Genomic DNA, 53,270 nt, shown 5'->3' with positions numbered 1-53,270 from the left:
GCGGCATGGGCGAGGCGGCCGCGCTGGGGTCACGGCACCGCGCGTTCCACGAGGTGGCCGGTGAACTGGGCGTGAGCCCCCAGCGGGTGTGCCTGGCGTGGATGCTCGCCCTGTCGCCGTGCGTCATCCCGATCCCGGGGGCCCGCCGCCCGGAGAACGTACGGGACTGCGCCTCGGCCGCCGGGCTCGCGCTGTCGCCGGAGCAGCTCGCGCGGTTGAACGCCACAGGGTGAGGTCCGGGCGGTCAGCGGCCCTTGAGCACCACCCAGACCTGGCCGGGGGCGAAGTTGAGGGGCTGTCCGGCGGGTGTGGTGAAGGTGGTGCCGCCGTCCGCCGCGGGGCGGGTCCACCGTGCGTCATGGCTCCTGCCGTCGCGCAGGACGAGGGCGGTGCCGGACCCCACGGTCTCGGTGTACGGGGTGACGTTGCCGCCCCGGTCCCGGAACGTGGAGGGGCGGACCTCGACGTTCTGCACGACGACCGTCCGGGCCGCCGCCCGCCCGCCGTCCGTGGTGCGGGCGGGCGTCCCGTCCATGGCCACGAGCCACCGCTTGCCGGCGTCCGACCAGGTGAAGGTGAACCGTGCCGCCGGGTAGCGCACGGTGTGCTCGTTCACCCGTTTGCCACCGGCCGGCGCGGCACCGAAGCGGAAGCCGATGTCCTTGGCCTTGTCGGCCTTCGGCACGGCGGCCAGGGCGCGTTCGGGCCGGACGTACAGGTTGTGCGGGGCCGGGCGGTCCTGGCCGCGGAAGTACGCCCGGGGGACGTCGCCCGGGGTCAGGGCGAACAGGGGGGCGGCGTCGATCAGCGGCCGGAGCGCGGACTGCTCGCCCGAGTAGGCGAGGGCGGGGCGGCCGAACTGCCGGAGCAGCTCCAGGTCGGATTCGCGTGCGCTGCGCACCGGCCCCACCTCGGGCGGCAGCCGTGAGGAGTAGATCGCGAGGAGCCTGGTCTGCCCGGACTCGACCTGCTCGACGTAGACGATGTCCGCGGCGCGCAGGCCGGTGTGGGGACGTGCCGGACGGACGTTGTCGATTTTGACGGCGATCACGGGAGCGGGCTTGGCGGCGAGCCCCGTGAAGGGCGAGACACCCCGGGCCTGTGCCGGGCCCGGCGGGGTGGACGACAGCGGCGTGGGCGCCGGGGCGGATCCCGAACACGCGTAAAGGCCGGCGGTCATGGCCGCGGTGATCACCACGGCGACGGCTGCACCGGCCGGTACCGACTTGCGCTTCGCATCCATCGGTCTCGCTCCTGCCTGCCTCAAGTGGACCACGAAAAGCAGTGCCGGAACAGAACCGCGGCCTGGTCACTTCACGGCATCGCGCCCATGCTCCACAGGTGGTATACGACCACACCCGCGAGGCACAGCAGGACGATCCAGGAGCCCACACCCGTGTGTCGCCCCCTGCTCCCCGGCCGGCGGGGCTGCTTCCGGCGCCGGGGCCGCGCCGCCGCCTTCCGCCGGGCCCCGTCGGCCGTGCCGGTCACCCGCGCGGCACGGGCGGCTCCGTCGGCGGCCGTCTCGGCGAGCAGGCGCCGGCACGCGGCGGCGAGCTCCGCCGTACCCGCGCCGAGCGGCATGACGGCCTCCGAGCGGGCCGGGGCGGTCGTCCCGCCGTCCAGGATGCGGCCCGCCCGGAGGAGTATCTCGTCCCTGCCCCCGGCCGGGGCGAGACTGATCCAGCGCTTGACGTGCTCGCCACGGATGACCACTCCCCCGGACCGTTCACGGTAGACGGTGTGCTCCCGCCACAGCACGGCCGCCAACTCGCTTGCCGCCTCCCGCAGTTGCGCACTCATGCGCCGCCCCCTCCTCCGTACGCCAATGGATCGAGCACCGCACTCTAGCGTCAGGTACACACCAACCCGACGCCGGGTTCGTGGCACGACGCCTGCCGCACACTGGCCTCATGACACGTGCCGACAACCCCACGAGTCCGAGCCATGTGCTGCGCGCGGCGTACGGGGCCTTCATGGCCGCCGTCCGCGAGACCGACGACGACCATTCATGGGCGCCGACCGGATGCACCGGCTGGGCCGTGCGCGACCTGGTGTTCCACTGCCTGACCGATGCCCAGCGCGCCCTCAACGCCCTGCACACCCCCACGGACGCGACGCCCGACCGGGACGCCGTCAGCTATTGGGCCGACTGGCGGCAGCAGGACGCCGAGGGCAGGGAACGCGCGGCGCAGGGCCGCCGGTTCGCACGGACGGTCGCCGGGATGTTCCTGCACTTCGGGCAGTTGCGCGAGCTGTATCTGGAGACGACAGCGGCCGTCCTGCACGCCGCCGAGCACACCGATCCGGCGCAGCACGTCGTCACACAGGGGCACGTCCTGAGCGCGGGCGATCTGCTGCGCACCCTGGCGGTGGAGGCGACGATCCACCACCTCGACCTCGGCGTCCGGCCGGCCGGGCTGCCGGGCCCCTCCCCCGAAGGGCTCGCCGAGGTACGCCGGACGCTGGACGGGCTCCTGGGCCGTCCCGTTCCCCTGCCGTGGGACGACGCGCACTACGCCCGCGCGGCCACCGGCCGAGCCGCGCTCAGCCCGGCCGAACGGACCGCTCTCGGCCCGGACGCGGCCCGCTTCCCCCTGTTCGGCTGACGTGTGCGGCGCGCGCCTGTGCGGTACGCGCCCGGCCGGCGCGCGTCGCCCCGGTCAGACGTCGTACCCCTGTGCGGCCAGCCAGCGGTGGACGGCCGCCTTGTCGGCGACGCTGATGCGTACGGGCCCGTCCGGGGCGGGCCCCTCGTCCTTGTTGAAACCCGTGTCGGTGACCCGGGCCGTCACCCAGTCGGCCAGTTCCCGGGCGGTGTCGGCGGACAGGCTTCCGCGCCGCCACGCCTCACGGGCCTCCTCGGCGGCCCGCGCGTCATGCCGCGCCGCCTCCTCCAGCCATGCCGGTACGAGCCGTTCGACGACCCGCTCGTCCGCTGCGGAATGGTTCATGCACCCATGTGTGACCGCCCGCGGGCGATGTCATTCCCCCTTGGCCCGAACGCGCCCCGTCCGGTTCACCGGGCGCACCGGTGTCCCCGCACTGCGGCAAAGGGGTGAACTCACCGTCTCCTGATCCCGCGGCCGTGACGCGTCGGGGGACGGCCTGTTGCGCAAAGGAACCCGGGAATCCGGGTGTCTCGAACGATGAAGGACGAACATGATCAAGAAGGTTCTGGCCACGGCCGGCGTCGCCGCCGCCGTCCTCGGCGTGTCCGCGCCGATGGCCGCCGCCGTGGGTGACCGCGGAATCGACACGCAGAACGGCAACTTCGCCACCCAGTCGTACGGCAACACCAAGACCGGTGGGCACATGAGCCCGCAGGTCGGGCTCGTTCAGGGGTCGCTGAACAAGCTGTGCGTCGGCCTGCCGGTCGAGGGCGACGTCCAGAACATCCTGCTGATCAACATCGGTGTCCAGGACCTCGTGAACGACACGCAGAACCAGCAGTGCGCGGAGAACTCCACGGCGGTCAAGGGTGACAGCGCCCTGTCGCACATCCTGGAGGACGTCATCTCCGAGAACCTCTCGGCCGCCGTTCAGGACTGATGCGCGTGGCCGGTCCGCATGGTGCCGGGCGCCGTGCGGGCCGGCTCAGCCGGTCGGGGCTCAGGCCGGGTCGCCGGGCAGGGACAGGGTCGCCCAGACCGTCTTGCCCCGCTGAGGGGCCGGGTCCCAGGACCAGGACTCACAGAGGGCTTCGACGAGGGCGAGACCCCGGCCGCTGCCCGCGGTGTCGTGGGCGGCGCGCGGCCGCGGCGGGTCACAGCTCGGGTCGGAGACGGCGCACACCACGACGCCGGGGTACCGGAACAGGCCCAGCCAGACGGGGTGGTCGGAGGGCGGGGAGGACGGCGTGGCCAGACCGTGCTGGACGGCGTTGGTGACGAGTTCGCTGACGATCAGCGTCATGTCCGGCACCAGCGACGGCAGCGCCCAGTCGGTCAGCGTGGCCCTGACGAACCGCCGCGCGTGCCCCGCGCTCCTCGGACACCCGCCGAGCCCGCAGGCGGCGAAGGCGTCCAGACTCTCGTCGCGCGGCAGCGCGGTGTCCGTACGCGATAAGGCCGACGTATGAGCCGTCACTGGGCATGTCCCCCTGCAGGCTTCGGTGTTCGACGGTGCGGCAACCGATCTGGAACGAGTATCGTCGGCCGAGTGCTCGAAATGCAATTGCATCTGGGATTGCATTCCGGCCTGACGAGAACACCTGAACGAGACGGCAGGGGTTGGTGGGTGTGGAGTTCTTCAACGGTATGCGGGCCGGAGACCTGGGTCCGGTCACCTGGACCAAGAGCGAGTACAGCAACGCCACCGGAAACTGCGTCGAGTTGGCGGCACTTCCCGGTGGCCGGATCGCGATCCGCAACTCCCGCGATCCCCTCGGCCCCGCGCTGATCTACACCCGTGACGAGATCGCGGCCTTCGTCGCGGGAGCCCGCGACGGCGACTTCGACTCCGTAATGGACTGAGACGGCACGAGACCGAATCGGCCACAGGAGCGACCCGCTCTCTGGCCCGCGCCGCCCCGTGCTGGATACTGTCGTGTCCTCACAGAGCAGGAGCGCCCCGATGACCGCCACGGAACGGAGTCCGTCGTTGTTCGTCCGGCCCCTGGGGGCGGTCGAGAACAACCCGACCGCTTTGAAGCTGATCCTGGGCGGCAAGCTGCGCGAACTACGCGTGAGCGCCGGGCTGGACCCCTCGGACGTCGACGTCCGCCTGGGATTCTCACGGTCGAAGACCAGTCGGCTCGAACTGGGCCGCCACGGCTGCAAGCCGGCCGACGCCGAGGCGCTGTTGCGGCTGTACGGCGTGGAGGACGAGGAACTGGTCGCGGAGTTCCAGCGGTTGGTCGCGCAGTCCCGGCGGCCCGACTGGTGGCGCTCGTTCAGCGACGTCCTGTCGGACTTCTTCACCCCGCTGGTCGCCCTGGAGGGAGCGGCGGCGATCATACGCACGTACGAGCCGTTCTACGTGCCGGGCCTGCTGCAGACCCCGGCCTACGCGCGGGCGGTGATCGAGTCGGGCCCCGCCCGGCTCCTCCCCCACGAGGTCGGGCGCCGGGTGGACCTGCGGCAGGAGCGCCAGCGGCAGCTCGACCAGCCGGACGCGCCCCGGTTGTGGGCGGTGATCGACGAGTCGGTCCTGATGCGCACGGTCGGCGGCCCGCGGGTGATGCGGGAGCAACTGGAGCACCTCGCCGCGATGATGCAGCGCTCCCACGTCACGGTGCAGATCGCCCCGCTGGACCTCACCGCGTCGGTGGGTGTGGGCACCGGTGTGACGTACCTGCGGTTCGCGCTCGGCGACCTCAAGGACGCCGTCTACATCGAGCACCTGACGGACAGCACCTTCAGCCAGAAGCCCCAGACCGTCGAGCAGTACCGGGACATGCTCGACAGACTGGGGGCCTGTGCTCTCACTCCGAAGGAGTCGCTGGCGCTGCTCGACGAGCGCGTCCGGCACTACTCCTGACGGGGTCGGCGGCCGCCGCCGGCCGGTTCACACGACCCGCGCGACGCCGCCCCACTCCAGCCATTCATCGGTCTGCTGGGTGGGGGCCAGGTCGTTGTCGGGGCGCCAGGTCGACACTTCCACGAGGCCCGGTTCGAGAATCTCCAGGCCCGTGAGGAACTCGGCCACCTCTCGCTCCTCGCGGACCCGGCCCCAGTGGCCGTCGGTGGCCTCCGCCATGAAGTCGGTCACGAAGGAGCGGATCTCCGGACGGTCGCTGACGAGCTGGCACACCACGAGGAAGCTTCCCGGTACGAGGCGTTCGGCGACCCGCCGGACCAGCGCGCCCGGGTCGTCCTCGTCGGGGATGCAGTGCAGGACCGACACGAACAGGGCCGCGACCGGACGGCTGAAGTCGATCAGCCTTCTGGTCTCGTCGTGTCCGAGGATGCCCTCCGTGTCGCGCATGTCCGCCTGGATGACCGCCGTCCGGTCGTTCTCGTCCAGGAGTGCACGGCCGTGGGCCAGCACGATGGGGTCGTTGTCGACGTACACGACGGCGGCGTCGGGGTCGACGGCCTGGGCGACCTGGTGGACGTTGTCCTGGGTCGGCAGGCCGGAGCCGTGGTCGATGAATTGGCGAATTCCGTACTCCGCGGCCAGCACACGCACCACCCGCCGCAGGAAGTGCCGGTTGTTCACCGCCAGCGCCTTCGTGCTCGGCACCTGCTTCAGCAGCAGCTCGCACGCCTCGCGGTCGGACTCGTAGTTGTCACTGCCGCCCAGGAAGAAGTCATACATGCGCGCCACGCTGGGCACGGTCGTGTCGATTTCCGCCGGGCTCCACAACTCGCGTGCCATCCAGTCCTCATCCGCCTCGGTGTCGTCAGGTCGGTCGTACGAGAGGCACATGCTAGGGAGAGTCGGCGCGCCGGTATGAGGAACGGCCGTAAGCGCGGTCGGCGGCGACGTCTTTCGGCCATCGTGTCAGCGCATGACACCTTCGGTGGTGTCGTGCCAGCGTTCGAGCCGCTGTTGCAGCCCCTGGAGCGCTCCGCGCTGGCGGCCGGGCACCCGGCGGCGGAGGGCGATCAGGGCCGGGGCCAGGGCCCGGGCGGTGTCCGCGTCGTGAAGCTGCTCCCACTGGTGGTGGGCCCGGTCGACGGCGCCCTCCACCTCCGGGTCGTCGAGGGTCTGCCGGCGCGCCAGCCGGGCTTCCGCGGCCACCATCCACAGCCGGCAGCTGGCCGCCGGGTCCCGGGCGAGGCGGGCCAGGTCGGCGCGTACCTCCAGCCAGTGGATCGCCTGGGGCGAGCCGGAACCGTACGTCCGGTGCGCGTGCTGCTCCCAGGCGGCGGCTGCCGCCGCGGCTTCGCCGTGCCGGCCCGACGCGGCGGCGGCGAGGATGGACGGCAGTGGATCGGTACCGGTCTCCTGCCGTGCGGGCGGAACGGCGGGCACGGACGTCGTCGTCGGCGTCGACACCGGGGCGGGAGTCGGCGCGGGCACAGGGGGCGTCGGTGCCGGCGTGGGCGGGAAGTCCGCGGCGAACAGCAGCGCGCCGGGCACCGCGGCCGGCTGCTCCCCGGTCTGCGCGACGACCTGCTCGTGGAGGGCGGCGAGCGGCGGGCGGGCTCCACTGCGCCAGATCGTGGCGCAGGCCTTGAGGTAGTCGGGGCTCCCGATCGTGCGGCGCGCGGGCGGCGGGACGACCCGGCCGTAGACGCGGACCCCGTGGCACAGCGCGAGGAGACCCCGGTTTGTGGTGAGTTGGAGCCAGGTCGGGTCGTCGGCGACCAGGTCGACGACGACCGTGGTCGTCCCCGGCCGGCGGAGCTTCAGCTCGCCGGCGATCCAGTGCCAGGGCAACGCGGTGTAGCGCAGGGTGGACGGTGACGTCCGGGCCAGGGCGAGGTGCGGCAGGCGCTGCCGGTGGTCGAGGTGGAGCTGTCCGGCGATGTAGAGCGAGAGCGGGCCGGGCGCGGCCACGGCGGCACGAAGGCGGGTGAGCACCGCTTGCGGGTCGAGGGGGTCCGCCAGCTCGACCAGGGTCGCGGCCGCCGTGCCGGTCAGCGCGCCCGGCGGCACGGCGGCGAGCGCCGGAAGCACGCCCACCGCGTCGATCAGTCGCCCCTTGCCGACGGGTGCGGCCGCCAGCAGCAGCGCCGTCCCGGCCGTGTCCTCCGTGTCGATCACCACACCGGCACCGTATCCGCTCTACCGGGTGCCGGGCGGCACCGGGTGGCGAGGAGGGAGGCGGTGGAGGCGGACCTCGGCCAGTTGGCCACCGGTGACCACGGCGGTCATGTACGTGCAGTACGGCTGGCGGCGGCGGTCGGTGGGCGAGCCGGGGTTGAGCAGCCGCAGGCCGCCGGGGGCCGTGCTGTCCCAGGGGATGTGGCTGTGTCCGAAGACCAGGACGTCCAGGTCGGGGAACCGCTCTTCGCACCGGCGTTCGCGGCCTTGCGCCGGCCCTGTCTCGTGGACGACCCCGAACCGGAGGCCGCCGAGCTCGGCGCGCGCCACCTCGGGCAGCCGGGCGCGCAGCTCGGGGCCGTCATTGTTGCCGTGGACGGCCACCAGCCGTCGGGCGCGGGCCTCCAGGAGGTCGAGGGTGGCGGTGTCCACCCAGTCGCCGGCGTGCAGCACCACGTCGGCGACCTCGACGCCCGCCAGGAGCTCCGTGGGCAGCCGCTTGGCGCGTTTGGGCAGGTGGGTGTCGGAGGTGAGGAGCAGTCGCACGTCGTGGGTCGCCTTCACCCCGTCAATGGTGCCGCGGCGGCAGGCCGAATCGGGCGCGCCACGATCCGGGGGCCGGGTGGGCCCGCCAGCCCCGGTCCCACTCGGCCCGGCGCGCGGCCGTACCGGTTCCGGGCCCCTCCGGGCCGGTCCGGCACGCGAGTGCGGTCAGTACGGCGGTGAGGGCCGCGAGTTCGGTAGGGGTCGGGCGGCCGTGGACGATCCGGAGATGGAGGGGCATACGCTCATGCTCCGCCGCGTGCTCCCGCCGGGGCATCCGCTGCTCCCCCGTCCGGGCGAACCGGGGAACGGCGGTGACCGTGCCCGGCCATGGCGCAACGGGCGGCGATGGCGTGATGCCGGGCCTTGTGCTCCGTCCGGGTGTCGGCGTCGCTCGCCGGTCCGCCGCCCGTCGGCGCGGTTCCGGGCGGAGGGCGCCGTCGGCCGACGGGGCGGAACCGCCGGGGCGGGGGGCGCCCCGTCACCGCTTCGCCGTACCCCGGCGGGTCTTCTTCGACGCGCGCGACGATCGCCGGTCCTGGATCCTTTGAGTGCAATCGCGACGAAAGGGCTTGCATCATGGCCACGTTGTGCAGACCCGCGGTCTCCGTCCCCGAGCACGTGATCACCGTGCAGCAGACGCTCTACCTGGCGCGGACCATTCACGCGGACCACCCCGGCCGCGACTCGCCCTGCGGCTGATGGAGAACACGGGCGTCCGGAAGCGGCACCTGCTGCGGCCGATCGAGCAGTGCTACCAGCCGGCCGACCTCGGCGTCGGCAACCTGATGTCGAACGGCCTGTTCGCCGACGGGCTCGCGGCCGCCGTCGTGCGGGGCCGGGACGGTACGGGCGTGGCGCTGGAGCACAACGACTCGTACCCGGTTCCCGGAACGGAGGACCGGATCGCGTACGACGTGCGCTCCACCGGCTTCCACTTCAAGCTCGACAAGCGGGTGCCCGGCACCATGGAGCCGTTGGCTCCGGCTCTCGAGGAGTCGGCGGGCAGCACGGCTGGGACGCCTCCGACCTGGACTCGTGTCCTGGGGCCACCCGCGTGGCATCGCCAGCGCCGTCGTCGTGGACGCGCTGCGGCGGCTGTTCGACGAGGGAAGCGCGCATCCCACCGCGCGGCCGGGGGCTGCCGGCGGGGTTCGGCCCCGGAATCACGGCCGAGATGTCGCTCGGCCGCTGGACGGTGTCCGACCGTGTGTCCGAACGCCTCGGCACCCGCGTGCTGAAGGACGTACCCGACCGTGTCCTGGTGGAGGAATCGACCCGTGCTGGATGAGACGACGACCACGGCGGCACTGCCGCCGGTACGCCACTGGCCCGCCCTCGACCTGTACGGGGTGGATTTCGACCCGGTGCTCGCCGAGCTGATGCGCGAGGGGCCGATCACCCGGATCAAGCTGCCCAACAGTGAGGGCTGGGCCTGGCTCGTGACCCGTTACGACGACGTCAAGGCGGTGACCGACGACCCGCGCTTCAGCCGGAAGCTGGTCGTCGAGAACGACGTCACGCGGCTGGCGCCGCACTTCATCCCGGCCGACGGGGCGGTGGGGTTCGAGGATCCGCCCGACCACACCCGGCTGCGCCGGGCGGTGGCGCCCGCGTTCACCCAGCGGGGTGTGGAGCGGTTGCGCGAGCGGGCGCGGCAGGTCCTGGAGGAGCTGGTCGACGAGGTGCTGGCCGACGGGCCGCCCGCCGACTTCACCGAGCGCCTGCTGGGGCCGTTCCCGCTGGCCGTGGTGTGCGAGCTGATGGGTGTGCCGGCGATCGACCGGCCGCGGATGCACGAGTGGACGAAACTGATCCTGTCGTCCTCCCCCGGCGTCGAGCGCAGCCAGCGGGCCAAGGAGGACATGTGCGCCTACTTCGCCGACCTGCTGAGTCAGCCGCGTGACGAGGACGCCTCCGACGACGGGGACGCGGAAAGCGTCATCGGGCTGCTGGGCACGGCCGTGGCGAACGGTGAGATCACCCCGTCCGAGGCGGTGGGGCTGGCGCTGCTGATCCAGATCGGCTGCGAGGCCGTCACCAACAACTGCGGCAACATGCTCTTCGTCCTGCTCACCCATCCCGAGCACGTGGCGCGGCTGCGCGCCGAGCCCGCCGTCCGCCCGCGCGCGATCGACGAGTTGCTGCGCTACATCCCGCACCGCAGCACCGTGGGCCTGTCCCGGATCGCCCTGGAGGACGTGACGGTGGCGGGGGTACGGATCCGGGCGGGCGAGCCGGTCCACGTCTCGTACCTGGCGGCGAACCGCGACCCAGGCGTCTTCCCGGACCCGGAGGCGCTGGACTTCGACCGCAGCCCCAATCCGCATGTGGCGTTCGGGTACGGGCCGCACTTCTGTGTGGGGGGCATGCTCGCCCGGATGGAGTCCGAGCTGCTGATGGACGCCTTCCTGGACCGGTTCCCCGGGCTGCGTTTCGCCGTCCCGGTCGAGGAGGTGCGGTTCCGCCGCGGCGCGCTCATCCGCGGGCCCGAGCACCTTCCGGTGACCTGGTGACCGCGCATCAGGGGGCGTCGGCCGCCATGCCGTCCGACGCCCCCGACGGGCTGCTGGTACCGACGGGCCACGGGTGCGCCCCGCGCTCGCCCGCCCAGGAGGTCACCGGCAAGGTGACCGGTGAGCAGTCCCGGGCGGCGTCGAGTTTCGAGGTCGTGGTGCCCCCCGTTCGACGTGGGCGTCCATGTGCACGCCCGGAGCGAGGAGCTGTTCTCCCTCCTCGACGGGGAACTGGACGTCCTGGCGTTCGAGCCGCGGGTGCGGACCGTGACGACCGGAGGCACCGGGAGTCCCCGTCCGGCCGGCGTACCGTGCGGGCCACGCCTGGCACGGTGAACCTCGTCCCGCCGGGCTGTCCGCACGCCCTCGCCAACCGTACGGACGGCCCCGCCAGGACGTTCTTCCAGGCGTCCCCGACGCCGGACCACGAGCGGTACTTCGAGGAGCTGATCGCGATCCTCGACCGGGGCGGCCCCCCGGACCACACGGCGATCGCCGCGCTGCGCGCCCGGTACGACATCGAGCACATCACGCCGCTGCGGCACGACGCGCACCGGGAGCCACGGGCCGCTTACCGCCCGCTCAGGCGGCGGGCGGGAAGCGGTCCCATACGCGGTGGCGGCCGAGGAGCCGGGTGATCCCGGCGAGGACGCTCTCACCGCCGTCGCCGGTCACCACACCCGGGGCCCCGGCCGGTACGCCCGCCGCCTCCAGGACGGTGTCGGCTCCCGCCCAGCCGCCGATGGCCTTGGCGTGGCGGTAGGCCTCGGAGAGCATCAGCAGGAGGCGCGGGTCGAGGCCGTTGCCGGCCTGTCCGGCGTCACCTGCCTTGGCGTCCCGGGCGCCGTACGCGTCACTGCCGGGCGCGGGCACCCCGGCCAGGAGCAGGGCGTCGAACTCGATGGACCGCGCGGTGGCGAAGGTGCGCTGGACGGTGACCGGCTCGGAGCCGTCCGCCCCGATCTTCCCACCCGCCGGTGCGATGACGAGGGGCACCAATCCCGCGTCCAGGACGGCCTGACGGACGGTCCGGACTCCGTCCAGGTGCCCGTTGTCGTCGGCGACGATGCCGATGATGCGGCCGTCGGCGGGCCACTCCTGACCGACCTGTGACAGCGCGGGGCTCGGGGCCACGTCGGCGGGGGGCTGAGTGGGTTCGGGTGCGGGAAGGCCGAGGCCTTCGGCGACCCGGGCGCAGAGTTCGGCGTCGATGTTGGCGAGCGCCTGGAGCTGGCGTCGCTTGACGGCGTTGTCGTAGCACTTGCCGAGCTCGAAGGTGTAGGCGGTGACGATGTGTTCGCGCTCGACGGGGGACATGCTGAGCCAGAACAGCCTGGGCTGGCTGAAGTGGTCGTCGAAGCTGGCCGGCGCTTCGCGGACCTTGCGCGCCGCGGGCACCTCGACGGGGGTCTCGATGTACGCGCCGGTGGTGGCGCCGGCGAAGAAGGGGCAGCCTCCGTCGAGGGAGTTCGGCTTGTAGGGAGCGACGCCGCTGTGCACGGCCTGCTGGTGGAAGCCGTCGCGGAGCATGTCGTTGACCGGCGCGTGCGGGCGGTTGATGGGGATCTGGTTGAAGTTGGGCCCGGCCAGCCGGGTGATCTGGGTGTCCAGGTAGGAGAAGAGCCGCCCGGCAAGCAGCGGGTCGTCGGTCACGTCGATACCGGGGACGAGGTGTCCGACGTGGAAGGCGACCTGCTCGGTCTCGGCGAAGAAGTTGCTCGGGTTGCGGTTGAGGGTGAGCAGGCCGATGGGCTGCACCGGGGCGAGCTCCTCGGGGACGATCTTGGTGGGGTCGAGGAGGTCGATGCCCTCGAAGGTCTGCTCGGGGGTGTCGGGGAAGGTCTGGATGCCGAGCTCCCATTGCGGGTATGCGCCGGCCTCGATCGCGTCGGCCAGGTCGCGGCGGTGGAAGTCGGGGTCGACACCGCCGGTGATCTGCGCCTCCTCCCAGAGCTGGGAGTGCACCCCGAGCTTGGGCTTCCAGTGGAACTTGACCAGGGTGGTGGCGCCCTCGGCGTTGACGAGGCGGAAGGTGTGGACGCCGAAGCCCTCCATGGTGCGGTACGAGCGCGGGATGCCGCGGTCGGACATGTTCCACATGGTGTGGTGCTGGGCCTCGGTGTGCAGGGAGACGAAGTCCCAGAAGGTGTCGTGGGCGCTCTGGGCCTGCGGGATCTCCCGGTCGGGGTGCGGTTTGCCCGCGTGGATCACATCGGGGAACTTGATGGCGTCCTGGATGAAGAAGACCGGGATGTTGTTGCCGACGAGGTCGAAGACGCCCTCCTCGGTGTAGAACTTGGTGGCGAAACCCCGGGTGTCCCGGACGGTGTCCGCGGAGCCGCGCGAGCCGAGGACGGTGGAGAACCGTACGAAGACCGGCGTCTCAGTGCCCTTGCGCAGGAAGGCCGCCTTGGTGACGCCCTCGGCGGTGCCGTACGCCTGGAACACTCCGTGCGCGCCGGCGCCGCGGGCGTGGACGACGCGCTCCGGGATGCGCTCGTGGTCGAAGTGCATGATCTTCTCGCGCAGGTGGTGGTCCTGGAGGAGGACCGGGCCCCGCGGGCCCGCCTTGAGCGAGTGGTCGGTGTCGTACAGCCGGGCGCCCTGGGCGGTGGTGAGGTAGGGGCCGTCCTGGGCGCGGGACTGCGGCGGGTTGCCGGTGTGGCGGCCGGTGGGCGAGTAGGGTGCGGGCTCGCCCTGGTCGGGCTTGGGCGGCAGGGGGCCGCGTACCTCGGTGGGCTCGTCGACCTGGGCGGGCTCCGGGGCGGGGGCACCGGGGATTCCTTCGGCCGGGCCGCCGTCCCGGAGGGTCTCGGTCAGCTTCTCGGCGGCGGCCTTCAGCGGATTGGGGTTGGGCATGGTTCCTCCGTGCTCGGGACTGGGACTCCTCAGCCATGACCGCCACGGGACGGTGCCTAACGGATGCGTGGCAGACATCCGTCCATCGGCACACACCGGCCGGTCGGCGCCGGTCACCGGTCCGCGAGTGGTCACGAGCGCCCTGGTACCCCCATGTCGTTGTGGGAAGCACGGACTTTGGTCATGTGCGCGGACGACATCCGGCCGGTGGTTTCAGCGCTCCAGTTCCTTGTGGGCGCTCTCGGGCAGGCGTACGTACACGAGGGCGGACACCAGGCACAGGGCCGACACGTACCAGGGGAACAGGTCCGGTCGGCCCAACTCCTTGAACAGCGTGCCCACATAGGGTGCCGTGCCGCCGAAGAGGGCCACGGTCAGCGAGTACGGGAAGCCTATGCCGGCGGCGCGCACCCGGGCGGGGAAGATTTCCGCGTTGACCGCGGCCGAGATCGAGGTGAACCCCGTGAGCAGCACCATGCCCGCGCACTGGACCAGGAGCAGCGAGGTGAAGGAGTCCCCGATCGAGCGCAGCAGGGGCACGCCGAGGAGGGCGAAGCCGGCGCCGAAGAACAGCAGCAGCGGTTTGCGGCCGTAGCGGTCGGACAACAGTCCGCCGAGCGGCTGGAGGAGGGCGAAGAAGCCGAGCGAGAGGGTGCCCGCGAGCAGCGCGTCGGCCTTGTCGATGCCGGCGTTGAGTTCGGCGTACGTGGGCAGGTACGAGGTCCAGGTGTAGTACGCGATGGTGCCTCCGGCCGTGATGCCGCAGATCAGCAGCGATTCGCGCGGATGGCGGCGCAGCGCGTCGAAGAGCCCGGGACGGGTCTGTCCGGTGCGTTCCTGCGTGGACTGGAGGGTCTCCTCGGCGCCACGCCGGATCCAGAAGCCGACGAGGCTGAGCACTGCGCCCACGAGGAACGGGACGCGCCACCCCCAGCCCTCCATCCGGCTCTCCCCCAGCACGCCGACCAGGGTGGCGGCGATGCCGGAGGCGGCGAGCTGGCCGATGGTGGTGGAGACGTACTGGAAGCTGGAGAACAGGCCGCGCCGGCCGGGCCCGGCGGATTCGACGAGGAAGGTGGTGGAGGCGGCGAACTCCCCGCCCACCGAGAGGCCTTGCAGGAGCCGGGCGGCCACCAGCACCACCGGGGCGAGGACGCCCACCGCGGCGTACGTCGGGGTCAGCCCCACCAGGAGGCTGCTGCCACCCATCAGCAGGATGGTGACCGTGAGTGCGGCCCGCCTGCCGTGCCGGTCGGCGACGGCGCCCATGAGCAGGCCGCCGACGGGCCGCATGAAGAACCCGACCGCGAAGACGGCGAAGGTGGACAGCAGGGGGACGAGGGAGTTACCGGACCCTTCGGGGAATATCTGGCCGGCGATGTAGGTGGCGAGAAAGGTGTAGGCGTACCAGTCGTACCACTCGACGGCGTTGCCCACCGAGGCGGCGAGCAGTTGCCGCACGGGCCGGCGGGCCGGGGCGAGAGTCTCTGTCATGATCACGGCCCTCCCCGCCCCGGCCGGTCCGCACACGTGCGCGGTGTTACGGCTTCGTGTGATCCTCGTGCCCGCCGGGCGTGGAGCTCTTGCCGCGGCGTGCCGTTGAACGGCCGCGGCGCGTACGGAGCCACGAGGGCGGTCCCGAGAACAGGACCGGGTCGGGACGACGGCTCTCCGCCGCACGGCGGAGGCGCTGGTCGCGGCTCTCCTTCCGGAGCGGCTCCTGGGCTGGTTCCCGGGGCCGATGCCACGGGTGCGGCAGGCCGACAGCATGGTGGGCATGACCACGAGCCAGTCCGTCCGGACCGTATCGGCCGCGCCTCGCTGGGCGGTTGTCGCCGCCCACGTCGTCCCGCTGCTCGCCCTGCCGTCGGGCGTCTGGCGCCTCCTGCTGGCGGCCGGTCACCGGGGCGGCTACACCGAGGCGGGGTACGAGGCGATGGGCATCACCGGCTGGGCCTCGGTGTACGTGGTCGGCCTGAGCGTGGCCTGCGAGGCGCTCGCGTTGCTCACGCTCGGTCTGGTCCGGCCGTGGGGGGAGGTGCTCCCGGACTGGGTGCCGTTGCTCGGCGGGCGGCGGGTCCCGGTGATGGCGGCCGTCGTGCCGGCGGCCGTCGGTGCCGTCGCGCTGACGGCGCTGTGGACTCCGTTCCTCCTGTGGTGGGCCGTCCCCCACACCGACATGACCCCGCTCGGCAACACCGTCACCGGGTTCCTCTACCTGCCCACGGTCGCCTGGGGACCGCTGCTCGCCGCCGTGACCGTCTCGTACTGCCGTCGGCGCCGCGCCGCACACGCCTGACCGGCCGCCGTGTGGACGTGCGGGAAGGCCCCGGCGCCAGGACGCCGGGGCCTTCGCGGTCGAGCTGCCAGCTCATTCACTCCATGGCGGGGCCGGGTCCACCGCGGGCGCGGGCGCGGGCGCGGTTCGGGCGGCGGTCGGCCATGGCCACCGCGGCCATCGCCAGGCCGAGCAGCAGGGCCACGGCGCCGACGATGATGTTGTTGACCACAGTGCGGGTCGTGTCGACGTTACCGGCCACGACCCAGGGGGAGATGATCGTCCACGCGCCGATGGCGCAAGCGGCCCAGGCCATGGCATGGGTCCGCTCGTACGCCGAGCCGAACCCGCCCATGCACAGGGCGTAGGCGATACCGGTGATCAGGTTGCACACGGCGAGAGCCGTGAGGCCGCTGAACCCTACGATCCATGGTGAGACTGCCAAGTAGAGACCCGTGAGAAGGCCGAGGGTCTCGATCGCCTGGCCACGGGGGGTACTTGTCACCCGTTCGAACCGAGACCGCATCTCGGCGAGATCGGGGTGTTGCTCGATGCTCGGGTGGGTGGTCATTGCGGGGCCCGCCTCCTGTGGAAGACTTTATCTGCCCTTTATGTCCCATTTAACTACTTTCGCGGCACCCCGGTCAACAAGCAGGATGGCCGTCCATGCCAAGCCGACGAGAACCCGGCGCCCGACACTTCTCCGGTGGGGATTCGTTGATCATCGGCGCGGTCGTGAACGACCGCCGCCGACCGCCACGCGTCGAGAGCCACAACCGAGAGGGCAAGCATGAACCTCCGTGCCACCGCCATGGCCGCCGCCACCGGCGTCCTGCTCACCGCCGGTGCCGCGACCGCCCGAGCCGCCGAGCACGACGAGGCTCCCGGTACGGGTGCCCGTACCGGGAGCGACAGCGTCGCCATCGTCAAGAACGACCGGCTGACGCCCTCGTCCGTCGTCGACTACGTCCTGGACACCGACGAGGCCTGAGCGGGGATCTTCCCGGGAGGCAGCATCCGTACCGGTTCCGTACCGGCGTCGTTGTGGCGCAGCGCCCAGTTCTCCAGGGCGATCCGGCACGCGTGGTCGAGGTGGCGCAGCCCGGAGAGATCGAGCTCGATGGGCCGGTCCTTCGGCAGGTTCTCCAGCTCCTCCAGGATCCGGGGCAGCCGGAGGAACGTCGCGTTGCCCGAGATGGCCGCGACCAGGCGGCCGCCGGTGAGTTCCCGCACCTCGACGTGGAGGTGGGACGTCTCCCAGGCGGTCTTGCAGACCGCGAGCAGCAGGCCCAGCACCACGCCCTCGAAGAGGTTGGTGACCAGGATGGCCACAGCGGTGACGCCCAGGATCACCGCCTCGCCGCGGTGTTCGCGCCACAGCGGGACCAGGTCCTTGACGGGTACGAGCTTGCAGCCGGCGTGCACCAGGACGCCGGCGAGCGCGGCGAGCGGGATGACACCGATCGCGGCGGGCAGCAGGGCGGCGAACAGCAGCAGCCACAGTCCGTGCAGGATGCGTGAGAGGGACGTACGCGCGCCCGCCTGGACGTTGGCCGCGCTGCGGACGATGACGGCCGTCATGGGCAGGGCGCCGAGGGCGCCGCAGACGGTGTTGCCGATGCCCTGGGCCATCAGCTCCTTGTCGTAGTCCGTGCGCGGACCGTCGTGCATGCGGTCGACCGCCGCCGCGCTGAACAGGCTTTCCGCCGAGGCGATCAGGGTGAAGGCGAGGACGGTGCCGATCGCTCCCACCGTGGCGATGCCGCCGAAGCCACCGAGACCCGGGGGCTGGACGGCTTCCAGCAGCCCCTGGACCTCGACCTTGGCGACGGGCAGTTCGAACACGGCGGCAACGGCGGTGGCGAGGGCGACCGCGACCAGCGGGCCGGGCACCGCACGGACCCGGGCGGGAAGCCGTGGCCACAGGACGAGGACGGCCACGGTGGCGGCTCCGACGAGGAACGCGGTGAGCGCGGCGCCACCGGAGAGGACGGAGCCGGCCAGCTCGGGCAGGCCGGCGAGTTTGCCGAGACCGCCGGACGGCTGGTCGGTGTCGGCCATCGCGTACACCTGCCCCAGGACGAGGACCAGGCCTATGCCGGCGAGCATGCCTTGCACCACGGCTACGGAGATGGCGCGGAACCAGCGGCCGAACTTGAGGGCTCCGAGGAGGAGTTGAAGCAGTCCGGATATGAGGACGATGGCGCCGAGCGCGGCCAGGCCGAACTCCTGGACGGCCTCGTACACCAGCACCGTGAGGCCCGCGGCGGGGCCGCTGACCGGCAGGGTACTGCCGGGCAGGGCGCCCACGACGAGTCCGCCGACGATGCCGGTGACCAGTCCGAGTTCGGCGGGTACGCCCGAGGCGACGGCGACGCCCACGCACAGCGGCAGGGCGACGAGGAAGACGACGAGCGACGCGAGTATGTCGCGGCGCACGACAGCGGGGTCTTTCAGGGGGGAGAACATGAGGGTGGGTTCCTAGAGGTGCGGTCCGCCGCCCCGGGGGGCGGCGGACAGGCGGAGGTGGGGACGAGAGTGCTTCGGCTCCCTCACAGGGGCCAGAACTCGCCGTCCAGCTCCGGCCGGTGCACACTCACGGCACCGGTGTCGACCTCGTAGTACCAGGCGTGGAGCGACACCTGCCCGTTCGTGAGCAGTTCCCGCACGGCCGGGTAGCCGCGCAGTGCGTCGAGCTGCGCCACGGCGTGGCGGCGCACCGCCTGGGCCAGGTCCTGGGTGTCCGGTGGTTCCGGTACGGAGTGGTCGAGCCAACTCCGCACGGCGGGAAGGGCGGAGAGGTCGTCTCCGCGTACGAGGGCGCCGACGGCGCCACAGTGGGAGTGCCCGCACACGACGATGTCGCGGACACCGAGGACGCGCAGCGCGTACTCGACGGTGGCGGTCTCGGCGCTGGGCCGTGCCTCGTCGTAGCGGGGCACCACGTTGCCGGCGGTGCGGAGCTCGAAGAGCTCCCCCGGGCGGGCGCCGGTGATGAGGGAGGGGATCACCCGCGAGTCGGAACAGGTGATGAACAGCGCCTGAGGGGCTTGTCCGGCGGCGAGACGGCGGAATTCGTTCGGCCGTTGGGCGACGCGGGCGGGGAACGTACGAGCGTTGTCGATCAGGGACTTCATGGCGGCCTGCCTCCTGCGCTCCGGCCGTGGGGGCCGGGACGCGGTGTGGTCGGGTCATTGTCGGTCGTGCGTGTGGGGGGCGTGGATGACGAACCACGGGGTCTCCGCAGCGCTGCCGGTGCAGGGGCACCGTGGTGCGGTGCGCTAACGATCATGCATCACGACAGCTTCGTCAACTTTGCCAGGACATTACCTTCTGATGACAGGTCCTTTTGAGTCGGCACGCCGAGGGCGGCAGGCTGGATCTCAACCCCTCATGTTGCCGTCATGTTTCGGACGTGTTGACCGGCGACCACCCGAACGTTTCTACGCATGGTGCATGTTTGAACCATTTCAGGCACACCACAAAGCCCTGATGAAACAGGGGGCCCATGCGCGCGTGCGATGCTCCGGGAATACGTTTCGCGTCAGCGCTTGAATAACAGACCAAACCGAAAAGCGTTGCTGAATGTGCATCAACAGGACCGGCACGGCAATGTGGCTGCCGCACGGCACCGAACGAACCGGAATCGAGCTGAGAGGTTTTATGCCATGCGGACACTGGTAAGGCGCGCCATCGTTTGCGGTCTGGCCACAGCGGGGGTCCTCGGGCCCATGACCGTCACGGGGGCCGCCGCGAAGGCCGCCGCGCCCGAACCGCGGCTCTACGCACCGACGGCCCTGGTCCTCACGGTCGCCCAGGGCGAGACCGCCGCCACCGCGGTACCCACGCGGGCGGTGACGCTCACCTGTAATCCGACCGCCGGCGGGACGCATCCGGCACCGCAGAAGGCGTGCGCCGAACTGCGGGCGGCGGAAGGCAAGTTCGACAAGCTGGGCGGTGACGAAACCCGCCCGTGCATCAAGATCTACGACCCGGTCGTCGTCACCGCGCAAGGCACCTGGGAAGGCCGGCGCGTGAACTTCGAGCAAATGTATGCCAATTCCTGCATCATGCAGGCCGAGGGCTCGAGCGTCTTCTCCTTCTGAGCCCGCACACCGCTCCCCCGGGCCCGCACGGCCACGACAGGCCGTGCGGGCCTCGCCGTGCCGGAACGGCCGTTGTATACGACGGGGGCGGTACATCGCGGCGAAACGGACGCGCAGCGGGGTGCGCGGCGTTCGCCAGGGGACGTACGCAACCCCGCTCCTCGCCGGAGCGGGGCCGTTCACGTCGGGGGGTCAGCGGTCGGAGACTCCCTAGGTGCTCCCGCACCCGCTCCACCGGGGTGACCCTCGCATCGACGACCGGCTCCTCGGCGTGCAGCGTCACCTCGTGCTCGGCCCCGGAGATCCGGCCCGGACAGGGCGGCGCCACCGTTGGCGCCGGTGACGGGCCGGCGTTCGAGGGTGACCTCCTCGTGCCGCACCGGGACGGTCCGCCGGCCTCCTCGCTGACGACGTGTTCGCGGAGCCGGGCCCTTCCAGCCTCACGCATCTCCACGCCCACGCCCACGCCCACGCCCGCGTGCATGTGCTCCTCGGAGCGGGTCATGGCGTCGTCGCCGGCGGATGCCGTAGTACTCGTAGTACTCCTAGAGACGCCGCTCCTCCCGGGCCGACAGGTGGCCGCCCCCGTCGACGCCCACGTTTGGTGCAGGTCCACACCGGGCGGGTGACCACGCCCCCCAGAGGAAAAAACCTCAAGTCATCCCAAAAGCGGGCATACCTATAATGCTGGCGGCGATGTGCTGAGGGACCGTGCCCTACGGGAGAGCCGTGGATCTGGAGAGCGTCACCGACGAGTTGTACGGGCTGCGCCCCGACCGTTTCACCGCGGCCCGCAACGTCCGTGCCGCCGAGGCCCGCAAGGCCGGCGACCGGGCCCTGGCGGATGCCGTCCGCGCGCTGCGCCGGCCGACCTTGGCGGCGTGGGTGAGCAATCTGCTCGTACGGGAACGCCCGGCGGAAGCGCGGTCGCTGGCCGCTCTCGGGGACGGACTGCGCCGCGCGCACCAGGAGCTGGACGGTGAGCGGCTCCGGGAGCTCAGCCGGAAGCAGCACGTCCTGGTGACGGCCCTGGCACGGGAGGCGCGGCAACTGGCGGCGGATGCCGGGCAACCGGTCGGCGAGGACGTCCAGCACGAGGTCGAGTCGACCTTGCACGCGGTCCTCGCGGACCCGGACGCGGCCGAGGAGTGGGCATCGGGGCGGCTGGTGAAACCGCTGAGCGCCCCGGTGGGATTCGCCGCGGCCCTCCCGGACGTCGCACCCCCTGCCCATGGGCGGCGTGGGGTCCGGCGTACGGAGGAGGAGAAGGAGCCGCGGAGTACCGACGTACCTGTGGCGCGTGAGCGACGGGAGCGGGACCAGGACCGGCGGCAGCGGGACCGGCGGCAGCGTGAACAGCGGGAGCGGGAGCAGCGGGAGCTTCGGGAGGCGCTTCGGGAAGAGCTCCGGCACGCCGAGGAGGAGGCACGCGCGCGGGAGGTGGAGCGCGACCGGGCCAAGGCGGACTGGGAGCGGGCCGAGGCCGAGCTGCGGGAGGCGGGGCGGCGGGTGGACGCGCTGGCAGGACGGTTGAAGGAGGCCGAGGCGCTGCGGCGTACGGCGGACGAGGCCGTGCGGTCCGCGCGTGGGCGGCTCCAGGAGGCCGAGCGGGCGGCGAGCGAGGCGCGGAGCCGGGCCCGTGACGCGGCCACCCGCGCCGAGCGGGCGGACCGGGAGTGAGGGAGACCGGCGAGTGCGGGGGCGGCCTTCCGCGGCCGTCCGCGTGGGCCGAGGGCGTGTCGGGCGTCGTCGCCCTACCCGGCCATCACCGGTGACAGGTGCCGGCGGGTCGCCTCGTGCAGGTAGCGCACCTTGATGCACAGCGCCCACGGATCGATCGGTTTGGCGACGAGGTCGGCGGCGCCCAGCCGCATGGCGTCGCGGGACAGTTGGGGATCGATGCCCAGGCCGGTCACCAGGATGACCGGGATGCGCCGGGTCCGCTCCAGCCGCTGCATGTAGAGCAGGACGTCGAGTCCGCTCAGCACCGGCATCACGACGTCGAGGACCGTGACCGCCACGCCGCCGCGCAGGACGGCCTTCAGTGCCTCGTCCCCGCAGGTGGCCGCCTCGAGCGGGTAGCCGAGCGGAGACACGGCCTCCTCCATCGCGAACAGATTGTCCTCGTGGTCGTCGACCAGCAGCACCTTGTCCGTGACGATCACGGCCACTCACCTCCGATCGGGCCCGCTCACCCAGCATGCCCGCGCTACCCCGTTCGTGGCAGGTCGTCCGGCAGCTCGTCGGGGGAAGAGCCGGTGGCGACCGAGCGGAGACCGCGGCCCGCGAGTGCGGCTTGCGCGCGGGCGAGCGCCCGGCGCAGGGGGCGCGAACTGCGCAGGGCCGCGCGAGCCGCGTTCGCGCCGGGAGCACCGTGCACACCGCCTCCCGGGTGGGCGCTGGCGGAGGCGAGGTAGAGGCCCTCCACCGGGGTCTCGGGGCGCCCCGTACCGGGTACGGGGCGGAAAACGAGCTGCTGGTGGATCGCCGCGGTGCCGCCGTTGATGGCTCCCTCGTGCAGGTTGGCGTCCATCGCCTCGAGGGTCGGCGGAGCGAGGATCCGGCGGGCGCGGACGAGTGCGCGGAACCCGGGTGCGAAGCGTTCGACCTGCGCCTCGACCCGGTCGGCGAATGCCTCCTGTTCGCGGCGGTCCCAGCGGCCGGTGAGGCCGTCGTCGCCCGCGTCGCCCCGGATGCCGTGGGGTACGTGGGTGTACGCCCAGGCCGACTCGGTGCCGGCCGGGGAGCGGGTCGCGTCGGCGGTGGTCATCTGGCCGAACAGAAGGAACGGCCGGTCGGGCACCTCTCGCATGGCGAGCTGGGCGGAGAACCGGGTGAGTTCGTCCATGCCGTCGGCCAGGTGCACGGTGCCGGCGCCGGCAGCGGGCTCACCGGCCGTCCAGGGGACGGGGCCCGACAGTGCCCAGTCGACCTTGAAGGTGGCCCAGTCCCACTGGAAGCGCCGTACGTCGTCGAGCAGCCGGGGGGGCAGGTGCTGGGGGCCCACGAGGCCCTCGTACAGAGCGGGCGCCGCCACGTCGGCGAGGACCGCGCGGTTCACCGGCACCGTCTCCCCCGCGGCCGTGCGGACCGCCACCGCCCGCCCGGACCTGACGGTCACCTCCACGACCCGCTCACCGCACCGCACCACGCCGCCGCGCCGCTGGAGGCGGCGTACGAGGGAGGCGCTGAGCGCACCCGCCCCGCCGACGGGCACGGGGAAGCCGTACGACTGACCGAGCATGGCCATCAGCCAGCCGAAGCCTCCGCTGCCCGCCGCTTCGGGGGCCAGGTCGGCGTGCAGGGCGTTGCCGGCCAGCAGCAGCCGGCCCCCCTCCCCGTGGAACTCCTCCTCCGCCAGGCGCCGTACGGGCAGCGTCAGCATGCGGGCCAGCCTCAGGCCGCCCGCCGCGCGCACGCGGGCGGCCAGCCGCGCCGCGGAGCGTACCGGGGGGAACGGCGTGAACAGGGCGTCGATGATGTCGGCGCCGAGCCGGTCCCAGAGGTCGCAGAGGTGGTCCCAGGCGAGGGCGTCGCCAGGGGCGAACTTCTCCAGTCCGGCCGCCGTCGCCGTCCGGTCGCGCTCCAGCACCGCGCACCGTCCGTCGGGAAGGGGGTGGGCCAGGACGCGCGGCGCGTGACTCCAGTGGAGGCCCTCTTCGTGGAGGGCGAGGCGGGACAGTACCGGGGACGCGGCGGCCAGTGGGTAGAAGGCGCTGAACACGTCGCTGACGTAGTCCGGGTGGGCGGCCCGGTCGCTGCGGACGGCGCCGCCGGGCTCGTCCTGCGCTTCGAGGACCTCGACCGACCAGCCGGCGTCGGCGAGCACGTTGGCCGCCACCAGGCCGTTGGGGCCCGCGCCGATGACCACGGCGTCCGGCACGGTGTCGGGCGCCGCGTCCGGCACGACGGGACCGGAGGAGGTCACCGGGCTTCCCTTTCCACCACGTCGGCGAGGCGGCGGAGCATGGCGCGGTGGCGCAGTTGCAGCAGGGCGTCGAGCACCGTGTTGTGCAGCAGACCGCCGGGACCGCGCAGTGGGTGCTCGTCGACGACGACGAGTGTCTCGTCGCCCCAGGGGCGTACCTCGATGGCGATCCTGGCGGTGCCCAGGGCGCCGCTCTTGGCCTCCAGTTCCAGGCATCTGGGGGGCTCGTGGAGCCGTACGACGGTTTCGCCCTCGGCCGTGTAGGGGCCCAGGCGAACGGTGTACTCGAGGGTTGAGCCGGTTTTCGGCCAGTCGCCGTCCTTGGGCCGGGACGAGGACGTGCCGACGACCCAGTCGCAGTACAGGGACGGGTCCTCCAGCACGGCCCACACCGCTTCGGGTGCCCTCTTGATCAGCTGATGCCGTACCGCCATGGATGCCTCCGGGGTCCGCCGGTGGGAAACGAACGCACGGCGGGTACCCGCATCCGGCCGGTGCGAACGCTCCCCCACCGCAGCGTCACCTCGGTGGGGCGGTGTCCGGCGTGAGGGCGTTCCAGAACATCGTCTCGTACGACTGGAGCAGCCGGCCGTGGCGCAGCGCCGCCGGCATGGTGACGTGCCCGTCGTCCAGGCCTTCCTGTACGGCGGCGACGGCCTGGTCCTTCAGGGCGGGCGCGGGCAGCGCGAAGAAGTCGAAGAAGCCGCACGCCTCGTCGGCGAAGCCGTAGCGCGTGCGCAGCGCCGCGGCGATGGTCGCGCAGTATCGGCCCCACGCGGCGAAATTGGCGTACAGGGCGATGGCCACGTCGGCCGGATCGCCGTTGAGCGCGAGCCAGGCGACGTACGCGGGATAGGCCTGGCAGCCGGCCGACGGCTCGTACGCGCCGGCCGCCACCTCGTCCAGCCCGCAGCCCTCCAGCAGGGCGCCGAGGCGGTCCATGGCCAGGGCCTCGCCCTCGGCGAGGGTCGTGAAGAACGCGGCGCCCCGGGGGCGGTCGGCCGCTCGGGCGGCCAGGTGCAGGAAGGAGCGGCGGTCGGAGGCCACGATGTGGCGCTGCTCCAGGGCGAGGGTGCCGATGGTGACGCGGGCGGCCGTGCCGTCGGCGATCGCGGCCACGAGCCGGTTCGCACCATGCCGCGGGGCGAGCTCTCGTGCGGTGGCTTCCAGAAGTTCCCGGGCCTGCTGCGTCATCGCCGCGCTCCTAGGGCTCTGTCGTCTCCTGCACGAGTCAGCGTCGCACGCGCGGTGTCGCACGCGCGTTACGAACAGTGACACAGGACGGCGGGGACATGGGGCGGGGACATGGGGCGGGGCCTGAGCTGTGGGCGGCGCCCTGTCGGTAGGACGACGGAGCCCCGACCGGCGGGGGGGGGGAGCCGGCCGGGGCCTGTCGCCGTGGCCATGGAGGGCGGTCGCCTCGCGGCGGTTGGCCGGGGACACGGGCCCCTCGCGGCCACATATGGATGAACGGTGAACCTTCAGGTGGGGTTCCCGAAGTGGCCCACTTCACGCCGTGCCCCCGGTACGTCAGGGCGGGACGTTCAGGGCTTGTAGACCGTGCCCGGTTCGGGCTTGGCGGGGGCGAGCAGCTGCGGGACGGTGACGAAGGTGAAGCCGCGCTTCTTCAACTCGGCGATGATGCCGGGCACGGCGGGGACGGTGCCGTCGTAGATGTCGTGCAACAGGATGATGCCGTCCTTGTCGGCGCCGTCGAGCGTCCGCTGCCGGATGAGGTCGGAGTCGGTGGTGGAGTAGTCCTTGGCGGTGACGCTCCAGAGCACCTGGGCGAGTCCGAGTTCGCGGCTGATCTCGGAGACGGTGTCGTCCGTCCGGCCCTGCGGGGGGCGCATCAGGGTGGGCTTGCGGCCGGTGAGCCTCTCTATCGCCTCCTGTGTACGGGACAGCTCCTGGCGTATCTCCTCGGGTTCGAGATCGGTCAGGATCCGGTGGGTCCACGTGTGGTTGGCCACCTCGTGCCCCTCGGCGGCGATCCGGCGGACGACATCGGGGTGGCGGTCGATGTGCTTGCTGCCGAGCAGGAAGAAGGTGGCCGGTACCTTCTCGTTCTTGAGGATGTCCAGCAGCCGGGGCGTGTCCTTGCCCGGCCCGGCGTCGAAGGTCAGTGCTATGCAGGTGAGCTTCCTGCAGTCGACGGGCCCCGCCTCGCCCTTGGCGTCCGCCCTGACGCTGCTGGGCGCGACCCTGTCGGACGAACAGCCGCCCAGCGCGAGGACGAGCGAGGCCACGGCCAGGAGGGAGACGGGAACGGCGGCCTTACGGCGGTGCGGGGGCTTCGTGCCGAACAGCATGGAGGGCATCTCTCTTCCGCGGTAGGTGGACCCGATCGACCGGGTTCGACAGGACGCGATCTTGTTTGACCGGCCGCGACCATGTTTCGGCTAGGTGCGACCGGCTGCGACCAGATGGTCGACCGCACTCTACACACGGTGTATACACGGGGCGTATACCGGGTTCCCCTGAGTGGCCCCCCGCCCCGTTCGCTCAAGGTTTCCGATGAGACCTTCGGGGAATTCGCGGGTTTATGGTGCAAATCGGATACACGATGATGACCGAGCAGGCGGGGCCCCGGGCCCTGGTGGACCACGTCGTCCAGGCCGAGGAGGCCGGATTCGACTTCTCGGTGACGTCCGACCACTACTTCCCCTGGCTGCGTTCGCAGGGGCACGCGCCGCATGCCTGGACGGTGCTCGGTGCCGCCGCACAGGCGACGTCACGCATCCCGCTGATGACGTACGTGACGTGCCCGACCTTCCGTTACCACCCGGCGGTGGTCGCCCAGAAGGCGGCGACGCTGCAGCTGTTGTCCGAGGGGCGGTTCCGGCTCGGACTGGGCTCCGGCGAGAACCTCAACGAGCATGTGGTCGGCGGCGGCTGGCCCTCCGTCGACGTACGGCACGAGATGCTCGAGGAAGCGGTCGGCATCATCCGTGCGCTCTTCGAGGGCGGCCATGTCAGCCACCGGGGTGCCCACTTCGACGTGGAGTCCGCCCGCCTGTGGGACCTGCCCGACGAGCCGCCGCCCATCGGCCTCGCGGTGTCCGGCGCGCGGTCCTGCGAGCTGGCGGGCCGCCTCGCGGACCTCGTCATCGCGACGGAGCCCAAGGGCGACCTGCTCGACGCCTTCGATCGGCACGGTGGCAAGGGCAAGCCCCGGGTGGGGCAGTTGCCCGTCTGCTACGACCCGGACAGGGAGGCCGCCGTACGCCGTGCGCACGACCAGTTCCGGTGGTTCGGCAGCGGCTGGAAGGTCAACTCGGAGCTTCCGCACCCCGACTCGTTCGACGCGGCGACGCAGTTCGTGAAGCCGGAGGACGTCGCCGAGGCCATCCCCTGTGGTGACGATCCGGACGACTTCGTGGCCGCCGTGAAGCCGTACGCCGACGCGGGCTTCACCGAGATCGCCCTGGTGCAGGTCGGTGGTGACTCGCAGCCCGCCTTCCTGGACTGGTCGGCGAAGACGCTGCTGCCCGCCCTGCGTGACGCGCTCGGCTGATCCGCGCATGGGTACGTCCGGTACGGGTACGTCGGGGCGGCGCGGTGACACCGGCCGTACCGCCCTCGTCGTCATCGACATGATCAACACGTACGAACACAGGGACGCCGAACAGCTCCTGCCCTCCGTACGCGAGACGCTGCCGGTCCTGGTGGACCTGCTCACGCGCGCCAGGGAACACGACGTACCCGTGATCTACGTCAACGACAACTTCGGCGAATGGCGGTCCCACCACGGTGAGATCCTCCAGACGGCACTGGACGGGCCGCACGCCGAACTGGTGGAGCCGATCCGGCCGGACGACTCCTCCCTGTTCGTGGTGAAGGCACGCCACTCGATCTTCTACGAGACGCCGCTGGCGTACCTGCTCGGGCAGCTGGGCGTCGGCCATCTGGTGCTGTGCGGCCAGGTGACCGAGCAGTGCGTGCTGTACTCGGCGCTCGACGCGCACATCCGGCACATCGAGGTGACGGTGCCGACGGACGCGGTGGCGCACATCCACGAGTCGCTGGCCCGGGCCGCGCTGGAGATGATGCGGCGCAACATGGGCGCCCGGACGGTGGAGGCGAAGGAGATCGACTTCGGCTCCACCACGTCCGGGCGCGGCGCGTGACCACCGTGTCCGTCGGCTTGTCCGCCGGTGCCGCCTGACGACGTCCGACCACATCGTCGGCGGGGTCGGTCAGTGGGTGACGTAACGCGACGCGAGCAGCAGGCGTGCTTCCTTCTCGTGCTCGCCCGACACCGAGGTGGAGGACCGCACCTCGAACAGCCCTCCGAGGGCTTGCTCGACCTCCGCCACCGCATGGTGGTCGCCCGTCAGCAGGGCCGTGACCGGTGTGCTGAGGTGCGGCGGCCCCGGCTGGTCGCCCTTGCGGGCGGAGCTGTCGAACGTGGCCATCCATACGGTGGGCTCGTGGTCATGGGCCTGCTCCGGCCCCGGCGCCGGTACGTCGCAGCCCGCGAAGACGCGGTCGAGCGTCTCGAACACCGCCCGGGCGTCCTGGCGGTCGCAGTCGCTGAGCTGCACGGTGACGTCGCAGTCCGCGGGGTGGTTCCTTGTTTCGTTGCTCTCCACGTCGCTCCACTCCTTGTGTCGGGTCCGGTCCCCTACCCGTACAGGCACGAATACCTCGCCTGGGACCCGTCAATCAGGATCCCCGTCGGCGCGTTTGCGGAGGTGGGTGCCTGGTACGAGGGTGAGGAGAAGCAGGGAGGTCCGCAAGGGGGGACGTCAGGAGGAACGAATGCCCGCAGGATCCAGCCCCAAGCGTGAACGGCAGTACGAGCACATCAAGGAAAGTTCCAAGAAGCGCGGCGCGAGCGAGAAGCGGGCGGAGGAGATCGCCGCCCGTACGGTGAACAAGGAGCGGGCACGCTCCGGGGAGTCGAAGACCGCCAGCAAGACCTCCAAGCAGGACATGTCGTCCTCGAAGCGTGGCGGGCAGCGATCCGGCAGCAGCGGCACCAAGGGGCCGACGTACGACCAGCTCTACGAGGAGGCGAAGCGCAAGGGCATCCAGGGCCGGTCGTCGATGAACAAGTCGGAGCTCCAGCGCGAGCTCGGGAAGTGACGCGCCCGGCGCCGTCAGCCGGTTCCGCCGGCCCCGCCGCTTCCGCCCAGCGGACTGCGGTCGAGGTTCGCCAGCAGGTCGGAGGGGTCGTCGTAGATCACGGCGGCCCCCGCTTCCACGAGGTCCGCGCGGGGAATGCCCCCGCACAACAGACCCACACAGGTGACGCCCGCTCGGGTCCCGGCCTTCATGTCCCAGACCGTGTCCCCGACGAAGACGGAACGGCCGGCCGGCGCCCCCGCCAGGTCGAGCGCGTGCAGCACCGGCTCGGGCGCGGGCTTGCCCTCCTCGACGTCGTCCGCGCCGGCGGTGGCGGTGATGGCGTCGTCCGCGTCGATGGCGCGGCGCAGCGCGGAGAGCTCGGTCCCGCCGGCGGAGGTGGCCAGGACGACCGTCCAGCCGTCCGACGCGAGGGTCTTCAGCAGACGGCCGGCGTCCCGGAAGGCGGGCAACCGGTCGAAGTAGGTCCCGTAGAGCGTCTTGTGGGCGGCGCTGATCGCGTCGTCCTGGGCCCTGTCCCGGTCGTCACCGAGCAGATGCGCGATCAGGTCGTGGGAGGCCAGCCCGACGGCCCGGTGGACGGCGTGCATGGGCACGTCGTGACCGGCCTGCCGGAACGCCTCCCACCAGGTGGCCACATGCAGGTGGTTGGTGTCGGCAAGGGTGCCGTCGACATCGAACACGGCCGCTCGTGTCATGACCTCTCCGTTCGGTGATTCCTGGGCTCGCCCTGACACGAGTCTCACCCTGGACTTGAGATTTACCCTTCGACCCCGGTGGAGGAATGCGCGGCTCCCACCGGCTTCGACTCCGGTGAGCCGCGCTGGCGCAGGAAGACGGCGAAGATCGCCATGGAGCCGACGGCGAGGAGCTCCGACTGCCAGTTCTGCAGCGTACGGCTCCAGAAGTCGGCGGTCAGGAGATAGTCCGACCACGGAACCGGGTCCTGGAGCTCGCGCAGCCGCTCCTCGCCGTACGCGGCCGCGCCGGCCACCGACTGCGCGTACCAGGAGCCCGCGAACAGCAGGAACATCACCACGCCGAGGGACCGGGAGTACAGCGCCTGCCGGAAGCCTCCGACGGAGGCCCAGCGGGGCGATTCGGGCTCGGCGTGCTCCCCCATGCGCTGTTCCTTCTCCGATTCCACGCCCACCTTGTGCAGTTCCTTCGACTCCGGCGATCCGCGCTGTACCAGCCAGACGGTGGCGAAGAGGAACAAGAAGAACTGCAGGTACTCGGACTGCCAGTTCTCCGTGACATCGACGGCGAACTGCGAGGTCGTCAGGTAGTCACCGAAGCCCAGGGCCCGCGCGCCGACGGAACGGAGATCGTTGTTGTACGCGGCCTGCCCGGCCAGCGCCTGCCCGAAGAGCGCTCCGAGGAAGGCGGCGCCGAAGACGAGGGAGATCCCGTTGTCCCGGAGGAAGCGGGTCACCCGCGTCATCTGTGCATCATCCCCACCGCGCTGAAGAAGACGAGGCCGCAGACCACGACGAGGAGATAAAGGGTGAACATGGTGCGCATGCGCGTCAGCCCTTCACGAGGCAGCGGTAGGGCTTGCGGTGGCGGGGCGTGCAGCCGGCCGCGTTGATCCTCCAGCCGTCCGCGAAGGAGGTGAGGAAGTAGGTGTCCTGATCAAGCTCGACGCGCGCCTGGCGACCGTACACCTCGGTGGCGCGGACCTCCCCCGCGTTCGGCAGGTCGGCTTCGGCGAGCCCTGCGGCGCAGGTCGGGCCGGGGTCGTGGGCGAGTTCCTCGCGGGTCTCGGGAGCGAGATACGCGCAGGCGGCGGCATTGTCGGAGGCCTGCCGGCGGGCGGTGAAGGCGGAGGCGGCCCCGGAGACGGCCCGGATCTCGTGCTGCGGGACCGAGCACCCGACGAGCGCGAGCGCGAGCGGCGCCAGGAGCGCGACGCAGAGGGTGGCACGCACGGGGCGCGGCTCCTTTCGGCACCTGGTCTCCCGGGGCCCTCCCGGAGGTGTCGTCCAAGCATGGGCGCTGTGTGCGTGTCCGGTCACGCTCCGCGTGCCCGACACCCGACGAGTTCCTTCCGCTGCCGTACGGACACGGGAGCGGCGCTTGATCCGGTCGTTCGGGGTTAGAAGACCAGTGCGGCACGGACTGCGGGAGGACGACGATGACTGAGCAGGCAGAGCGGGGCACGCCGAGAGGCGACGGCGGGACGGTGGGGACGGACGGCACTGCGGAAGCGGAGGGCAGTTCGGGAACGGCGCTGGCGACGGAGTCGCCGGAAACGGCGGAGTCGTCGGGAACGGCGGAGTCGGCGCGGTCGTCGCGGTCGGCGGGCACAGCCGAATCGGCGGGGTCGGCGGGAACGCCGCGCGGGCGCAACGAGACGCCGGACGAGCGGGCGGACCGGCGCTGGGCCGAGCTGATCCAGGAGATCCGCGTCGCCCAGACAGGTGTGCAGATCCTCTTCGGCTTCCTGCTCACGGTGGTCTTCACGCCGACGTTCGCGGACCTGCCCAACGCCGACAAGACCATCTACATCATCACCGTGGCGCTGGGCGCCTCGGCGACCGGGGCGCTCATAGGGCCGGTGTCGTTCCACCGCATCGTGTCGGGGCGGCGCATCAAGCCGCAGGCCGTCGTCTGGGCCTCGCGGCTGACGTTCATAGGCCTGGTACTGCTGCTGGCGACCTTGGTGTCGGCGCTGTTCCTGGTGCTGCGGGTCGCCACCCATGACGAGTTCGTGCCGTGGTTGGTCGGTGGAGTGGTGACCTGGTACCTGCTGTGCTGGTTCGTGCTGCCGCTGTGGGCCCGGATCCGCTACACGACCTTGGACGACTGAGCCCCGCCGCCCGCGAGGACGCGGTCGATGGTGTCGGCCTCCGCCGCCGGCTTGTCAGGACGGTGGCGGAGCACGCGGGCGAAGCGGAGCGCCACTCCGGCCGGATAGCGCGGGGAGCGCTGCAGTCCGTCGTAGGCGATCTCGACGACGAGCTCGGGGCGGACGCGGACGGTGAAGCCGTCGTCCTCGACCGCCAGCTCGCGCAGCCGCTCGGTCTGCCACTGGAGCATGGCGTCCGTCAGGCCCTTGAACGTCTTGCCGAGCATCACGTACGAGCCGTCGGCGGCGCGGGCGCCGAGGTGGAGGTTGGACAGCAGGCCGGTACGGCGACCGTGGCCCCACTCGGCGGCGAGGACGACGAGGTCGAGGGTGTGCACAGGCTTGACCTTCAGCCACGACCGGCCACGGCGGCCGGCGCTGTAGGGGGCGTCGAGTGCCTTGACCATGACGCCCTCGTGGCCACGCCGGAGGGTCTCGGCGAAGAAGGCCTCGGCCGCCTCCGACACCGCCGGGTCCCCGGGATCGTCGACGACGGTGCGCCGCACCCGCATGGGGGCGGGTACGAGCCGGGCGAGCGCCTCGTGCCGCTCATGGCCGGGCAGGTCGACGAGGACGGCGCCGTCGGCGGCCAGCACGTCGAAGAAGACGGGTGACACGGGCAGGGCGGCAGCGGCGGTCGCGACGTCGATACGGGAACCGACGCGGGACGCGATGTCCTGGAAGGGTACGGGCCTGCCCGACGTGTCCAGGGCGATCACCTCGCCGTCCAAAACGAACTGATCGCCCGGCAGTTCCCGGGCAGCCGCCGTGATCTCCGGAAGCCTGTCGGTGATGTCGTCGAGGGACCGGGTGTAGAGGCGGACGTCGTCACCGGCGCGGTGCACCTGGACGCGGATCCCGTCGAGCTTCTCCTCGACGACACAGGGGCCGAGCGCCGCGATGGCCTCGGTCACGCTCTTGGCGGTGTGGGCCAGCATCGGATGCACGGGGCTGCCGACGCGCAGCTGGAACCGCTCCAGTGCGGCGGGCCCCTCGGCGAGCAGGGCCTGGGCGACACGGGGCAGCGACCCTTCGAGCATCACGGCTCGCCGTACGTCGGCGGCGGGTGCCGCTGCCGCCTTGGCGACCCCTTCGAGCGCGATGGCGTCCAGTGCCCCCTGCCGCACCTCGCCGGTCAGGAGGCGGAGGAGGAACTGCTGCTCGGCCGCGGTGGCGGCACCCATCAGTTCCCGTACCAGCCGCTGCCGCTCCGCCTGGGATCCCGGACCGGCGACCTGCGCGAGCCCGGTCAGGGCGGCGTCGGTGGCGGCGACGGTGAGGGTGGCCTCGGTGGCGGGCGGGACGGGCTGCTTGAGGGTGCTCCAGCCGACGCCGATCCGCCCCTGCGGGAGCCGCCCCGCAAGGTAGGCGATGACCAGGGGGGCCTCCTCGGGGGAGGTCGCCGCGAACAGGTCGGCCAGTGCGGCGATCTTGCGAGAACGTGCGGAGGTGGCGGCGACCTGGTCGGAGACCTCCGCGAGTCGGGCCAGCAGCATGCCGCCATGGTGCACGCCCGGCGGCCAGGATGCACCCGGACGGCCCCGCGCCCGGCGGCACGGCGCCCATGGTCGAGACTCGGGGCGGGGTTCAGGGCGCTCGAAGGGGGATGCCTGCCACCTGCCGGTCCGGCCGGGCGGGCGGGGCGGGCGGCCCGTGCGGGGCCGGGCGGCCCGGGCGGCCGGTTTGAGGCGGGCAGTGCCTTTGCTGGGGTGGCCCGGGCGGGGCCGCGTGGCCCGGGCTGCCCTCTCGGCCCAGGCGGCCCACGCGGGGCCGGGCGGGGTTGGGCGGGGTTGGGCGGGGCCGGGCCCCTTGGCCCGGGCAGGGTGGCCCGGCGGGGCCGCGGGCCGGGCGTGCTCGGGGAACCGGCTGCGAGGGAGCCCGGTCCGCCGTGGGCATGCGTGTCCGAGCCGCGAAACGCTCCCCGTTTCCGCTGAGGCAGCCACCAGGTCTCCCCTCATTCACACAACTCCCCTACGCTTCGGTCGACTTGATGGACGCCGACAGGAGACAGGGGCTCACGATGAAGGTGTCGCGTACCGCAAAGGCAGCCACGTCCGCGGTGTTGGCGGGGGCGCTGTCCCTCGGATTCGCGCCGGGCGAGGCCCGCTCCGCCGATTCCGCTTCCGCCGATCCCGGGCAGTTGGCCTACTCCGACTCCACCGGCGTGGGCGTCCACAACGCGTACGAGAAGTCCACGTATCCGTACTTCGCCGACGGGTTGGATTCCGGTGCGGGGATGCTGGAGATAGATGTGTGGACGAACGTGTTCGGCAGATCGTGGCGCGTTTCGCACAGCAACCCCCTTGGTAGCGACAACAACTGCGTGAACGCCGCTCACGCCGGTGAGCTGCGCACCAAGCCGAGGAACCAGAACCTCGGCGGGTGCCTCGCGGACATCCGGGCGTGGCACGACGCCCATCCCGGGCATCGGCCGATCCTGCTGAAGATCGAGCTGAAGGACGGCTTCCAGGCCAAGAACGGCCGCGGCCCGGCGGCACTGGACGCGCTGCTGAGCGCCCGGCTGGGTGACGCCCTGTTCCGGCCGGCCGATCTGGCCGGGGGCCACCCGGACCTCGACACGGCCGTGCGGGCGGGCGGCTGGCCCACACGCTCCGCAATGGCGGGGAAGTTCATCGTCGAGCTCATCCCTGGAACCGTCGAGCAGGACAACCCGCTGGACACCCTGTGGACAGATCGCGAATACGCCACGCATCTGCGGAACCTGGCTGCAGCGGGCCGGCTGCGGGAGGCGGCCGCGTTCCCCGCTGTGATTCGTGCCGCCGCGGGCGATCCCCGCACCAGGTACGCGGACGCCGGGATACGCCCCTGGTTCGTCGTCTTCGACGGTGACGCCTCCGCCTATGCGGGCGGGTCCATCGACACCGGCTGGTACGACAGTCGCCACTACCTGGTGGTGATGACGGCCGCGCACAGCGTGGCGCCCGCCATCGACGGCACCAACCCGACCGAGGCACAGGCCCGGGAGCGGGTCGGCCTGCTGGCCGGGCGGCATGCCAGCATCGTGTCGGCCGACTGGTACCCGCTGCCCGCCGTGCTGTCGATCGTCCTGCCTCGCGGCGGCGCGTAGGACTCGTCGTACCGCTCGCGTCGATTACGGAGTTCGCACGGCACAACCGGCCCGGACCGCCCGGCGTCGGCCCATCCGTAGCCTGGTGAGCAGCCCGGTGCGTTCCGGCCCTCGCTCGGGGGGCGGCGGGCGGTGACCCGTGTCGTCCGGGCGGGGAGCGGGGCGGAGCGCCCTGGCCTCGTCCAGGGCGAGCGCCAGGCTCATCCGGTGCCAGAGGATCTCGTCCGGGTCCTCCGCCAACAGGAGCCGGTCGACGATGTCACGGGCGGCGAGGGACTCCGGCCGTGCGTTCGGGGGGTCGGGGCGGAGCCGGGCGAGGTGCTCCCGCTCGTACGGATCGCCGACCACCTCCGCCACCTGAACCGGTGTGAGGAGGGACGCGATGGCGGCCGCGGCCGCCCAGGGGTCGTCCGCCTGGCGCAACAGGAGGCCAAGACGTCGTGCGCGCCAGTTGCGCGGGCGGACGTCCTCGCCCTGGTCCAGCTTCGCCCGCACCCCGGCCGGCAGTCGGCCGGTGAGAAGGCCGGGATGCCGTTCGGTGAACTCCTGGACCTCGTCCGCGACATAGAGCCAGACGACCGCCCGATAGCGGTTGAGGTAGAAGGTGACCGGGCTGAAGTGCCCGGTCCTGGCCAGCTTGGTGAAGCGGTCGCCGGTGATCGCGGCGAGTTCGGCGGCGCTCGCCGTGCCGACGGTGCGGACGCGCTCACGCAGCCCGGTCGGGAAGTCCGGCGCGGCGCGCAGCCGCTCGATCTCGTCCGGGGTCACCCGGCGCCGCCCGCCGTCGATGCCGGGCACGGTGCGCACACGGCCCAGTAGGACGGCGAGGTCGAACTCGTTCTTCCTCAGCTCCAGTTGCCGCGCGGCGCGCCCGTAGGCGACGGTGTGTGTGGTGACCGCGTCCTTGACCGTCATGGCGACTTCCCCCTGAGATTCGCTCACTTCGTGAGATCCGATGACGTTGCGTCACGAAGGTAGCGCGGTCGGGGCCGCTCGCGTCGGGCCTGTGGAAAACCTCGATCCGACGCGGTGTCGCCGCTGGTCAGCCCCCGTCAGCGGTCGGTGAGGGCCGCGCCGCCGGGCTGTCGGGCGGCGACGGCGAGGTGTTCACCGACCCGGTTGACGAGGAGGGTCATCTCGTAGGCGACCTGGCCGACATCCGCCTCCGCCGCGGTGAGTACGCACAGACAGCTTCCCTCGCCCGCCGCGGTGACGAAGAGCATCGCGTCGTCGAATTCCACCATCGTCTGCCGGGCCTTGCCGACGCCGAAGTGGCGTCCGGATCCGCGGGCGAGGCTGTGGAGTCCGGAGGAGACGGCGGCGAGGTGCTCCGCGTCCTCCCTTGCCAGCCCGGTGCTCGCGCCGGTGACCAGGCCGTCGTTGGACAGCACCAAGGCGTGCCGTATGTATTCGACCCGTTTGGTCAGGTCGTCCAGGAGCCAGTCGAGTTCCTTGTCCAGAGCCATGTCCGGTCCTCCCCGTTTCGCACGTTCCCCGCTCCTCGTAAGCCTTGCGTACTGACGTGAGCAGGGCAAGCACTCCGGCAGCGGCCCTCGGCGAACGGGCGTCGGCCAGGGCGGGGGACGGCGCGCGGCGAGGCGAAGGCGGCGCGCGGGCGGGGCGAAGGCGGCGCGCGGGCGGGGCGAAGGCGGCGCGGCGGGGTCTCAGGAGACTGAGTCGAGCATACGGGCGGTATGCACACGCCCCGCGTACTCGACGAGTCGTATGAGCACTTCCTTGCCGGAGTCCCGGTCGCGCGCGTCGCACAGGACGACCGGTGTGCCACGGTCGAGATCGAGTGCGCGGGAGACGTCATGGGCGCCGTAGGCCCGGGCGCCGGGGAAGCAGTTCACGGCGACGACGAACGGGATGTGGCGGTGCTCGAAGTAGTCGACCGCCGGGAAGCACGCGTCAAGGCGCCGGGTGTCGGCGAGGACGACGGCGCCCAGGGCTCCCTGGGCCAGTTCGTCCCACAGGAACCAGAAGCGGTCCTGTCCCGGGGTGCCGAAGAGATACAGCGACAGCCCGGAACGGATGGTGATGCGGCCGAAGTCCATGGCTACGGTGGTGGTGGTCTTCTGGTCCACTCCCCCGGTGTCGTCGACCAGTTGACCGGCGTGGCTGAGCTGTTCCTCGGTGCGCAGGGGCCGGATCTCGCTGACCGCGCCGACCAGGGTCGTCTTGCCGACCCCGAAGCCACCGGCGACCAGGATCTTGAGGGCGAGGGCGGCGGTGTCGGACCGCTCGGAGGCCATCGATCACTCCTCTCAGGAGTGGGGCTCGGCGTCGGCATGAGGCCGGCACCAGTACAAGGACCACGGCAAGGACCAGTACGGACGTTCTGGGTGAGGCCAGCAGTATGGCGATTCAGGTGCTCGGCCCGGGCGATGCGATCGGTTATTGAGCGATGTGACCGCTATCGCTTCTTGGGATGTTCACATGATTGCGCGATTCGACATGGGGCGTGACCGCCTCGGGGCCGGGTCAGGTTCGGTGGGGCGGGGCGGGGCGGACGGCCGGACCTCGAAGCCGCCGTGGCCGTCGAACCGCACCTCCAGCACGTTGTCGAACCCGTCCAGGACGGACGGCTCACGCAGCCGCTTGTGGGTGGCGTGGATGCCGGCGTCCGGGACGTGCTCCCGTCCCTTGCGCGCAGCGTTGCGCCGCAGGGAGCCCGCGAGGTCCGGAGGGAACCAGTACGCCGTCACCGTCGCGTCATGGGCGCGGCCCACGGCGACAAGCGGGGCCCACTCCTCCGGCGACGGGTTGGTGTTGTCGACGGCCACCGGCAGTCCGGCGGAGAGCGCCGCCTCGACCAGGCGCATCTGCCGCCGCTGCTTGTTCCGGGCGGCGCGGGGGAAGAGGTCCTTGCTCACCAGGACGTGGCTGCCGGCGAGGTGCCGCTCGTAGAAGGTGGACTTCCCGGCGGCCTGCAATCCGACGAACACGGCGATCTCCGGTGCCGGCGCGTCCTGCGGTGTCCGCTCCACCCGGTCCTCCGTCCTGCCCGGCTGGGAGCGTCCGAGGGCCCTTCCGGCCGGGCGCACCCGGTACCGGGCATCCGTCCCCAGGTCATGGGTACCCGATGGCCCGACCGTACGGCAGCCCGACGGTACGGCGGCGCGGGCGCGGTTCACCCGGGCCCGGCGGTGCGGTCGGGTGACGGGCACGGGAGGTGGGACCCATGGCAGTGGTATCGGAGGCGGTCTCCATCGCCGCCGGTGAGGTCGTACTGGCCGGGGACCTGGCGCTGCCCCGTGATGCCCGGGGAGAGGTGGCCGCGCGGGGTGTGGTGGCGTTCGCCCACGGCAGCGGCAGCTCGCGGCACAGCCCCCGCAACCGGGCGGTGGCCGAGGTCCTGCAGGAGGCGGGGCTGGGCACCCTGCTGATGGATCTCCTCACGGCGGCCGAGGAGCACGTGGACATGGTCACCGCCGAGCTGCGGTTCGACATCCCCATGCTGGGGCGCCGTATGACGGCGGCGGTGGACTGGCTGCGCGACCTGCCGGACACCGGCGGCCTCCCGGTGGGGCTGTTCGGTGCCAGTACGGGTGCCGCCGCGGCGCTGGTGGCGGCAGCCGAGAGGACGGAGCAGGTGGGTGCCGTGGTGTCGCGTGGCGGCCGCCCGGACCTCGCGGGAGCCGCTCTGCCCGGCGTACGGGCTCCGGTGCTGCTGGTGGTCGGCGGTCATGACCACGAGGTGCTGCGGCTGAACGAGGAGGCGGCGCGGCAGCTCACCGCCCCGTGCACAGTGCGCGTGATCCCGGGAGCCACCCACCTCTTCGAGGAGCGCGGGACGCTGGAGCTGGCCGCCGAGGCCGCGCGGGACTGGTTCCTCCGTATGGGCCCGGAGACCGGACGACCCGGCGCCGAGCGTGACTAGAGGGCTCTGAGACCGTCGATCACCTCCCGCAGGATCCGTTCGTCGGGCAGGTGCGCGGGGGGAACGGGACGGCTGACCCGGACGTATCCGGCTTCGAGGAGGTCGCCGAGGAGGACGCGTACGACCCCCACGGGCAGGTCGGCGTCGGCGGCCAGTTCGGCCACGGACTGGGTCTCGGAGCGGCACAGGGAGAGCAGGGCGTGGTGTTCGGGGCCCAGGAGGGCCTCCTCGGCGGTGCCGGGCGGGCTGTCGTCGACGACGACGAGAGCGATGAGGTCGAACCGTACGTTGCTCGGACCGGGCTTGGTGCGGCCTCCGGTCATCGCGTACGGGCGGACCAGGGGCCCCGCATCGGCGTCGTACCAGTGGGCGCCCACAGATGGCCCGGTACCGCTGTCCTCGGTCATGGGCGTCTCCGGTCAGCCGGCGGCGGGCGGGACGGTGGCGATGCGGGGCGGAGTGCTCAGGTGCTCACCGACACGTTTGACGAGGCGGGCCATCTCGTACGCGATCAGGCCGATGTCGGCGGTCGCCGCACTGAGTACGGTCAGGCACGAGCCATTCCCGGCCGCGGCCACGAAGAGGAACGCGTCGTCCATCTCGACCATCGTCTGGCGTACGCCACCGGCGTGGAAGTGCCGGCCCGCGCCCTTGGCGAGGCTGTGGAACCCGGAGGCGACGGCGGCAAGGTGTTCGGCGTCCTCACGGGTGAGCGCGCTGGAGGCCCCCACGGCGAGCCCGTCGTTGGAGAGGACGACGGCGTGCCGTACGTCGTGCACCCGGGAGGCGAGGTCGTCCAGGAGCCAGTCCAGCTCACCGGACGGGTGGTGCGGGTCGATCCTCTCGTGCTCGATCATCCTCGGTCTCCTTCGTGGGGGTGGGGGTGGGAGGTGGGGGTGGTGCCGGGCCCGGCGACGCCACGTGCCCAGCCGTCGCGGTAGGCCGTCATACGGGCCCTGACCTGTTCGGGTGTGCGTCCGGCGCGGTCGCCCGCACCCGGGTCCGGGTCGGGGGGCCGGTGGGCCGGTGGCGCCTCGCGCAGCTGGGGGACGAGGTTCGTCTGGCGTACGCGGCGGGGCAGGCCTTCCTGACCGTCGCCCGGGGCGCCGCCGGTGGGCGGGTCCGGGGGCCCGCTCGCGGGGTGGGGTGCGGTTCGGGGCTCGCCCGGGGGGTGTGGTGCGGTTCGGGGGCCGGGCGCCGGGCGCAGCGCGGTGACGGCGGCCGGCGGGGGCTCCTCGTGGCGGGTGGGGACGGTCGCTGTGCGGGTCGCCGCGGTGGGCGCGGGGGCGGAGGCGGCCCTGTCGTACGCAGGTGGCGGCGCGGGTGCGGGCATGGCAGGGGCGTCCGGCCCATCGGGTGCCGGCCCACCGGGTGGGAGGGCGCCCTGGAGCAGCGCGGTGGGCAGCAGGACGACGGCGGTGGTGCCTCCGTAGGGGGAGGTGCGCAGATGGACCTTGATGGCGTGGCGAGCGGAGAGTCTGCTGACCACGAACAGGCCCAGGCGGTCACTGTCGAAGAGGTCAAGGGCCTCGGAGTGCTCGATACGGCGGTTGGCCTGTTCCAGGGCCTCCTTGCCCATGCCCAGGCCCCGGTCCTCGATCTCCAGGGCATAGCCGTTGCCGACCGGTTCGCCGGTGACCCGGACCTTGGTGTGGGGCGGGGAGAACTGGGCCGCGTTCTCGACGAGTTCGGCGAGGAGGTGGGTGAGGTCGGCGACGGCGGCGCCCACGACCGCCGTCTCGGGCAGTTGCCGTACCTCCACGCGCGCGTAGTCCTCGATTTCGGAAACCGCCGCCCTTACGACGTTGGTCAGCGGCACGGGCGTGCGCCAGGCCCGGCCGGGGGCCGCGCCGGAGAGGATGATGAGGCTTTCGGCGTGTCTGCGCATCCGGGTCGTCAGATGGTCCAGGCGGAAGAGGTCGCCGAGTTCGGCCGGGTCGTCCACCCGGCGTTCCATGCTGTCCAGGAGGTTCAGCTGCCGGTGGACGAGGACCTGGCTGCGGCGGGCGAGGTTGACGAAGACCCCGGAGATTCCGCGGCTGAGTTCGGCGCGTTCGACGGCGGCGCCGAGCGCTGCCCGGTGCACGGTGCCGAGGGCCTCACCGACGTGTCCGATCTCGTCCTGGGCGGGTCGTCCCGGTGGGGCTTCGGCGTGGAGATCGAGCTCCTCGCCCGCGCGCAGCCGCCGCATGGCGTGGGGGAGTTTGTGCCGGGCGATCTCCAAGGCGGTGTTGCGCAGCGTGACGAGTTCGACGACGAGGGCGCGGCCGATGCGTACGGAGATGACGAGGGAGGCGGCGACCGCTGCGAGACCGAGGAGGACAGCGGCTCCGGCGGCGGTCAGGACGCCTCCCGCGAGGGGTTCGGCGCGCTCGGCGGCGCTGCGGCGGGCGTCGGCCTCCAGGGCGGCCAGTGCGTCGCGTACGGCGGTGTGGTCACGGTCCCAGGCCGTGGCGGGTACGACGGTGGCCGCCCGGCGGCCCGCCGGGGCGGCGACGATCCGGTCCTCGGCCGCCGTCATCCGCTGGTACGCCTGCTGCGCGGAGAGCCGGTGCCAGGCGTCGCTGCCGGGGCGGGGCAGGTCGGCGGTGGCGGACCGGAGCAGGGTGCGGCGGGTCTCGACCGCCCCGGTGAACTGCCGTAGGCGCTGGGCGGGGAGTTCCTTCGTGAGGTGGGCGGAGGTCAGGAGGGCGTCCTCACGGGCGAGCATCTCGCCGGCACGGGACATTTCGAGGAGCACGCGCGCGTGGGAGCCGCCGTGGGCGTCCTGGATGCCGGTCAGGGCGCCGCTCACGTCGAAGCCCGCGGTGATGGCGGCCGTGTACTGCGCGTAGACGGTGTCCCCCTGTGCCTTGCGGTCGAGTGCGGCCACGCGGAGGACGTTCAGCCGCTGTACATGGTCGGCGAACCGACGTATCCGGCCGGACAGTTCCGCGGGCAGATCGCCACCGTCCGCGACGGTGTGCCCGTCGTCCAGGAGGAGCGTCGCGACGGCCGCGTCCGTGCGCCGGGCCTGCTGCTGGAGCTCGGCGGCGGCGGCCGACAGCCCCGTCCCGGCGTCGGCGGCGGGTGCGGCGACCTGGCGAACGGCGGCGCGGCGTTCGGCCTGGAGGGATGCGACGGCGGTGGCCACCGGTCCGCGTATGCGCTCGTCCACCCGGTGCAGCTCGCGCAGCCGGGCCACGTCCTGTGCGGTGGTGACGGTGGCGAAGCCCCAGAGGGCGATGAGGGACACGACGGGCACCATCAGCAGCGCGATGATCCTGGCGCGTACGGTTCTGGGCCGCAGGCGCCGCCGTTCGCGGCGCGGTGCGCGCGCCGCCGCCGCGGCCGGTGGCCCGGCGTGCGCGCGCCGGCCCGTGCGGGGCCCGGGGCCGTGGGGTGTGCGGGGAGTTGGCATGGCCTCCTCGTTCGGGCTGCGGGCCGCCGTCCAGCCGGTGCCGTCGGGCGACGTCGTGGTCATCGGGGGGCCGGCGTCGGTTCGGTGGGCCGTCCGGCCGACGCGTACTCGGCGCGCTCATGGGCCGTCGGGGAGAGCGCGACGAACGCGGAGGTGAGGAAGAGGTACGACCCGAGGCCGACGGCGAGGGGGAAGATGAACTGCATCGCCGTGGCCCCGGGCAGTGCGCCCGCGGAGGGCCCTACCTCGACCCGGACGGCGAGCATGCCGGTGTAATGCATGCTGCTGACGGCGGCTCCCATCACGAGGGACGCGACCGTGACCGCGAGGGGCGAGGTGATGTGGAGGGCGGCCCACAGGGCGGCGGTGGCGGCCACGACCGCGATGACGACGGACAGCGCGACGAGGAGCGGGTCGTAGCGGACCGTACCGTTCAGGCGCAGGGCGGCCATGCCCAGGTAGTGCATGCTGGCCACCCCGAGGCCGGTGGTGAGCCCGCCGAGCAGCAGTCCCCGCACGGGATCGCGGGCGTATCCGACGGCGAACACACCACCGCCGACGACGAGCATCGCGACGACCAGGCTGAGGACGGTCAGCGGCACGTCGTAGCGGATGTCGGTGCCGGTCACCCCGAAGCCGAGCATGGCGACGAAGTGCATGGTCCAGATGCCGGTGCCGATGGCGGACGCGGCGGTGAGCAGCCAGTTGCGGCGGGAGGGGCCGGTCGCCTCGAGCGCCCGGACGGTGCAGCGCAGGCCGAGGGCGGCGCCGATGCAGGCCATCGCGTACGACAGCACGGGGGTCAGCCAGCCGAAGGTGGCGTGGTCCAGATGTCCCATGGCCCAGGGACGCTAGACCTGAGGGGAGCACACATGCGGGGCGCATTTCGAAAGCAGACGGAATATGACAGAGAGAGGTGCTTGAACGATCCTGCAATGTTCGAAGGGGTGCACCGTACGGCGGGTGACGGCGTGAGGGATCATGTCCGTATGGCCGACGACCACACACATGTGCAGGAGTTCTTCACGGCCCGTGCGGCGGACTGGGACGCGCGGTTCCCCGACGACGGTCCGGCGTACGCCGCCGCCGTCGCGGAGATCGGGCTGCGCCCCGGCGACGCGGTGCTCGACGCGGGCTGCGGCACCGGTCGAGCGCTGCCGCCCCTGCGCGAGGCCGTGGGCCCGGAGGGCACGGTCATCGGCCTGGACCTGACGCCCGCCATGCTGAAGGCCGCCGTACGGGCCGGACGGGACGGCAGCGGGGCGCTGCTGCTCGCCGACGTGGGCCGGCTGCCGCTGCGTGACGGGGTACTGGACGCGGTGTTCGGGGCGGGGCTCGTCTCGCACCTGCCCCGGCCGGCCGAGGACCTGCGGGAGCTTGCCAGGGTCGTGCGACCGGGTGGGCGGCTGGCGCTCTTCCACCCGGTCGGCCGCGCGGCGCTGGCCGCCCGCCAGGGGCGGCGGATCACCGAGGACGATCTGCGCGCCGAGCCCAACCTGCGCCCGCTGCTGCGTGATTCGGGCTGGCGCATGGACTCGTACGTGGACGAGGACGATCGCTTCCTCGCCCTCGCCGTACGTCAGGCCTGACCCCCCGAGAGCGCCTGCGGGGCCCTCCGGTCCGGCTCCTCGGCGGCGACCGCCCGTACGAACGCGTCCGTGTTGTCGAACATGACGTTGTGCCCGGCGTCCGGCACGGTCACGACGCGCACCCCAGCCGCCACCAGCTCGTCCCGGCCCGGCAGTTCACCACTGTGCTCGCCCTGCAGGTAGACCCGGTCCACGCGCGCGTCGACGAGCATCCGGCGCATCGTCGGCCGCGTACCGCGAATGAGGCCGGCCGCACTGCGGTGCAGGGCGAGCGGGTCGGCGAGCCGCATGGTCGCCGCCCACGCCGGGCCGACGCGCTCCAGTACGCGCGCGTGGCCGCCGCCGTGCACGAACTCCTCCTTCGCGTAGCCGGCGATACCGCTGCTCCCGGCCGTCACCGGAGGGTTCGGGTCGAGGTTGCCCTCGGTGATCACCAGCCGGCTCACCAGATCGGGCCGGCGGTGGGCCAGCACGATGGCGACCGCGCCGCCCATGCTGTGCCCCACGATCTCGGCACCACGGACGCCCGCCTCGTCCAGGGCGGCGGCGAGCGCGTCCGCATGGTCCTCCAGCGAGTACCCGAAGTCCGCGGGACGGTCACTGATGCCGTGCCCGGGCAGGTCGACGAAGAGCGACCGGCGACCCGCCAGGGCCGGGTGGGCGGCCGCATGGGCGTGGTAGACGGTGCTCACGGCGCCGAGCCCGTGCACGTACACCCGCGCCGGCCCCTCCCCTGCCGCCTCCGTCCACCGGATCATGCTGCCCTTGTCGTCGAATTCCGCCTGTCGCACCCTCGTCCTCCCCTTCTGCGGTCGCCGAACCGACTCTACGTTGGAGGTTCGGCGTCGGAAGAGCGGCGGTGAGCACCGCCGCGCAGCGGGAAGGTGGGCCCGGTGTCCAACAGACTGCGCACGTTCTTCAGCTTCTTCAGGTCGTCCATCGGATCGGCCTTCGGTTCCGTCGGAGAACCCGCGCCGGGGAAAGGGAGCGGCGACCGGGACGGAACCGGGCGGTCCGGCGCCCGTACGCACAACATCTTCGAGGCCGCCGCGGCCTATGTGGCCGCGTGCGCGGACGACGACCAGGAGGGGATCGACGAGGCGGAGGGCTGGGTGTCGCCCGAAGCCCTCTCGTTCGGGGTGAGCGAACTGGCGTGCCGGGCGGTCATAGCCCTGGCCCGCGAGCGGGACGAGACCCCGCAGGCGGTGGCCCGGAGCCTGCTGGGCCTTCCAGTCGCCTGACCCCACCTCGGTGTCGTCATGGTTCCGATATGACCGGACCCTCGACGTCCGGGTTACTCGGTGGTTAAGGTGCGCCGACGAACCTTGGGAGGAGGGCGGCCATGGCCGGGACGGAACCGGTGGACCTCGGTGACATGGAGGACGACGCACTGTACGTGCTCACCGCCGTGCTGCTGACGCCCGCGCAGTTCCCGAGCCTGCTCGGCGACGACTATCCCGAGGCGTGCGCGGCGCTGGGCCTGCAACCGTACGCGGACGGCTACGGGCTGGTGCTCGGCCAGGACGGCGACGGAGCCAGGTGGACGGTCGTCGTCGACGACGTGTCGCTGGTCGCGGTGGCGATCGCCTCGTGGGACTGCGGCATGGAGTACGACCTGTCCCCGGACGAGCGCAGCGTCGTCGTGGCCCTGCCCGGCTGGCCGCTCGCCCTCGCCGTCGCCGCACCGCACGTGCCGCCGCCGCACGACCCCGAGACCCCGCCCGGGGAGCGCCGGCCGCTGACACCGCCGGATCCTGGGGAGTGGGGACCGGCGCAGCGCCGGATGGGCGCGGACGAGGTGGCCCTCCAGTGGGCGTCCTGGCGGGAGCAGCTGGGGGACGACGACTTCGCCAGGCCCGCGGGCGCCGACACCGCGCCCGCGGGGCAGCGGTCGGCGGACGAGCCGGCCATGGGCGAGGGTGCGCCCCTGGAGCCGTCGTCCGCCGAGCAGCGGGGACCCGAGGACCGGACGGACGACGAGCACGGCCCCCTGCGGCGTGTTCTCGCCGAGCTGCGGCGGTACCTGGAGGAGCCGCCCCCGCCCGGCCGGGTCCGGTCGGGTTTCGCTCCCGGCGGGGCGCGGACGCTACGGGCGGACGGGCCCGGGTGGTCGGTCGTGGCCAGGACCGACGACATCGCCTTCGCCCTGCTGGACGAGATGCCCCGCGAGGTCCTGCCGATCGGCCGCGGTCCGAACCTCCCCGCCCTGCTCGCCGCACTCGACGCCATGGCAGTCCGTCCGGCCTGACGTACGGCCCGGCGTCCCGTCAGCCGCTGGGTTCCTCGGCCGCGCCGTCCTCCGGCGTGTCCTCGGCGGGCGTCCGCTCCCGGTCGTCGGTGTCCGTCGCCCCGGACAGGTCCGGGTCCCAGTGGTCGGATCCACTGCCCGCCTGTTCGTCGGGCAGGTCCCTCGGCACGCCGGGCCCGTCCTCGCCCGCGCCTTCGAGCCGCTTGTCGTCCATGGTGTCTCCCTCCGGCTTTCCGGCCGAGCGGGTACCCCGGGAAACGCTGCTCAGACTCGCTCGAGCGGACGATGCGGGCCGTCCGGGAGCTCGGTCTTGACCATGTCACCCGGTCGTATCGCTCCCCCGGCCCTCACGATGCCCATGATCCCGGCCTTGCGGATGACGGCACCCGTCTCGTCGCGCCCGACGACCTGCTTGAGCAGCCCGTCCTGGAAGGCGTCGATCTGCGAGCAGGGATTGCGCAGGCCGGTGACCTCGACGACCGCTTCCGTGCCTATGTGCAGGAGTGTGCCGGTGGGCAGGCCGAGCAGGTCGACGCCCCGGGTGGTGATGTTCTCGCCGAGGTCGCCGGGCCCGACGGTGAAGCCCTTCTCCGCCAGCTCCTGGAACAGTTCCTCATGGATGAGGTGGACCTGCCGGAGGTTGGGCCGCGTCGGGTCCTGCGCCATGCGGGAGCGGTGTTTGACCGTGACGCCCGCGTGGACGTCCCCCTCCACTCCGAGCCCGGCCAGCAGGGTGATACCCGGCCGGTTGGGCTTGGTGAAGGAATACTCGCCGTTGCTGCTGACCGCCGTGACCGTTCCGCCCATGGTGCGGATCCCCCTCTGTCGTGCCGATACAGGTGCCGATGCTGACTGCTGCCGGGCCGGTGCTGACTGGTGCCGTGCCGTGCCGTGCCGATGCCGGGCCGGCGCCGGTGCCGATGCTGACTGGGTGCCGTGCCGATACCGGGCCGGTGCCGGTGTCGAGGCTGACTGGGTGCCGTGCCGATGCCGGGCCGGTGCCGACTGCTGCTGTGTTGATGCGGGTGCTGACTGGTGCCGTGCCGATGCCGGTGCTGACCGCGCCGATACCGGGCTGCCGGTGCCGACTGGTGCCAGGTCGGTGCCGGTGCCGATATGGCTGCCGATCCCGGTCGATGGCGTCGCGCCGGCCATCGGTGGTCGCGTCAGCGGTTGAGCTCCTTGCGGCTGACGCGGCGCAGTCGGCGTCGCTGGCCCGGATCCAGTGCGAGGTACGCGACGGCGGGGACGCCGATCACTACCAGCAGGGACATCCAGAATCCGATCAGCGGCCAGAGGAGGAGGCCCACGGCCACTCCCCCGATCATGATCTTCGTCCTTGTCGACATGTCAGACGCCTCCTCCACGGCCGGCGACGGCCGCTCCCTGATCGGTGAACGCGTGATCGAGCCTGCCGGTTCCGGGATCGGCCGCTCAGGCCGTGCGCAGCGGGTTGCCGACCTCGTGCAGGTGCCCCAGCGCCTGGCGGTACGAGTCGACCGGGCCGGTCTCGGTGTAGCGGATACCCAGCGAACGGCAGTGGGCACGCACCGCGGGCTGCGCGAGCCGCAGGTGGGGGCGCGGCATGCTGGGGAAGAGGTGGTGTTCGATCTGGTAGTTCAGCCCGCCCAGGAGCCAGTCGGTGAGGGCGGCGCCACGGATGTTGCGGGACGTGAGCACCTGGCGGCGCAGGTGACCCCAGGGCTCGCCGTCCGGGTCGGGAACCTCCATGCCCTTGTGGTTGGGGGCGAAGGCCATCCCGAGGTGGAGACCGAGCAGCATCTGGTGGAGCAGCGCGAAGACGACTGCCTGGCCCACCGACATCGTGGTCAGCAGCAGGGTCGCGTAACCGGCGACGTGGGCGAGCAGCAGGCCGCCCTCGATCAGGCGCTCGCGCGGGGTCTGGCGCGGTCCGTCCTTGGAGAACAGCGCCTGGAAGCCGTACACCTTGAGGGCGATGCCTTCGAGCGTGGTGAGCGGGAAGAACAGCCACGCCTGGTGGCGGGTCAGCCAGCCGCGGAAGCCGGTGCGGCCCACCGCCTGGTGCTGGTTGAAGACGAGGACGTCCGGAGCGACGTCCGGGTCCTTCTCCTCGTGGTTCGGGTTGGCGTGGTGCCGGTTGTGCTTGTCGTTCCACCACTCCTGGCTCATGCCGAGCAGCAGATTGGCGTGCAGTAGCTGGATGAGCCGGTTCCTGCCCCTGTCGGCGCTGATCTGGGAGTGACCGGCGTCGTGTCCGAAGAAGGCCGCCCGGGCCGAGAACACCGCCAGCGGGAGGGCCAGCAGCAGGGACCACCAGGAGTGCCCGAACATCACCAGGCCGACGGCGACCGCCGTCAGGGCGAGGAGATTCGCGGCGATCCCGAACGTGTACCAGCCGGTACGCCGCTCCAGGAGCCCCTGATCCTTGATCGTGCGGAGGAGCGGGCCGAATTCGCTACGGGAGCCGCTCCGCTTCCGCCCTGCCGTGCCGACGAGGACTTCGGGGGTACTGGCGGGGGCGGGGATGGTCAAGGCAGAGGTGGCCTGTGGCATGGCTGCTCCGGGTCTGGTGAGGTCTCGTGCGCAGACGTGCGCCGACCTGATGAACGTACGGATGAGCAGTCGCCCAGAGCCATGGCACCACCACCCCCAAGCGGGGTGGGGCTTCCCAGGGTACTGGGGTGGTGCTGGCTGCACCCTGGACGCGAAGTGGGCTATGTCACGGCACACATGTGCTCGCCGGGCGGCAATCCTCGGGTACCCTCGGCGCTTCGACCGCCCGCTAGTCAAATTTGAGGAATGCGTCAGCGCTGTGCACAAGCCGCCCGAAGCAACGCCCCAGGTGACTCCCGACGTGCCCCGACTCGCCCGCTGCTCCGCCCTCTTCCTGCCCGGCGATCCGCCCCGCACGGGGCGTGTCGCGTTCCGGTTCCCGGGCGACGCCGAACCGCCCGGTCCCGTCTTCGGCCCGGGTCGCGCCCAGGAGTTGTCCGTCGTGACCCCGGACGCGCGGGAGACCGCCGTACACGCTCTGGTGATGCCGGTACGGGACACGTTGCCCGTGCTGACCCGGGCCGGGCGGGTCGTGGACGCCTCCCCCGAGACCGTGTTCTGGGGTGCTGCCGCACTCCTCGCCCTGCAACTGGCCGCCCGGGGACTGATATTGCCGGGACTCAGCGGAACCGACCACGACGCGTGGCGCGCCGGACCGCTCACCGCGGAGGACCTGGAGCGGGTGCGTACGCTCGCCGCATCCATGCCGCCGGGCGCCCACGCGATCGCCGTGGGAAGGGCGGCGGACGGCATGGTGCTCCTGGCCGAACCGGAGCGGCTGTTGCGGTCCTTCCTCGACGCGGTGGCCGACGCGCTGCCCCGCACCCCCGCCGCTCCGCTCGTGGCGGGCGGTCCGGCGTTCGCCGCGTACGAGCCGCAGCACGTGCCGGAGCAACGCGCCTGGGCGGCCGACGTCGCGGCGGGCCACGACGCGGGCGTCCGGCTGTCGTTGCGCATCGAGGCACATGGGCTGGACACGGCTCGGGGCCCGGCCTTCCGCGCCGTGCTCCAGATGCACAGCGTCAGCGACCCCACGCTCGTCGCCGACGCCGCCGGCGTGTGGTCGGGCTCCGCCGGTGACGGGTTCGGTCCGCGTGGCCGGATGGACGCGCTCCTCGCACTGCGCCGTGCCGCCCGCGCGTGGCCGCCACTCGCCCCGCTGCTCTCGGCCTCCGTACCGGACGCCATCGACCTGGCCGACGAGGAGGTCACCGAGCTGCTGGGTGAGGCGGCGCGAGCACTGGCCGCCACGGGCGTACAGGTGCACTGGCCACGGCAGTTGGCGCGCTCGCTGACCACGCGCGCCGTCATCGGACCACCGGACGAGGACCCCAACGGCCACGAACGGCCCGGCGAGGACTCACGCGGAGGACTGCCGCACGGGGAACCTCCGCACGGCGAACTCCCCCACGGAGAGGACCGGGACGCAGAGGACCGGGACGGCGAGGGCCGGGACGGCCCTGACCGGCACGGCAAGGGGCAGTCGGGCCTGCCGTCGTTCCTGTCGGCCGACGCGCTGCTCGCCTTCAACTGGCGTTTCGCGGTGGGGGACCAGGAACTGAGCCGCGCGGAGCTCGACCGGCTCGCCGAGGCGGGGCGCCCCGTGGTGCGCCTGCGCGACCAGTGGGTGCTGATCGACCCGGAGGAAGCCCGGCGCGCCCGGGACCACCAGGACCGCAAGGTCACCCCGATCGACGCGCTCGGCGCCGTACTGACCGGCACCACCGAGGTCGACGGCCGCCGGGTCGACGTACAGCCGTCCGGGTGGCTCCAGGCCCTGCGCGACCGGATCGCCGATCCGGAGGGCGGGCGGCCGGGGACCGGTCAGGAGATCGGGCAGCCCGCCGCCCTCGCCGCGACCCTGCGCGACTACCAACTGCGCGGCCTGAACTGGCTGCACCGGATGACCTCACTCGGCCTCGGGGCCTGTCTCGCCGACGACATGGGCCTGGGCAAGACCATCACCCTCATCTCCCTGCACCTGCACCGGCAGACCGACGCGTCCGCCGCCGGCCCGACGCTGGTCGTCTGCCCGACGTCCCTGATGGGCAACTGGCAGCGCGAAGTGGAGAAGTTCGCCCCGGGCACCCCCGTGCGCCGCTTCCACGGCTCCGGGAGGGACCTCGAGGGCCTGGCCGACGGCGAGTTCGTCCTCACCACCTACGGCACCATGCGGCTCGACGCCGCCCGGCTCGCGCGCGTGGACTGGGGCATGGTGGTCGCCGACGAGGCGCAACACGTCAAGAACCCGTACTCGGCGACCGCCAAGCAGCTTCGCACGATCGGCGCCAGGGCGCGGGTCGCGCTGACCGGGACCCCGGTGGAGAACAACCTGTCCGAGCTGTGGGCCGTCCTGGACTGGACGACACCCGGCCTGCTGGGCCGCCTGGGGACCTTCCGCAGCCGGTACGCGCAGGCCGTGGAGGGTGGCGTCGATCCAGCGGCCGCACAGCGTCTGGCGGCGCTGGTACGGCCGTTCCTGCTCCGCCGCCGCAAGTCCGACCCCGGGATCGCACCGGAGCTGCCCCCGAAGACGGAGACCGACCGTTCGGTGTCGCTCACCGCCGAGCAGGCGGGGCTGTACGAGGCGGTCGTGCGCGAGACCCTGGCGGCGATCGCGGAGGCGGACGGGATGGAACGCCGCGGCCTCGTCGTCTCGTTGCTGACGGCGCTCAAACAGATCTGCAACCACCCCGCGCAGTACCTGAAGGAGGAACGGCCGAGGATCGCCGACCGCTCCGGGAAGCTGGAGCTGCTCGACGAGTTGCTGGACACCATCCTCGCCGAGGAGGCGAGCGTGCTGGTCTTCACGCAGTACGTGCAGATGGCGAGGCTGCTGGAGCGGCACCTGGAGGCGCGTGGCGTACGGACCCAGTTCCTGCACGGCGGGACTCCAGTCGCCGAGCGTGAGGCGATGGTCAACCGCTTCCAGGACGGTGAAGTGCCGGTGTTCCTGCTGTCGCTGAAGGCCGCGGGCACCGGTCTCAACCTCACCCGCGCGGGTCACGTCGTGCACTTCGACCGCTGGTGGAACCCGGCCGTCGAGGCGCAGGCGACGGACCGCGCCCACCGCATCGGCCAGACCCAGCCCGTACAGGTGCACCGGCTGATCGCGGAGGGCACGATCGAGGACCGGATCGCGGACATGCTGGCGCGCAAGAAGGAGCTGGCCGACTCCGTACTCGGCGCCGGCGAGAGCGCGTTGACGGAAATGACCGACGCGGAACTGGCGGAGCTCGTGGAGCTGCGCGGAGTGCGAGGGAGTGCGCGATGAGTCGTGACGAGGACATGGAGCGTACGTTCGCGGCGCTGCCTCCCGCCCGGGGCCGGGGTTTCGCCCAGACCTGGTGGGGCCGGGCGTGGCTGCAGGCGCTGGAGGACACGGCGCTGGACGGCGAGCAGGTGAAGAAGGGCCGCAAGCAGGCGCGGGACGGCGCCGTGGGCGCGGTCTCGGTGCGGCCGGGGCGGATCACGGCGGTCGTGAAGGACCGCGACGGTACCGCACAGCGCAGTGATGTGCTCCTGCAGGAGCTGACGGAGGAGGAGTGGGACCGGTTCCTGGACATGGCGGTGGACCGGGCGGGGCACATCGCCGCCCTGTTGGACCGGGACATGCCGCCGCACCTGGTGGAGGACGCGGCGGCGGCCGGAGTGGAGCTGCTGCCCGGGGTCGGGGACCTTGAGCCCGAGTGCGCCTGTGAGGCGTGGGACCACTGCCCCCACACGGCGGCGCTCTGCTACCAGGTGGCGCGGCTGGTGGACCAGGATCCCTTCGTGCTGTTCCTGATGCGGGGGCGTGGGGAGCGGCGGCTGCTGGACGAGTTGCAGGCGCGCAGCGCGGAGCGGGCGGGCGGGGCCGGGCGGGACGAGGAGGAGCCGGCCGGGGACGGGCCCGAGGGGGTCCGGGCGGACGAGGCGTTCGCCGCACGGGACATCCTCCCGCCGCTGCCGGAACCGCCTCCCCTGCCGGAGGCACCCGGGGAGCCGCCTTCGCTGGACACCGACGCCCGCCCCGGTGAGGGCGTCGACCCTGCGGCTCTGGAAGCGCTGGCGGCGGACGCGGCGGCACGGGCGTACCGGATGCTGGCGGACGCCCTCGCGGACGGTCACGAGTACCGGCCTGTCGAGGCGCCGTTGACGGCCGGTCAGGACGCGGTACGGCTGGCCACCTCCGCGGAGTGGGCGCCGGCCGTCCTGGACCGGCTCGCCGCCGGCACCGGCCGTGGGCGCGCCGACCTGGACGCGGCCACGCGCGCGTGGCGGGCGGGCGGCGCGGAGGCCCTGGCCGTACTGGAGGAGGAGTGGGCGCCCGGACCGGAGCTGCTGGCGCGTGCCGAGGCACGGCTCGCCACCGCCTGGGAGGACGACGAGCGTCCGCCGCTGCGGGCGGACCGCCCGGGCCGCTGGACGGTGGCCGGTTCGGACGTGCAGGTCCGGCTGGGCCGTGACGGCCGCTGGTGGCCGTACCGCGAGGAGTCCGGGCGCTGGACCCCGGCGGGCCCGGCCGACCCCGACCCGGCCGCCGCCCTGGCCGGGGCCCTGGCGGACGACGCCTGACTCGGGGCGCCCGGCAGCCCCCTGGCCGGCACCCGAGCCGGGGGGGGGGGGGGGGGGGGGGGGGGGGGGGGGGGGGGGGGGGAGGGGGGGGGGGGGGGGGGGGGGAGGGGGGGGGGGGGGGGGGGGCGGGCGGGGGGTGTGT

57 protein-coding genes and 2 pseudogenes (1 of these 59 only partly in view) are annotated in these 53,270 nt (G+C 72.4%); 23 read left to right on the top strand and 36 right to left on the bottom strand.

Annotated elements, in window-relative coordinates; all coding sequences use genetic code 11:
• A protein-coding gene (locus ACZ6C1_RS20595; RefSeq protein WP_469242646.1) for an aldo/keto reductase crosses the window boundary here: on the top strand, window positions 1-233 show its 3' portion. Its footprint begins 628 nt before the window's first position; 233 of the gene's 861 nt are visible here — the last part of the coding sequence; its start codon lies beyond the left edge, outside the window; the stop codon is at window positions 231-233.
• An 11-nt stretch (window positions 234-244) separates the two neighbouring features.
• Here the strand turns inward: ACZ6C1_RS20595 and ACZ6C1_RS20590 are convergent, their stop codons facing one another.
• Together ACZ6C1_RS20590 and ACZ6C1_RS20585 are read right to left on the bottom strand one after the other, a co-directional pair.
• The gene (locus tag ACZ6C1_RS20590; protein WP_469242551.1) at window positions 245-1,243 is read right to left on the bottom strand and encodes a DUF3048 domain-containing protein; all 999 of its coding nucleotides are present in this window, start codon (window positions 1,241-1,243) and stop codon (window positions 245-247) included.
• 71 nt (window positions 1,244-1,314) lie between these two features.
• Complete coding sequence (locus tag ACZ6C1_RS20585) at window positions 1,315-1,803, bottom strand: hypothetical protein (RefSeq protein WP_469242550.1); 489 nt, start codon at window positions 1,801-1,803, stop codon at window positions 1,315-1,317.
• Window positions 1,804-1,913: 110 nt separating this feature from the next.
• On the opposite strand from ACZ6C1_RS20585, the gene ACZ6C1_RS20580 reads away from it, so the two are divergent.
• The gene (locus ACZ6C1_RS20580) at window positions 1,914-2,609 is read left to right on the top strand and encodes a maleylpyruvate isomerase N-terminal domain-containing protein (protein ID WP_469242549.1); all 696 of its coding nucleotides are present in this window, start codon (window positions 1,914-1,916) and stop codon (window positions 2,607-2,609) included.
• Window positions 2,610-2,663: 54 nt separating this feature from the next.
• Here the strand turns inward: ACZ6C1_RS20580 and ACZ6C1_RS20575 are convergent, their stop codons facing one another.
• Window positions 2,664-2,954: a hypothetical protein gene (locus ACZ6C1_RS20575; protein WP_469242548.1), complete on the bottom strand. Its 291-nt coding sequence runs from the start codon at window positions 2,952-2,954 to the stop codon at window positions 2,664-2,666.
• A gap of 208 nt (window positions 2,955-3,162) precedes the next feature.
• Here ACZ6C1_RS20575 and ACZ6C1_RS20570 point away from each other — a divergent pair, with 208 nt between their 5' ends.
• Entirely contained in the window at window positions 3,163-3,552 is a 390-nt protein-coding gene (locus ACZ6C1_RS20570; protein WP_469242547.1) for a rodlin, read from the top strand.
• A gap of 60 nt (window positions 3,553-3,612) precedes the next feature.
• Here the strand turns inward: ACZ6C1_RS20570 and ACZ6C1_RS20565 are convergent, their stop codons facing one another.
• The gene (locus tag ACZ6C1_RS20565; RefSeq protein ID WP_469242546.1) at window positions 3,613-4,089 is read right to left on the bottom strand and encodes an ATP-binding protein; all 477 of its coding nucleotides are present in this window, start codon (window positions 4,087-4,089) and stop codon (window positions 3,613-3,615) included.
• 170 nt (window positions 4,090-4,259) lie between these two features.
• Here ACZ6C1_RS20565 and ACZ6C1_RS20560 point away from each other — a divergent pair, with 170 nt between their 5' ends.
• Together ACZ6C1_RS20560 and ACZ6C1_RS20555 are read left to right on the top strand one after the other, a co-directional pair.
• Window positions 4,260-4,475, top strand: a complete 216-nt coding sequence (locus ACZ6C1_RS20560) for a DUF397 domain-containing protein (RefSeq protein WP_469242645.1) — start codon at window positions 4,260-4,262, stop codon at window positions 4,473-4,475.
• Between the two features lie 100 nt (window positions 4,476-4,575).
• Window positions 4,576-5,481 (top strand): helix-turn-helix domain-containing protein, encoded by a 906-nt coding sequence (locus ACZ6C1_RS20555; RefSeq protein WP_469242545.1) that lies wholly within the window; start codon window positions 4,576-4,578, stop codon window positions 5,479-5,481.
• Window positions 5,482-5,508: 27 nt separating this feature from the next.
• Here the strand turns inward: ACZ6C1_RS20555 and ACZ6C1_RS20550 are convergent, their stop codons facing one another.
• The 4 genes from ACZ6C1_RS20550 to ACZ6C1_RS20535 all read right to left on the bottom strand — a co-directional run bounded on the left by ACZ6C1_RS20550 (window position 5,509) and on the right by ACZ6C1_RS20535 (window position 8,440).
• Window positions 5,509-6,321, bottom strand: a complete 813-nt coding sequence (locus ACZ6C1_RS20550) for an SAM-dependent methyltransferase (RefSeq protein ID WP_469242544.1) — start codon at window positions 6,319-6,321, stop codon at window positions 5,509-5,511.
• A 126-nt stretch (window positions 6,322-6,447) separates the two neighbouring features.
• Window positions 6,448-7,659: a hypothetical protein gene (locus tag ACZ6C1_RS20545; RefSeq protein ID WP_469242543.1), complete on the bottom strand. Its 1,212-nt coding sequence runs from the start codon at window positions 7,657-7,659 to the stop codon at window positions 6,448-6,450.
• 18 nt (window positions 7,660-7,677) lie between these two features.
• The gene (locus ACZ6C1_RS20540; RefSeq protein ID WP_469242644.1) at window positions 7,678-8,202 is read right to left on the bottom strand and encodes a metallophosphoesterase family protein; all 525 of its coding nucleotides are present in this window, start codon (window positions 8,200-8,202) and stop codon (window positions 7,678-7,680) included.
• A 22-nt stretch (window positions 8,203-8,224) separates the two neighbouring features.
• Complete coding sequence (locus tag ACZ6C1_RS20535; RefSeq protein ID WP_469242542.1) at window positions 8,225-8,440, bottom strand: acyl-CoA carboxylase subunit epsilon; 216 nt, start codon at window positions 8,438-8,440, stop codon at window positions 8,225-8,227.
• 338 nt (window positions 8,441-8,778) lie between these two features.
• Between ACZ6C1_RS20535 and ACZ6C1_RS20530 the strand changes: the two are divergent.
• The 3 genes and pseudogenes from ACZ6C1_RS20530 to ACZ6C1_RS20520 form a co-directional block, all read left to right on the top strand.
• Window positions 8,779-9,490, top strand: a pseudogene (locus ACZ6C1_RS20530) (beta-ketoacyl-[acyl-carrier-protein] synthase family protein).
• Window positions 9,483-10,715 (top strand): cytochrome P450, encoded by a 1,233-nt coding sequence (locus tag ACZ6C1_RS20525; protein ID WP_469242643.1) that lies wholly within the window; start codon window positions 9,483-9,485, stop codon window positions 10,713-10,715. The pseudogene ACZ6C1_RS20530 and the gene ACZ6C1_RS20525 overlap by 8 nt, the downstream one beginning before the upstream one ends.
• 26 nt (window positions 10,716-10,741) lie before the next feature.
• Window positions 10,742-11,260 (top strand): annotated as a pseudogene (locus ACZ6C1_RS20520) (cupin domain-containing protein); the annotation flags it as partial.
• Between the two features lie 37 nt (window positions 11,261-11,297).
• On the opposite strand, the gene ACZ6C1_RS20515 reads toward ACZ6C1_RS20520, so the two are convergent.
• Together ACZ6C1_RS20515 and ACZ6C1_RS20510 are read right to left on the bottom strand one after the other, a co-directional pair.
• Window positions 11,298-13,574 (bottom strand): catalase, encoded by a 2,277-nt coding sequence (locus tag ACZ6C1_RS20515; protein WP_469242541.1) that lies wholly within the window; start codon window positions 13,572-13,574, stop codon window positions 11,298-11,300.
• A 213-nt stretch (window positions 13,575-13,787) separates the two neighbouring features.
• Window positions 13,788-15,068, bottom strand: a complete 1,281-nt coding sequence (locus tag ACZ6C1_RS20510) for an MFS transporter (protein ID WP_469242540.1) — start codon at window positions 15,066-15,068, stop codon at window positions 13,788-13,790.
• A gap of 283 nt (window positions 15,069-15,351) precedes the next feature.
• Here ACZ6C1_RS20510 and ACZ6C1_RS20505 point away from each other — a divergent pair, with 283 nt between their 5' ends.
• Entirely contained in the window at window positions 15,352-15,873 is a 522-nt protein-coding gene (locus tag ACZ6C1_RS20505) for a hypothetical protein (protein ID WP_469242539.1), read from the top strand.
• A gap of 76 nt (window positions 15,874-15,949) precedes the next feature.
• Here the strand turns inward: ACZ6C1_RS20505 and ACZ6C1_RS20500 are convergent, their stop codons facing one another.
• The gene (locus ACZ6C1_RS20500; protein ID WP_469242538.1) at window positions 15,950-16,423 is read right to left on the bottom strand and encodes an SPW repeat protein; all 474 of its coding nucleotides are present in this window, start codon (window positions 16,421-16,423) and stop codon (window positions 15,950-15,952) included.
• Window positions 16,424-16,642: 219 nt separating this feature from the next.
• Here ACZ6C1_RS20500 and ACZ6C1_RS20495 point away from each other — a divergent pair, with 219 nt between their 5' ends.
• Window positions 16,643-16,843: a hypothetical protein gene (locus ACZ6C1_RS20495; protein ID WP_469242537.1), complete on the top strand. Its 201-nt coding sequence runs from the start codon at window positions 16,643-16,645 to the stop codon at window positions 16,841-16,843.
• On the opposite strand, the gene ACZ6C1_RS20490 is transcribed toward ACZ6C1_RS20495, so the two are convergent.
• Window positions 16,816-18,321 carry a SulP family inorganic anion transporter gene (locus ACZ6C1_RS20490; protein WP_469242536.1) on the bottom strand — a complete coding sequence of 502 codons (1,506 nt, stop codon included), beginning with the start codon at window positions 18,319-18,321 and terminating at the stop codon, window positions 16,816-16,818. The genes ACZ6C1_RS20495 and ACZ6C1_RS20490 overlap by 28 nt on opposite strands.
• Before the next feature lie 83 nt (window positions 18,322-18,404).
• Window positions 18,405-18,989 carry a carbonic anhydrase gene (locus ACZ6C1_RS20485; RefSeq protein ID WP_469242535.1) on the bottom strand — a complete coding sequence of 195 codons (585 nt, stop codon included), beginning with the start codon at window positions 18,987-18,989 and terminating at the stop codon, window positions 18,405-18,407.
• Window positions 18,990-19,520: 531 nt separating this feature from the next.
• On the opposite strand from ACZ6C1_RS20485, the gene ACZ6C1_RS20480 reads away from it, so the two are divergent.
• Both ACZ6C1_RS20480 and ACZ6C1_RS20475 read left to right on the top strand, forming a co-directional pair.
• The gene (locus tag ACZ6C1_RS20480) at window positions 19,521-19,958 is read left to right on the top strand and encodes a subtilase-type protease inhibitor (RefSeq protein ID WP_469242534.1); all 438 of its coding nucleotides are present in this window, start codon (window positions 19,521-19,523) and stop codon (window positions 19,956-19,958) included.
• Window positions 19,959-20,687: 729 nt separating this feature from the next.
• Entirely contained in the window at window positions 20,688-21,638 is a 951-nt protein-coding gene (locus ACZ6C1_RS20475; RefSeq protein WP_469242533.1) for a hypothetical protein, read from the top strand.
• 74 nt (window positions 21,639-21,712) lie between these two features.
• Here the strand turns inward: ACZ6C1_RS20475 and ACZ6C1_RS20470 are convergent, their stop codons facing one another.
• From ACZ6C1_RS20470 to ACZ6C1_RS20450, 5 genes are all read right to left on the bottom strand, one after another.
• On the bottom strand, window positions 21,713-22,123 hold the full coding sequence (locus ACZ6C1_RS20470) for a response regulator (protein ID WP_469242532.1): 411 nt from the start codon (window positions 22,121-22,123) through the stop codon (window positions 21,713-21,715).
• Window positions 22,124-22,167: 44 nt separating this feature from the next.
• Window positions 22,168-23,841 (bottom strand): phytoene desaturase family protein, encoded by a 1,674-nt coding sequence (locus ACZ6C1_RS20465; protein ID WP_469242642.1) that lies wholly within the window; start codon window positions 23,839-23,841, stop codon window positions 22,168-22,170.
• A 41-nt stretch (window positions 23,842-23,882) separates the two neighbouring features.
• Window positions 23,883-24,320 (bottom strand): SRPBCC family protein, encoded by a 438-nt coding sequence (locus tag ACZ6C1_RS20460; RefSeq protein ID WP_469242531.1) that lies wholly within the window; start codon window positions 24,318-24,320, stop codon window positions 23,883-23,885.
• Window positions 24,321-24,405: 85 nt separating this feature from the next.
• Entirely contained in the window at window positions 24,406-25,080 is a 675-nt protein-coding gene (locus ACZ6C1_RS20455) for a thiaminase II/PqqC family protein (protein WP_469242530.1), read from the bottom strand.
• 350 nt (window positions 25,081-25,430) lie between these two features.
• Window positions 25,431-26,198, bottom strand: a complete 768-nt coding sequence (locus tag ACZ6C1_RS20450; RefSeq protein ID WP_469242529.1) for a polysaccharide deacetylase family protein — start codon at window positions 26,196-26,198, stop codon at window positions 25,431-25,433.
• Between the two features lie 233 nt (window positions 26,199-26,431).
• Between ACZ6C1_RS20450 and ACZ6C1_RS20445 the strand changes: the two genes are divergently transcribed.
• Together ACZ6C1_RS20445 and ACZ6C1_RS20440 are read left to right on the top strand one after the other, a co-directional pair.
• Window positions 26,432-27,403 carry an LLM class F420-dependent oxidoreductase gene (locus ACZ6C1_RS20445; protein WP_469242528.1) on the top strand — a complete coding sequence of 324 codons (972 nt, stop codon included), beginning with the start codon at window positions 26,432-26,434 and terminating at the stop codon, window positions 27,401-27,403.
• Between the two features lie 7 nt (window positions 27,404-27,410).
• Window positions 27,411-28,016 (top strand): cysteine hydrolase family protein, encoded by a 606-nt coding sequence (locus ACZ6C1_RS20440; protein WP_469242527.1) that lies wholly within the window; start codon window positions 27,411-27,413, stop codon window positions 28,014-28,016.
• A 69-nt stretch (window positions 28,017-28,085) separates the two neighbouring features.
• On the opposite strand, the gene ACZ6C1_RS20435 is transcribed toward ACZ6C1_RS20440, so the two are convergent.
• Entirely contained in the window at window positions 28,086-28,481 is a 396-nt protein-coding gene (locus ACZ6C1_RS20435; protein ID WP_469242526.1) for a hypothetical protein, read from the bottom strand.
• Between the two features lie 169 nt (window positions 28,482-28,650).
• On the opposite strand from ACZ6C1_RS20435, the gene ACZ6C1_RS20430 reads away from it, so the two are divergent.
• On the top strand, window positions 28,651-28,977 hold the full coding sequence (locus ACZ6C1_RS20430) for a plasmid stabilization protein (RefSeq protein ID WP_469242525.1): 327 nt from the start codon (window positions 28,651-28,653) through the stop codon (window positions 28,975-28,977).
• Window positions 28,978-28,991: 14 nt separating this feature from the next.
• Here the strand turns inward: ACZ6C1_RS20430 and ACZ6C1_RS20425 are convergent, their stop codons facing one another.
• The 3 genes from ACZ6C1_RS20425 to ACZ6C1_RS20415 all read right to left on the bottom strand — a co-directional run bounded on the left by ACZ6C1_RS20425 (window position 28,992) and on the right by ACZ6C1_RS20415 (window position 30,908).
• Entirely contained in the window at window positions 28,992-29,675 is a 684-nt protein-coding gene (locus ACZ6C1_RS20425) for an HAD family hydrolase (protein WP_469242524.1), read from the bottom strand.
• A gap of 62 nt (window positions 29,676-29,737) precedes the next feature.
• Window positions 29,738-30,421, bottom strand: coding sequence for a DUF6766 family protein (locus tag ACZ6C1_RS20420; protein WP_469242523.1), 684 nt, complete (start codon window positions 30,419-30,421; stop codon window positions 29,738-29,740).
• Window positions 30,422-30,506: 85 nt separating this feature from the next.
• Complete coding sequence (locus ACZ6C1_RS20415) at window positions 30,507-30,908, bottom strand: hypothetical protein (RefSeq protein ID WP_469242522.1); 402 nt, start codon at window positions 30,906-30,908, stop codon at window positions 30,507-30,509.
• A gap of 206 nt (window positions 30,909-31,114) precedes the next feature.
• On the opposite strand from ACZ6C1_RS20415, the gene ACZ6C1_RS20410 reads away from it, so the two are divergent.
• Window positions 31,115-31,789, top strand: coding sequence for a DUF6328 family protein (locus ACZ6C1_RS20410; RefSeq protein ID WP_469242521.1), 675 nt, complete (start codon window positions 31,115-31,117; stop codon window positions 31,787-31,789).
• Here ACZ6C1_RS20410 and ACZ6C1_RS20405 read toward each other — a convergent pair.
• The gene (locus ACZ6C1_RS20405; protein ID WP_469242520.1) at window positions 31,768-33,324 is read right to left on the bottom strand and encodes an ATP-dependent DNA ligase; all 1,557 of its coding nucleotides are present in this window, start codon (window positions 33,322-33,324) and stop codon (window positions 31,768-31,770) included. The two genes, ACZ6C1_RS20410 and ACZ6C1_RS20405, sit on opposite strands and share 22 nt — an antisense overlap.
• Before the next feature lie 524 nt (window positions 33,325-33,848).
• On the opposite strand from ACZ6C1_RS20405, the gene ACZ6C1_RS20400 reads away from it, so the two are divergent.
• Window positions 33,849-34,916, top strand: a complete 1,068-nt coding sequence (locus ACZ6C1_RS20400) for a phosphatidylinositol-specific phospholipase C domain-containing protein (protein WP_469242519.1) — start codon at window positions 33,849-33,851, stop codon at window positions 34,914-34,916.
• A gap of 24 nt (window positions 34,917-34,940) precedes the next feature.
• Here ACZ6C1_RS20400 and ACZ6C1_RS20395 read toward each other — a convergent pair whose 3' ends face one another.
• From ACZ6C1_RS20395 to ACZ6C1_RS20380, 4 genes are all read right to left on the bottom strand, one after another.
• On the bottom strand, window positions 34,941-35,831 hold the full coding sequence (locus tag ACZ6C1_RS20395) for a DUF6397 family protein (RefSeq protein ID WP_469242518.1): 891 nt from the start codon (window positions 35,829-35,831) through the stop codon (window positions 34,941-34,943).
• 137 nt (window positions 35,832-35,968) lie between these two features.
• Window positions 35,969-36,382, bottom strand: a complete 414-nt coding sequence (locus ACZ6C1_RS20390; protein WP_469242517.1) for a roadblock/LC7 domain-containing protein — start codon at window positions 36,380-36,382, stop codon at window positions 35,969-35,971.
• A 198-nt stretch (window positions 36,383-36,580) separates the two neighbouring features.
• Window positions 36,581-37,171, bottom strand: a complete 591-nt coding sequence (locus ACZ6C1_RS20385) for a GTP-binding protein (RefSeq protein ID WP_469242516.1) — start codon at window positions 37,169-37,171, stop codon at window positions 36,581-36,583.
• A 180-nt stretch (window positions 37,172-37,351) separates the two neighbouring features.
• Window positions 37,352-37,906: an AAA family ATPase gene (locus tag ACZ6C1_RS20380; RefSeq protein WP_469242515.1), complete on the bottom strand. Its 555-nt coding sequence runs from the start codon at window positions 37,904-37,906 to the stop codon at window positions 37,352-37,354.
• A gap of 200 nt (window positions 37,907-38,106) precedes the next feature.
• On the opposite strand from ACZ6C1_RS20380, the gene ACZ6C1_RS20375 reads away from it, so the two are divergent.
• The gene (locus ACZ6C1_RS20375) at window positions 38,107-38,799 is read left to right on the top strand and encodes a dienelactone hydrolase family protein (protein WP_469242641.1); all 693 of its coding nucleotides are present in this window, start codon (window positions 38,107-38,109) and stop codon (window positions 38,797-38,799) included.
• Here ACZ6C1_RS20375 and ACZ6C1_RS20370 read toward each other — a convergent pair.
• The 4 genes from ACZ6C1_RS20370 to ACZ6C1_RS20355 are packed head-to-tail and all read right to left on the bottom strand — an operon-like array spanning window position 38,796 to window position 43,038.
• Entirely contained in the window at window positions 38,796-39,206 is a 411-nt protein-coding gene (locus ACZ6C1_RS20370) for a DUF742 domain-containing protein (protein WP_469242514.1), read from the bottom strand. The genes ACZ6C1_RS20375 and ACZ6C1_RS20370 overlap by 4 nt on opposite strands.
• Window positions 39,207-39,218: 12 nt before the next feature.
• Window positions 39,219-39,656, bottom strand: a complete 438-nt coding sequence (locus ACZ6C1_RS20365) for a roadblock/LC7 domain-containing protein (protein WP_469242513.1) — start codon at window positions 39,654-39,656, stop codon at window positions 39,219-39,221.
• Window positions 39,653-42,199 carry a sensor histidine kinase gene (locus ACZ6C1_RS20360; protein ID WP_469242640.1) on the bottom strand — a complete coding sequence of 849 codons (2,547 nt, stop codon included), beginning with the start codon at window positions 42,197-42,199 and terminating at the stop codon, window positions 39,653-39,655. The genes ACZ6C1_RS20365 and ACZ6C1_RS20360 overlap by 4 nt, the downstream gene beginning before the upstream one ends.
• Before the next feature lie 59 nt (window positions 42,200-42,258).
• Entirely contained in the window at window positions 42,259-43,038 is a 780-nt protein-coding gene (locus ACZ6C1_RS20355) for an MHYT domain-containing protein (RefSeq protein WP_469242512.1), read from the bottom strand.
• A gap of 150 nt (window positions 43,039-43,188) precedes the next feature.
• Here ACZ6C1_RS20355 and ACZ6C1_RS20350 point away from each other — a divergent pair, with 150 nt between their 5' ends.
• Complete coding sequence (locus tag ACZ6C1_RS20350; RefSeq protein ID WP_469242511.1) at window positions 43,189-43,788, top strand: class I SAM-dependent methyltransferase; 600 nt, start codon at window positions 43,189-43,191, stop codon at window positions 43,786-43,788.
• Here ACZ6C1_RS20350 and ACZ6C1_RS20345 read toward each other — a convergent pair.
• Window positions 43,779-44,579: an alpha/beta fold hydrolase gene (locus ACZ6C1_RS20345; RefSeq protein ID WP_469242510.1), complete on the bottom strand. Its 801-nt coding sequence runs from the start codon at window positions 44,577-44,579 to the stop codon at window positions 43,779-43,781. The genes ACZ6C1_RS20350 and ACZ6C1_RS20345 overlap by 10 nt on opposite strands.
• 102 nt (window positions 44,580-44,681) lie before the next feature.
• On the opposite strand from ACZ6C1_RS20345, the gene ACZ6C1_RS20340 reads away from it, so the two are divergent.
• A complete protein-coding gene (locus ACZ6C1_RS20340) occupies window positions 44,682-45,029 on the top strand; it encodes a hypothetical protein (RefSeq protein ID WP_469242509.1) in 348 nt (115 codons plus the stop codon).
• Between the two features lie 101 nt (window positions 45,030-45,130).
• On the top strand, window positions 45,131-46,036 hold the full coding sequence (locus ACZ6C1_RS20335) for a hypothetical protein (RefSeq protein ID WP_469242508.1): 906 nt from the start codon (window positions 45,131-45,133) through the stop codon (window positions 46,034-46,036).
• A 19-nt stretch (window positions 46,037-46,055) separates the two neighbouring features.
• Here the strand turns inward: ACZ6C1_RS20335 and ACZ6C1_RS20330 are convergent, their stop codons facing one another.
• From ACZ6C1_RS20330 to ACZ6C1_RS20315, 4 genes are all read right to left on the bottom strand, one after another.
• Window positions 46,056-46,250, bottom strand: a complete 195-nt coding sequence (locus tag ACZ6C1_RS20330) for a hypothetical protein (protein ID WP_469242507.1) — start codon at window positions 46,248-46,250, stop codon at window positions 46,056-46,058.
• A gap of 50 nt (window positions 46,251-46,300) precedes the next feature.
• The gene (locus tag ACZ6C1_RS20325; protein ID WP_469242506.1) at window positions 46,301-46,843 is read right to left on the bottom strand and encodes an MOSC domain-containing protein; all 543 of its coding nucleotides are present in this window, start codon (window positions 46,841-46,843) and stop codon (window positions 46,301-46,303) included.
• 359 nt (window positions 46,844-47,202) lie between these two features.
• Entirely contained in the window at window positions 47,203-47,385 is a 183-nt protein-coding gene (locus ACZ6C1_RS20320; RefSeq protein ID WP_469242505.1) for a hypothetical protein, read from the bottom strand.
• Between the two features lie 85 nt (window positions 47,386-47,470).
• On the bottom strand, window positions 47,471-48,571 hold the full coding sequence (locus tag ACZ6C1_RS20315; protein ID WP_469242504.1) for a fatty acid desaturase family protein: 1,101 nt from the start codon (window positions 48,569-48,571) through the stop codon (window positions 47,471-47,473).
• Window positions 48,572-48,830: 259 nt separating this feature from the next.
• Here ACZ6C1_RS20315 and ACZ6C1_RS20310 point away from each other — a divergent pair, with 259 nt between their 5' ends.
• Both ACZ6C1_RS20310 and ACZ6C1_RS20305 read left to right on the top strand, forming a co-directional pair.
• The gene (locus tag ACZ6C1_RS20310) at window positions 48,831-51,845 is read left to right on the top strand and encodes an SNF2-related protein (RefSeq protein WP_469242503.1); all 3,015 of its coding nucleotides are present in this window, start codon (window positions 48,831-48,833) and stop codon (window positions 51,843-51,845) included.
• On the top strand, window positions 51,842-53,128 hold the full coding sequence (locus ACZ6C1_RS20305) for an SWF or SNF family helicase (protein WP_469242502.1): 1,287 nt from the start codon (window positions 51,842-51,844) through the stop codon (window positions 53,126-53,128). The genes ACZ6C1_RS20310 and ACZ6C1_RS20305 overlap by 4 nt, the downstream gene beginning before the upstream one ends.
• Window positions 53,129-53,270: the final 142 nt, after the last annotated feature.

The organism is Streptomyces sp. NPDC041796, from assembly GCF_055590785.1.
The sequence above is the reverse complement of the archived record's forward strand: the minus strand, read 5'-3'. Positions and strand labels throughout refer to the sequence as shown.

What these genes read in the sequence shown, in the direction of transcription:
- ACZ6C1_RS20320 (WP_469242505.1), bottom strand. Translation starts at nt 47,385, where the DNA reads ATGTCGACAAGGACGAAGATCATGATCGGGGGAGTGGCCGTGGGCCTC.
- ACZ6C1_RS20550 (WP_469242544.1), bottom strand. Translation starts at nt 6,321, where the DNA reads ATGGCACGCGAGTTGTGGAGCCCGGCGGAAATCGACACGACCGTGCCC.
- ACZ6C1_RS20385 (WP_469242516.1), bottom strand. Translation starts at nt 37,171, where the DNA reads ATGGCCTCCGAGCGGTCCGACACCGCCGCCCTCGCCCTCAAGATCCTG.
- ACZ6C1_RS20500 (WP_469242538.1), bottom strand. Translation starts at nt 16,423, where the DNA reads ATGACCACCCACCCGAGCATCGAGCAACACCCCGATCTCGCCGAGATG.
- ACZ6C1_RS20350 (WP_469242511.1), top strand. Translation starts at nt 43,189, where the DNA reads ATGGCCGACGACCACACACATGTGCAGGAGTTCTTCACGGCCCGTGCG.
- ACZ6C1_RS20505 (WP_469242539.1), top strand. Translation starts at nt 15,352, where the DNA reads ATGACCACGAGCCAGTCCGTCCGGACCGTATCGGCCGCGCCTCGCTGG.
- ACZ6C1_RS20425 (WP_469242524.1), bottom strand. Translation starts at nt 29,675, where the DNA reads ATGACACGAGCGGCCGTGTTCGATGTCGACGGCACCCTTGCCGACACC.
- ACZ6C1_RS20445 (WP_469242528.1), top strand. Translation starts at nt 26,432, where the DNA reads ATGGTGCAAATCGGATACACGATGATGACCGAGCAGGCGGGGCCCCGG.
- ACZ6C1_RS20570 (WP_469242547.1), top strand. Translation starts at nt 3,163, where the DNA reads ATGATCAAGAAGGTTCTGGCCACGGCCGGCGTCGCCGCCGCCGTCCTC.
- ACZ6C1_RS20405 (WP_469242520.1), bottom strand. Translation starts at nt 33,324, where the DNA reads ATGCTGCTGGCCCGACTCGCGGAGGTCTCCGACCAGGTCGCCGCCACC.
- ACZ6C1_RS20395 (WP_469242518.1), bottom strand. Translation starts at nt 35,831, where the DNA reads ATGACGGTCAAGGACGCGGTCACCACACACACCGTCGCCTACGGGCGC.
- ACZ6C1_RS20495 (WP_469242537.1), top strand. Translation starts at nt 16,643, where the DNA reads ATGAACCTCCGTGCCACCGCCATGGCCGCCGCCACCGGCGTCCTGCTC.
- ACZ6C1_RS20510 (WP_469242540.1), bottom strand. Translation starts at nt 15,068, where the DNA reads ATGACAGAGACTCTCGCCCCGGCCCGCCGGCCCGTGCGGCAACTGCTC.
- ACZ6C1_RS20370 (WP_469242514.1), bottom strand. Translation starts at nt 39,206, where the DNA reads ATGACCGAGGACAGCGGTACCGGGCCATCTGTGGGCGCCCACTGGTAC.
- ACZ6C1_RS20580 (WP_469242549.1), top strand. Translation starts at nt 1,914, where the DNA reads ATGACACGTGCCGACAACCCCACGAGTCCGAGCCATGTGCTGCGCGCG.
- ACZ6C1_RS20480 (WP_469242534.1), top strand. Translation starts at nt 19,521, where the DNA reads ATGCGGACACTGGTAAGGCGCGCCATCGTTTGCGGTCTGGCCACAGCG.
- ACZ6C1_RS20305 (WP_469242502.1), top strand. Translation starts at nt 51,842, where the DNA reads ATGAGTCGTGACGAGGACATGGAGCGTACGTTCGCGGCGCTGCCTCCC.
- ACZ6C1_RS20355 (WP_469242512.1), bottom strand. Translation starts at nt 43,038, where the DNA reads ATGGGACATCTGGACCACGCCACCTTCGGCTGGCTGACCCCCGTGCTG.
- ACZ6C1_RS20400 (WP_469242519.1), top strand. Translation starts at nt 33,849, where the DNA reads ATGAAGGTGTCGCGTACCGCAAAGGCAGCCACGTCCGCGGTGTTGGCG.
- ACZ6C1_RS20440 (WP_469242527.1), top strand. Translation starts at nt 27,411, where the DNA reads ATGGGTACGTCCGGTACGGGTACGTCGGGGCGGCGCGGTGACACCGGC.
- ACZ6C1_RS20485 (WP_469242535.1), bottom strand. Translation starts at nt 18,989, where the DNA reads ATGAAGTCCCTGATCGACAACGCTCGTACGTTCCCCGCCCGCGTCGCC.
- ACZ6C1_RS20490 (WP_469242536.1), bottom strand. Translation starts at nt 18,321, where the DNA reads ATGTTCTCCCCCCTGAAAGACCCCGCTGTCGTGCGCCGCGACATACTC.
- ACZ6C1_RS20560 (WP_469242645.1), top strand. Translation starts at nt 4,260, where the DNA reads ATGCGGGCCGGAGACCTGGGTCCGGTCACCTGGACCAAGAGCGAGTAC.
- ACZ6C1_RS20315 (WP_469242504.1), bottom strand. Translation starts at nt 48,571, where the DNA reads ATGCCACAGGCCACCTCTGCCTTGACCATCCCCGCCCCCGCCAGTACC.
- ACZ6C1_RS20575 (WP_469242548.1), bottom strand. Translation starts at nt 2,954, where the DNA reads ATGAACCATTCCGCAGCGGACGAGCGGGTCGTCGAACGGCTCGTACCG.
- ACZ6C1_RS20420 (WP_469242523.1), bottom strand. Translation starts at nt 30,421, where the DNA reads ATGACGCGGGTGACCCGCTTCCTCCGGGACAACGGGATCTCCCTCGTC.
- ACZ6C1_RS20460 (WP_469242531.1), bottom strand. Translation starts at nt 24,320, where the DNA reads ATGGCGGTACGGCATCAGCTGATCAAGAGGGCACCCGAAGCGGTGTGG.
- ACZ6C1_RS20360 (WP_469242640.1), bottom strand. Translation starts at nt 42,199, where the DNA reads ATGCCAACTCCCCGCACACCCCACGGCCCCGGGCCCCGCACGGGCCGG.
- ACZ6C1_RS20590 (WP_469242551.1), bottom strand. Translation starts at nt 1,243, where the DNA reads ATGGATGCGAAGCGCAAGTCGGTACCGGCCGGTGCAGCCGTCGCCGTG.
- ACZ6C1_RS20585 (WP_469242550.1), bottom strand. Translation starts at nt 1,803, where the DNA reads ATGAGTGCGCAACTGCGGGAGGCGGCAAGCGAGTTGGCGGCCGTGCTG.
- ACZ6C1_RS20365 (WP_469242513.1), bottom strand. Translation starts at nt 39,656, where the DNA reads ATGATCGAGCACGAGAGGATCGACCCGCACCACCCGTCCGGTGAGCTG.
- ACZ6C1_RS20555 (WP_469242545.1), top strand. Translation starts at nt 4,576, where the DNA reads ATGACCGCCACGGAACGGAGTCCGTCGTTGTTCGTCCGGCCCCTGGGG.
- ACZ6C1_RS20335 (WP_469242508.1), top strand. Translation starts at nt 45,131, where the DNA reads ATGGCCGGGACGGAACCGGTGGACCTCGGTGACATGGAGGACGACGCA.
- ACZ6C1_RS20450 (WP_469242529.1), bottom strand. Translation starts at nt 26,198, where the DNA reads ATGCTGTTCGGCACGAAGCCCCCGCACCGCCGTAAGGCCGCCGTTCCC.
- ACZ6C1_RS20325 (WP_469242506.1), bottom strand. Translation starts at nt 46,843, where the DNA reads ATGGGCGGAACGGTCACGGCGGTCAGCAGCAACGGCGAGTATTCCTTC.
- ACZ6C1_RS20455 (WP_469242530.1), bottom strand. Translation starts at nt 25,080, where the DNA reads ATGACGCAGCAGGCCCGGGAACTTCTGGAAGCCACCGCACGAGAGCTC.
- ACZ6C1_RS20390 (WP_469242517.1), bottom strand. Translation starts at nt 36,382, where the DNA reads ATGGCTCTGGACAAGGAACTCGACTGGCTCCTGGACGACCTGACCAAA.
- ACZ6C1_RS20410 (WP_469242521.1), top strand. Translation starts at nt 31,115, where the DNA reads ATGACTGAGCAGGCAGAGCGGGGCACGCCGAGAGGCGACGGCGGGACG.
- ACZ6C1_RS20535 (WP_469242542.1), bottom strand. Translation starts at nt 8,440, where the DNA reads ATGCCCCTCCATCTCCGGATCGTCCACGGCCGCCCGACCCCTACCGAA.
- ACZ6C1_RS20430 (WP_469242525.1), top strand. Translation starts at nt 28,651, where the DNA reads ATGCCCGCAGGATCCAGCCCCAAGCGTGAACGGCAGTACGAGCACATC.
- ACZ6C1_RS20515 (WP_469242541.1), bottom strand. Translation starts at nt 13,574, where the DNA reads ATGCCCAACCCCAATCCGCTGAAGGCCGCCGCCGAGAAGCTGACCGAG.
- ACZ6C1_RS20330 (WP_469242507.1), bottom strand. Translation starts at nt 46,250, where the DNA reads ATGGACGACAAGCGGCTCGAAGGCGCGGGCGAGGACGGGCCCGGCGTG.